Origin of the sequence: Pseudomonas sp. UBA6310 (genome assembly GCF_002438225.1) — a bacterium.
GTDB lineage: Bacteria > Pseudomonadota > Gammaproteobacteria > Pseudomonadales > Pseudomonadaceae > Pseudomonas_O > Pseudomonas_O kuykendallii.
Map to the genome: position 1 here is coordinate 1 of NZ_DJTK01000032.1, position 43,073 is coordinate 43,073.

The window sequence follows — 43,073 nt, forward strand, 5'->3', positions numbered from 1 at the left end:
GGCGCGGACTCGACGAACTGCACGGCTTCCTGGGTGGTGATGTGTTCGAAAACCACCTTCAGCGTGGGGAAGCGTTCGACCACGCGACGCAGGTGCTCGTCGATGAAGACCTTCTCCCGATCGAACACGTCGATCTCGCCCCGCGTCACCTCGCCGTGCACCAGCAGCGGCATGCCGCATTCGGCCAGGGCCTCGAGCGCCGGGAAGATCTTGTCGATGCTGGTCACGCCGGAGTCCGAATTGGTCGTCGCGCCGGCCGGGTAGAGCTTGGCGGCGTACACGAATCCCGATGCCTTGGCCGCGTGGATGTCCTCGGGCTGGGTACGGTCCGTGAGGTAGAGCACCATCAGCGGCTCGAAGCGACTGCCTTGCGGCCGCGCGGCGAGGATGCGTGCGCGATAACCGGCGGCTTCTTCGGCATTGCGTACCGGCGGCACCAGGTTGGGCATGACGATCACGCGAGCGAAGCTGCGGGCCGCATCGCCGACGGTAAACGGCAGCGCCGCGCCGTCGCGCAGGTGAATGTGCCAGTCGTCGGGGCGCAGCAGGGTAAGGCGGTCGGACATGAAGGTTTCCAAACGGTGAAAGCTGTCGGGAATGCTACCGGAAAAGCGCTGTGGCGGCACGCCGCAGTTCCGTGCGCCGCCGCCTGGGACGCCGATTCGCGACGTTAGCGAGGCCATGCTGGCCATTCGCCGAAGCGCGTCGCGGGCTTCAAGTTTTCCGCCAAGGCACCGATACCCATCGGGAATGTGGTTTTTCATCGTGGAGCCTCCCGTGCGCCAGCGTTATTTCGTCCTGCTCTGTGCGTTCGCCTGCGCGCCCGCCGCCGCCGTTTCTTTCCAGACGCGTCTGGAAAAGGCCGAGTGGCAGGTGCAGGGCGATCAGTTCGAATGCCGCCTGTCGCAACCGATCACCGACTTCGGCAGCGGCGAGTTCGTGCGCAAGGCCGGCGAGCAGGCGGTGTTCCGTCTGAATGCCCGCGAGCACTGGCTGGACAGGGGTTCCGCGACGCTGCTGGCCGCGGCGGCGCCCTGGCAGCCGGGACGCGGCGACATCAATCTCGGTGCGGTGACGGTGGGCAATGGCGACGTGCCGTTCAGCAGCACCCAGCAGCAGGCCGGCCGCCTGCTCACCGGACTGCTGGAAGGGCGTAGCCCGCTGGTTCGCCATCGCACGCTTCAGGGCGGCGACAGCCTGGAAATCCGCCTGCTGCCAACCAACTTCAGCAAGGCCTACAACGACTACCTCGGCTGCACCGCCAAGCTTCTGCCGGTCAACTACGACCAGGTGAAGCAGGCGACGCTGGGCTTTCCCGGCGGCGGTGCCGAACTGGATGACACCACCCGCGCCAAGCTCGACATCATTCTGCAACTGGTCAAGGCCGACCCCAGCATCAACCGCTTCAGCCTGGACGGTTATTCCGACAACAGCGGCAACCGCCTGAGCAACCGCGACCTCTCGCGGCGCCGCGCCCTGGCGGTGGAGGAGTACCTCAAGGCCAACGGCATCGGCGAAGAGCAGATCACCGTGCGCTTCTACGGCGAACAGTATCCGCTGGTGCCCAATACCAGCGCGGCCAACCGCGAGAAGAACCGCCGCGTGACCTTGCACCTGTCGCGCGAAACGGCGCCGAGCAAGCCGCCCGAGCCGGCGGCGCCTGCGCCGACGCCACCTGCCACTGCCGGCACGTCCTGAGTCCTGCGGCGGGGCGATCCTCTGTCGCCGAGCTGTCTTTGCCTGTCGCGCCCCTGTAAATCGGACTGCGCGGTCGGTAGAATCCACGGTTTTCGTACAACCCCGTGGAGCGATGGCATGGCGGACGTGAAGAAGGTAGTCCTGGCTTATTCCGGTGGCCTGGACACCTCGGTGATTCTGAAGTGGCTGCAAGACACCTATAACTGCGAAGTGGTGACCTTCACCGCCGACCTTGGTCAGGGCGAAGAGGTCGAGCCGGCCCGCGCCAAGGCCAAGGCCATGGGCGTCAAGGAAATCTACATCGACGACCTGCGCGAAGAGTTCGTCCGCGATTTCGTCTATCCGATGTTCCGCGCCAACACCGTCTACGAAGGCGAGTACCTGCTGGGTACCTCCATCGCCCGTCCGCTGATCGCCAAGCGCCTGATCGAGATCGCCAACGAGACTGGCGCCGATGCCATTTCCCACGGCGCCACCGGCAAGGGCAACGACCAGGTGCGTTTCGAGCTGGGCGCCTACGCGCTGAAGCCGGGCGTGAAAGTGATCGCTCCGTGGCGCGAGTGGGACCTGCTGTCCCGCGAGAAGCTGATGGACTACGCCGAGAAGCACGCCATCCCGATCGAGCGCCACGGCAAGAAGAAGTCGCCGTACTCCATGGATGCCAACCTGCTGCACATCTCCTATGAAGGCGGCGTGCTGGAAGACACCTGGACCGAGCACGAAGAAGACATGTGGCGTTGGACCAAGTCGCCGGAAGCGGCGCCGGATACCCCGACCTACATCGAGCTGACCTACAAGGCCGGTGACATCGTGGCCATCGACGGCAGGGAAATGAGCCCGGCCAGCGTACTGGCCGAGCTGAACCGCATCGGCGGCGAGAACGGCATCGGTCGCCTCGACATCGTCGAGAACCGCTACGTGGGCATGAAGTCCCGCGGCTGCTACGAAACTCCCGGCGGCACCATCATGCTCAAGGCCCACCGCGCCATCGAGTCGATCACCCTGGACCGCGAAGTCGCTCACCTCAAGGATGAGCTGATGCCCAAGTACGCCAGCCTGATCTACACCGGCTACTGGTGGAGCCCGGAGCGTCTGATGCTGCAACAGATGATCGACGCCTCCCAGGCCAGCGTGAACGGCGTGGTTCGCCTGAAGCTGTACAAGGGCAACGTCATCGTCACCGGCCGCAAGTCCGACGACTCGCTGTTCGATGCCAACATCGCGACCTTCGAGGAAGACGGCGGCGCCTACAACCAGGCGGACGCGGCGGGCTTCATCAAGCTCAACGCGTTGCGCATGCGCATCGCCGCCGGCAAGGGCCGCACGCTGTTCTAAGCGTCCGACGGTCCGGCGGCCCTGCTAGGTCCGCCAGCCGCGCCAAGCGCATAAGAAAACCCCGGCCTCGCGCCGGGGTTTTTGCGTTCAGGCGTTGCCAATCGGATCAGGTCGACTTTTCGATCAGCTCGATCTTGTAGCCGTCCGGGTCGGCGACGAAGGCGATCACCGTGGTGCCGTGCTTCATCGGGCCGGCCTCGCGGGTGACGCTGCCGCCGTTGTGGCGGATGTCGTCGCAGGCCTTCGCGGCGTCGTCGACTTCGATGGCGATGTGGCCGTAGCCGGTGCCGATCTCGTAGCTGTCCACCCCCCAGTTATGGGTCAGTTCGATGGCGCTGTGTTCCGCCTCGTTGCCGTAGCCGACGAAGGCGAGGGTGAACTTGCCTTCCGGATAGTCATTGCGGCGCAGCAGCGTCATTCCCAGAACCCGGGTGTAGAAGTCGATGGAGCGATCCATGTCGCCCACTCGAAGCATGGTGTGTAGAAGTCGCATGGTGTGTGTCCTCATCAGGCTGGCCAACGATTATACGGCCCTTCCGCGGCGCCTGCCCGGCGCGTGACCACACCGGGCCGTCACTGCGGTTTGGTTCGTTCCAGGGCGTCCAGCGCTTGGGACAGCGCGCGCTGGTCGAAGGGTTTGGAGAGGCGCGGCAGTCCGCTGCAGGCGTCCTCGACGATGCCCGTGACGATCAGCGCCGGTAGCGATCCGTGCAGTGCCCGGGCGCGATCGATCAGTTCGGTTCCACTCATGCCCGGCATCGCCTGGTCGGTGACGAGGATGTCGATGCCGCCAGCGGCGAGCCTTTCCAGCGCCTCTTCGCCGGAGTTGGCGGTGTCGACGCCATAGCCGAGGTCGTCGAGCATGGCGGCGGTGCTGGTGAGCACCAATGGGTCGTCGTCCACCACCAGCACCGTCTTCGCCTGGACGGCCAGCCGCGATGCCGCCTCGCTTTGCCGAGGGGCTTCGGAAGGCGCCTGCGCCGCGAGCGGTAGCCACAGCTCGGCGGTTGTTCCGCCCGGAACCCGGCTACTCAGAAGCAGCCTTCCGCCCATCTGCTCGACGAGGCCATGCACCATCGACAGGCCCAGGCCGGTGCCTTTCCCGGCGCCCTTGGTGGTGAAGAAGGGCTCGGTGGCGCGGGCCAGGGTTTCGGCGTCCATACCTACGCCGGTGTCGGTCAGCGACAGGCAGACGTAATCGCCGGGCTGCAGCCGGGATTGATCGCCGGCGTGGCGCCGCTGGCGCGCCTCGATGGTGAGTACGCCACCGCCGGGCATGGCGTCGCGGGCGTTCACCGCCAGGTTGAGAATCGCCAGTTCCAGCTGGTTCACGTCCGCCTTCACCGGGGGAAGGTCGAGTGGAAAGCGGGTTTCGATGTGGATCGCCGACCCCAGCGAGCTGTGCAGCAGGTCGGACATGCCGTGCATCATGCCGGCGAGGTCGATCAGCTCCAGGCTCAGCTCCTGGCGCCGCGCGAACGCTAGCATGCGCCGGGTGAGGGAGGCGCCGCGCTGGGCTCCCTGGATGGCGTTGTTCAGCAGCGGCGTGATGCGCGCGTCATCGGGCAGGCGCTTGCGGGCGATTTCCAGGCTGCCGAGGATCACCATCAGCAGGTTGTTGAAATCGTGCGCCACGCCGCCGGTGAGCTGTCCGAGGGCCTCCATCTTCTGCGACTCGAAGAGCGCCTGCTCGGTCAGCTTCAGGGCGCGCTGCGCCTCCATCGATTCGGTGATGTCGCGGGTGATCTTGGCGAAGCCGATGAGCGTTCCGGCGTCATCGTGGATCGGGTCGATGACCACGCTGGCCCAGAACCGCGTGCCGTCCTTGCGCACCCGCCAGCCCTGGCTCTCGAAGTGGCCCTGGTTCATCGCGGTGCGCAAGCCCCTGTCGGGAAGACCGCTGGCGCGGTCCTGTTCCTCGTAGAACAGTGAGAAATGCTGGCCGATGACTTCCTCGGGGCGATAACCCTTGATGCGCTGCGCACCGGCGTTCCAGTTGGTGATGCGGCCCGTGGTGTCGAGCATGTAAATGGCGTAGTCGGTCACACCCTGTACGAGCAGGCGGAACTGCTGTTCGGAGCGCCGCAGCGACTCCTCCGCGGCGCGGCGTTCGGTGAGGTCGCGGGTGACCTTGGCGAAGCCGAGCAACTGGCCATCGCCCGAGCGGATAGGGTCGATCACCACATGACACCAGAACCGCGTGCCGTCCTTGCGCACGCGCAGGCCTTCGCTTTCGAAGCGGCCTTCGGTTTCGGCGATCTTCAGCGCCCGGCGCGGCAGTCCGGTGGCGCGGTCTTCCTCGGTGTAGAAGCGGGAAAAATGCTCGCCGAGGATTTCCGCTTCCTCATAGCCCTTGAAGCGCCGTGCTCCGGCATTCCAACTGCTCACGTGGCCGTTCACATCGAGCATGTAGATCGCGTAGTCGGTGATCGACTCGATGAGCAATCGGTAGCGATCGGGTTCGGGGAGCATCTCGACACTGGCGGGAGGAAGCATGGTCATCACTATTCGACTGGACGGGTGGCGCGCCCGCTGCACAGGGCGGGTGCTGGCCGAGCCGCGGAAAATCGGCCGGGCATGATGCCCGTTTTCTCCATTCTATGTTGACCCGTCTGGTAGGAGATTGCTGTTGCGCTGAGGCGGCGCTTCGTTCCGACGAGCCGCTGCGGTCCGGGCGCCATCGCCGGGGAAACAGGAGCGGCATCCCGGCCAGCTCAAGTGACTGTTATCATTGGCGAAAGAACGGGCCCGCAGACCTCTCGGACGTTCGCTCCCGTTCCTTCTCAGGTCGATCCTCTTCGTGAATCTCTCCGGCAAAGGCGTCGCGTTTTCCCTGTCCGCCTCCGTGCTGTTCGCCCTGATGCCCGGCTATGTCCAGCAGTTGTCGCCGCTGGATGGCATTCAGGTGTTCGCCCAGCGGGTGCTCTGGTCGTTGCCCGCGGTGTTCGCCCTGGTGCTGCTGACGGGGCAGTGGGCGACATTCCGCCAGGTCCTGACCCGCCTGCGCAACGAGCCGCTGCTGGTGCTCGCCTGCCCGCTGGCGGCGGCACTGCTGGGCGTGCAGTGGGGGCTGTTCGTCTGGGCGCCGCTGGCCGGGCAGATGATGGAGGTGTCGCTCGGCTACTTCCTCCTGCCGCTGGCAATGGTGCTGGTGGGCAGGCTGTTCTACGGCGAGCGCCTGAGCCCGTTGCAGCGCCTTGGCGTCTGTTGCGCGGGCCTCGGGGTGCTGCATGAGCTGTGGGTCACCGGGGCGTTTTCCTGGGTGACCCTGGTGACGGCGCTGGGCTACCCGCCGTACTTCATGCTGCGTCGCTGGATGCGGCTGGATGCCTTGTCCGGATTTCTGCTGGAAATGCTGGTGCTGGCTCCGCTGGCGATCTGGCTGATCGTCGCCCACGGCCCGCAGGACCTCTTCACCCAGGCGCCGGCGCTGATCTGGCTGCTGCCGGGGTTCGCGCTGCTCGGCACCCTGGCCTTCGCCGCGATGATGGCAGCCAGCCGGCTGCTGCCGCTCGGGCTGTTCGGCATCCTGAGCTACAGCGAGCCGGTGCTGCTGTTCGCGGTATCGCTGGCGCTGCTCGGCGAACCCTTCGACCAGGCGAAGCTGTGGACCTACCTGCCGATCTGGCTGGCCGTGCTGCTGAGCGCCGCCGACAGCGCGCGGGTGTTGCGCAGGCAGGCCCGGCTCAACCGCGCGTAGGCGGGCCGCTCGCCGAAGAAAAGCGGCCTTTTGCCGCGACAACCGTTAGGCTATGCGCCTGATTTTCCGTTTTTTTCGAGGTTACGCCCCGTGTTCTCCCAATTCGCCCTGCATGAACGCCTGCTCAAAGCCGTCGCCGAGCTGAAATTCGTCGAGCCGACGCCGGTCCAGGTGGCGGCCATTCCGCCGGCCCTGGAAGGACGCGACCTGCGGGTGACGGCGCAGACCGGCAGCGGCAAGACCGCGGCGTTCGTGCTGCCGATGCTCAACCGTCTGATCGGCGACGCGCAGCCACGCGTGCGCATCCGTGCGCTGATCCTGCTGCCGACCCGCGAGCTGGCGCAGCAGACGCTGAAGGAAGTGGAGCGTTTCTCGCAGTTCACCTTCATCAAGTCCGGGCTGGTCACCGGCGGGGAAGACTTCAAGTACCAGGCGGCGATGCTGCGCAAGGTGCCGGACGTGCTGATCGGTACGCCGGGGCGGCTGATCGAGCAACTCAACGCCGGCAACCTCGATCTGAAGGAGGTCGAACTGCTGGTCCTCGACGAAGCCGACCGCATGCTCGACATGGGCTTCTCCGACGACGTCCAGCGCCTGGCCAACGAATGCGCGAACCGCGCGCAGACCCTGCTGTTCTCTGCCACCAGCGGCGGCAACGGCCTGCGCGAGATGGTCGCCGCAGTGTTGCGCGATCCGCAGCACCTGCGCCTGAACAGCGTCAGCGAACTCAACGAGGGCACTCGCCAGCAGATCATCACGGCCGACGATCCGGCTCACAAGGAGCGCCTGGTGCACTGGCTGCTGGCCAACGAGACGTACCAGAAGGCGATCATCTTCACCAACACCCGCGCCCAGGCCGACCGTCTCTACGGGCGCCTGGTGGCCAGTGACCACAAGGTCTTCGTGCTGCACGGCGAGAAGGACCAGAAGGACCGCAAGCTGGCCATCGACCGCCTGAAGCAGGGCGGCGTGAAGATCCTCGTCGCCACCGATGTCGCCGCGCGTGGGCTCGACGTGGAGGGCCTGGACCTGGTGATCAACTTCGACATGCCGCGTTCCGGCGACGAGTACGTGCACCGCATCGGCCGCACCGGTCGCGCCGGCAACGACGGCCTGGCGATTTCGCTGATCTGCCACAACGACTGGAACCTGATGTCCAGCGTCGAGCGCTACCTCAAGCAGCGCTTCGAACGTCGTGTGATCAAGGAACTGAAGGGCGTCTACCAGGGACCGAAGAAGGTCAAGGCGTCCGGCAAGGCGGTCGGCGTGAAGAAGAAAAAGACCGACGACAAGAAGGGCGCGGCCAAGGCTCCGGCGAAACGCAAGCCAGCGGCCAAGCGCCCGGCGGCATCAACGCTGGTCAGCCAGGACGGCCTGGCGCCGCTGAAAAAGCGCAAGCCGACAGAAGAGTAAGCGGGGCGGGAGTTGCGCGATCGCAGCGCCGCAACGGCGCTGCGTGATCGGGAGGGGCCTTGTGCACGCAAGGCGGTGTCGCGGCGTTATTCGGTCTTGCGGTCCGCTTCGTCGAACTCTTTCAGGCGACGGTCATAGGTCGCGCACTCGTCGGGCATGCCGTCGGTGGTGTTCTTGAGTTTCATCGCTTTCAGCTCGTCGTTGATCTCCTTGGCTTTCTGCGGATTGCTCTCGGTAATTGCGCTGACCTTCTGTGCCAGTTGTTCGGCCTTCGCAGTCGCCTGCTCGGGTGTGCACTCGGCGAAGATCGGCGTCGCGGCGAACAGGGCCGCGCTGGCGGTCAGGCAAATCAGGCTTTTCATGGGCAACTCCTTTTCGGTCTGGTCCCGAAAAATGGATCGCCGCCGCTCGGGTAAAGTTCAGCGCACCCGATCCCTGCTTTGCACCGCCAGGTCCAGCGCCTTCTGCATGTCCAGCCGGGCGGAGCGACCGACGTCCTTGTTGCGCAGCTCGTAGTTGCGCTCCGAGGGCAGGATCGGCGCGGTCAGGTCGTCCGCGTCCATGGGCTCGAAATCGTAGTTTCCGCCGATGGTCATGGCGCTGCGCCGCAGCAGCATGCGCAGTTGCGCGGGCGTCAGGCTCGGGTTCAGCGAGAGCATCGCGGCGACCACGCCGCTGACCATCGGCGTGGCGTAGGAGGTGCCGCAATGCACCTCGCCGACTTCGTCCGCACGCAGGGTCGAGGCGTGGGTGCAGGCCGCGGCGGTGATGTCCACGCGCATGTCGACGTTCGACGAGGCGCGCTTGACCACGTAGGCCGGATCGTCGACCGCCACGTCGTCGCGTTCGCTGCGCTGGTGGCCGCCGATCACCAGCAACTGGTCGGTGACGAACGAGGAGGGCAGCCGGTATTCGTCGGTGCTGGAGAACGACGAGCCGTTGCCGGCCGAGTTCACCACTACCACGTCGGGATGCTCCTTGCGCAGCCAGAGGAAGAACTCCTCGAGCAGTTCCTCGTAGCCGCCCATGGCGAGACCGGAGCGGATCAGCGAGTCCACCTCGTCGCCGTCGACGTTCTTCGCGCCTACCCGGTGGATGCCCCAGCTCCAGTTGATCACCCGCGCGCCGTCCTCGACCAGGTTCACCGAGGCGGCGACGTTGGCGGTGATGCCGGCGTCCGAGTTGCGCTCGACGATCACCTCGAAGCCTCGGCTGGCGCCGTCAAGGCCGCTGAGAAAGCCGGTGTTGCCGCCCTGGTTCCAGCTGGCCGCGAGAATCCCGGCGACGGTGCTGCCGTGGCCGTCGGGCTTGTCGGCGTCGCGGGCGTACAGGCAGGTGCGCCGCTGCGGGTCGCAGGGGGCGAGGTATGAGGAAAAGTCGGCGGCGTCGAAATCCACGTCGCGTTCGATGATGCCGATGCGGATCGGTGTCGCCTGGATCGGCGCCTGTTTCGCCGGAACGCGGCGCTGGTAGTAATTCACCGCGTCGAGGAAACGGTTGGCGGCCCATTCGTCCTTGTCCGGCTTCTGCTCGATGGCTGCGCCAGCCTCGCTGGACTCTGCGGCGGATTCCTCCACCACCACCGCGTCGACGCTGACCTCGCTGCCCAGGCGCAGGACGAGGGCGTCGCGCTGCACCAGGTCGGCGGCCGGCAGGCGCAACTGGTAGGTATTCAGGGGCGCGATGGCACCCACCACCTTGGCGCCGTACTTCTGCGCCAGGCGTTCGGCTTCCTTACGCCCGTCGAAGCGCTCCTCGATGATCAGGCTGACGAGGTCGACGTAGGTGGTCAGGCCGTCCATGTTCTTCGCCACTTCCTCCGGCCTGGCCGCCAGTACGTGGCTGCCGGCCATGCTCAGCCATACCGGATTGCTGCGCCGGTCGCCCTGTTCGATCCACAGCGGCGCGCTGGGGCGGGCGTCCAGGTCCAGGCGCAGGCGATCTCCGTCGCGGCGCAGTGCGGAGGCGGGCAGTGCCTTGCCGCCGAGCAACACCTTCACCTCGCCAGCCGCCAGGCCGCGGGTGCCGGCGCAGAACACCTGGCGCTCGCTCAGCAGGTCCTCGCAACGTTGCAGCCGCTCGATGCGCAGCGGTTCGTCGGCCTGGGCGAGGGCGGACAGCATGAGCAGCGGAAGCAGGGGGCGCAGCATCGAAAACTCCATGATCGAAGGCGCGCCGGGAACGGAGGGCAGGGCTGCAGGCGGCGCGAACCCTAGCCTCTGACCGGTGCGCTGCGACCATTGTTCCGGGGTGCGCCGCGAACCATCGGCCGTGGGTGCGAGTCGGAATTAGGTAATGAACCCGATGGCACATCCGCCAAGAGAGGTGGCTATGAGTTACAACTGGGACCTGATCGAACGGCTGCTGCTGGAGGTGCAGGACTCCTCCGGGAAGAACTTCGCGCCCCGCGTCTACGCCGAAGAACTGGCCGGCGAGAAGGCCAATCAGGGCGAAACGGTGGGCAATGTCGACTCGCTGAAGAAGGAAGCGGGCGACCTCGAAGGCGTACTGCTGCAGGGCGGTTTCATCGAACCGCGTCCGGAAGAGCTGGGCGGCAACGGGGTGAATTTCATCCTCACCGAGCGCGGCATGCGACTGCTGGATCTGCTCGACAGCGATGGCCCGGACCCGCAGGGCGCACGCAGCCAACTCGACGCCAAGGGCGAAGCGGCGCTGGTGCCGGAAGTCTTCGACAGCCTCGCGGCCTGATAACCACAGCCTCGCAGGGTGCCGTCACGCACCCTGCGTCTCCACCGCCGTGCCTCAGTCGCGCTGCAGGTAATGCACGCTGAACAGCTCGCGCGGGTCGGTCCACATTGCCACCGCCTTGAATCCGGCACTGCCCGCCAGGTCGCGGAAGCTGGCCGGGGTGTACTTGTAGGAATTCTCGGTGTGCAGGCTCTCGCCACGCTCGAAGTGGAAGCGCCGGCCTTCGATGGTGACGTCCTGCGCCTGCGGGCTGATCAGGTGCATCTCGATGCGTGATTCCGCTTCGTTGAAGAACGCGTGGTGGATGAAGCGATCCGGATCGATGTCGCTGTCCAGCTCCTGGCGGATGCGCTGCAGCAGGTTCAGGTTGAAGGCGGCGGTCACGCCCGCTTCGTCGTTGTAGGCCGCCTCCAGCAGGTCCTTGTCCTTCACCAGGTCGACGCCCACCAGCAGGCCGCCTTGCGCGGGGAGCAGCTCATGCAGGTTGCGCAGGAAGGCGAGGGCTTGCTCGGGGCTGAAATTGCCGATGCTCGAGCCGGGAAAGAACGCCAGCGGATGCGCGCCGTCGAAGCCTTCGGGCAGGGTCATCGGCAGCGAGAAGTCGGCGCAGGAGGCGTGCACTTCCAGCCAGGGGTAATCCGCCGCCAGCCGGCGCGTGCTGGAGAGCAGGAAATCCTCGGAAATGTCGATGCCCAGGTAGCTGGCCGGGTGCATCGCCTCGAGCAGCAGGCGCACCTTGCGGCTGGCGCCGCTGCCCAGCTCGACCAGGTTGGCGTCCTGGCCGGCGATTTCGGCGATGTCGTTGGCCGCGCGGCTGAGAATCAGCTCCTCGGTGCGGGTCGGGTAGTACTCCGGCTGCTTGCAGATCTGCTCGAAGAGCTCGGAGCCGCGGCGGTCGTAGAAGAACTTCGGCGATATCTGCTTGGTTTTCGCTGCAAAGCCGGCCAGGGCTTCGTCGCGCAGCGAAGCACCGGCCTCGCACTGTCGTTGATCGTGGAAGCGAACGGCGAGAGCCATGCTCAAATCTCCTTGGCCAGGCGGAAGCCGGCGAATTGCCAGCGCATGTGGGGGTAGAAGAAATTGCGGTAGGTGGCACGCACGTGGCCGGGCGGGGTCGCGCAGCAGCCGCCGCGCAGCACCATCTGGCCGGACATGAACTTGCCGTTGTATTCGCCCAGGCTGCCCTCCAGCGGGCGGAAGCCGGGATACGGGCGGAAGGCACTGGCGGTCCATTCCCAGACGTCGCCGAACAACTGCCGCGGACCCTCGCCGCAAAGGTCGGCCACCGGTTGCAGGTGATCGCTGTCGAGGAAGTTGCCGCGCACCGGCTGCTCGGCGGCGGCGATCTCCCACTCCGCTTCGCTGGGCAGGCGCGCGCCGGCCCAACGCGCGTAGGCGTCGGCCTCGAAGAAGCTGACGTGGCAGACCGGTGCGTGAAGGTCCAGCGGGCGCAGCCCGCCGAGAGTCATCTCGTGCCAGGTGTCCTCGTGGCGCAGCCAGTACAGCGGCGCGTTCCAGCCGGCCTGCTTGACCTGCGCCCAGCCGTCGGAGAGCCACAAGTCCGAGCGCGAGTAACCGCCGTCGAGCATGAAGGCCAGGTAGTCGGCGTTGCTCACCGGGCGGCTGGCGAGGCTGAAGTCCTCGAGGAACTGGCGATGGCGCGGCAGCTCGCAGTCGAAGGCGAAGGATTCGCCGCCGGGATGGCCGATCTGCCGCAGGCCGCCGGGATAGTCGTGCCAGCGCTGCACCGAGCCTGCCGTGGCGCCGGGCGCCGGGCGCAGATCGCTGCGGTAGACCGGGTGCAGCGGGTTCTGCGCGAGGATGTGCTTGATGTCCATCAGCAGCAGCTCCTGGTGCTGCTGCTCGTGCTGCAGGCCCAGCTCGACGCGCCGGGCGATCTCCGCGGCGAACTCCGCCGGCGGGTTGCTCAGCAGCTCGCCCATGCACTGATCGACATGCTGGCGGAAGCGATAGACGTCGGCGACGCCCGGCCGCGAGATCAGCCCGCGGCTGGCGCGCGGGAACGGCGTGCCATGGGTTTCGTAATAGGAGTTGAACAGGTGGTCGTAGGCGGCGTCCGGCGAGCGGTAGCCCTTCAGGTAGGGCTTGAGCAGGAATGCCTCGAAGAACCAGCTGATATGCGCCAGGTGCCATTTGGGCGGGCTGACGTCGGGCATGCTCTGGATGACATGGTCTTCGACCTGCAAGGGCGCGCAGATCGATTCGCTGAGGGTGCGGACCTGCCGGAAGCAGGCGAGCAGGTCATCGAAACGGATGGGTAGGGCGGCAATCGGTCGAGCCAGGTTGCTCATGCTGGTCCCTCCAGGGAGCGTTCGGCCGACGCTCGAATCGCGTGGGGCCTCTTGAACCGACCGGTTGGCATAACGAAAGTTTCAGCGGTTATTAGGCCGACGCGCACGCCGGGTGGGCTTTCCGATGGCCGTCGAACTCCCGGGTCGCCGGGCGGCTCTGAGCTTCATCAGCCGGGCGGTTATCGCGTCGGTCCGCCAGCGGGAGTTCGCGATGACGTCAGCCCTGCCCAGCCCCCAGGCCCCACACGCCGAGCGCGTCTACGAGACCGATCTGCCGGCGCGGCTGGACCGCCTGCCCTGGGGGCGCTTCCACACCCTGCTGGTGATCGCGCTGGGTATCACCTGGCTGCTCGACGGCCTGGAGGTGACACTCGCCGGCTCCGTTGCCGGCGCCCTGAAGGACAGCCCGGCGCTGCGCCTGAGCAATGCCGACATCGGCCTCGCCGGCGGCGCCTACATCGCCGGCGCGGTGATCGGTGCGCTGTTCTTCGGCTGGCTCGCCGACCGCCTGGGTCGCCGCAAGCTGTTCTTCATCACCCTGATCGTCTACGTCGGCGCGACCGCGGCGACGGCATTTTCCTGGAGCCTCTGGAGCTTCCTGGCGTTTCGCTTCCTCACCGGCGCCGGCATCGGCGGCGAATACTCGGCGATCAACTCGACGATCCAGGAGTTCACCCCGGCGCGCTTTCGCGGCTGGGTCGACCTGGCGATCAACGGCACCTTCTGGATCGGCGCCGCGCTGGGCGCGATGGCCTCGGTGCTGCTGCTCGATGCTAGCGTGGCCGGCGGCGACCTCGGCTGGCGGCTGTGCTTTGGCCTCGGTGCCGCGCTGGGCTTGCTGATCCTGCTGATGCGCCTGTGGCTGCCGGAAAGCCCGCGCTGGCTGCTGATCCACAACCAGCCGGACGAAGCCACGCGGATCGTCGAGAGCATCGAGCAGCGCTTTCGCCAGCACGGCCACCGGCTGGCTCCGGTGCCACCGGAGCAGCGCCTGCGCCTGCGGGGCCGCGATCACACGCCGCTGAGCGAAGTGGTGCATACGCTGTTTTCCCGCCATCGCCGACGCGCGCTGGTGGGCATGACGCTGCTGACCTCGCAGGCGTTCTTCTACAACGCGATCTTCTTCACCTACGCGCTGGTGCTCAGCGATTTCTACGGCGTGCCCAGCGAGCGGGTGGGCTGGTACATCCTGCCGTTCGCCCTGGGCAACTTCTGCGGGCCGCTGCTGCTCGGCCGGCTGTTCGACGTAATCGGCCGGCGCACCATGATCAGTTCCACCTACATCCTTTCCGGCGTCCTGCTGCTGATCAGCGGCTGGCTGTTTCGCCAGGGCCTGTTGGACGCCACGCAGCAGACCATCGCCTGGATGGTGATCTTCTTCTTCGCCTCGGCGGCGGCCAGCTCGGCGTATCTCACGGTGGCGGAAACCTTTCCGCTGGAAATCCGTGCCCTGGCCATCGCCGTGTTCTACGCCTTCGGCACCGGCCTGGGCGGCATCGTCGGCCCGCTGCTGTTCGGCCAACTGATCGAAAGCGCCAGCCGCGAGAACGTCTTCATCGGCTACGCCATCGGCGCGCTGCTGATGCTGGCGGGCGGCGTGGTCCAGGCGGTGTGGGGCGTGGCGGCGGAGCGCAAATCGCTGGAAAGCGTCGCGGCGCCTTTGTCGCAGGTGTGAGGGGGACTGTGCTTCGGCGGGATGCCGCCTGGTGGGTTACGCGGCGGTAGGGATTGGCGGTGTTGCAGATATCGAGCGGGGCCGCTAACCCACCCTACGGTCGGGTTCGGCGTTTCGGGGGGCAATGTTTCGTAGGGTGGGTAAAGTCGCGACTCGATGGGTTCGGGCAGCGACGAAGTCCTCGCGGCGTAACCCAACGGGCGGTGTTTCGCCGGACTGCGATTGGTGGGTTACGCGGCAATGGGCATTGGCGGTGATGCCGGTATCGAGCGGGGCCGCTAACCCACCCTACGGTTAGGGGTTCGTGGGGGGCCGCGACTCATGAGATTCGGTTCGTTCAACGAGCTCGCGCGGCGTTACCCACCGGGCGTTGCATCGGAAGGGCCCGACCAATGAGCCTCAATAGTTCGGCGGGGTTTCCGGGATGGCGCTGTCGTCGGTGATGAAGGGCATCTGCCAGTCTTCCAGCTCGACGCCTTTCTTCTTCAGGTCCTGGCGCGCCTGCATGAATACGCCGGCGAGGCGGATCGGGTCGGAATACTGGGTGCGCGGCACGTGCGGCACGCCGAGCAGTTCGCTGCCGCCTTCGCTCATCACGGTGAAGCCGAAGCTGTCGTCCTCGGTATTTACGCTGGTCACGCAGCCGAGCGGCAGGAACGCCTCGGTCGCGAGTTTCATGGCGTTGTCGATTTCCACGGGAGTAGTGGTCATGGCGGCCTCCAGGTTGCGGCAAGAGTAGGGTAGAAACCTGCGCCTGCCGAAGGGTTCCGCAGCGCCGACGGAGCGTCGTCAACCGACGAAGCGTTCCGCGCAGCGCTTGCGACTGGCCCGGTGCGCCACCATATTCGTCGGATGAACGAGCATTCCCCGATCGAGGCGTTGGCCGGTTTCCATCCCGCGGTGGCGGCCTGGTTCCAGCGCCGGTTTCCCGCGCCCACACCGGCGCAGCACGCGGCCTGGCCGCTGATCCGTGGCGGGCAGTCGACGCTGGTGGCGGCGCCCACCGGTTCGGGCAAGACCCTGACGGCGTTCCTCGCCGCCCTGGATGAACTGGTCCAAGAAGCGCTGGCCAACGGCGGGCACCTGCCCGACGAAACCCGCGTGGTCTACGTGTCGCCGCTCAAGGCGCTGTCCAACGACATCCGCATCAACCTGGAAACGCCACTGGCCGGGATTGCCGCCGAGCTGGCCGCCCTCGGTCTACCGGACGTGGATATCCGCACCGCGGTGCGCACCGGCGACACCCCGCAGGCCGAGCGCACTGCCATGCGCAAGCGCGCGCCGCATATCCTGGTGACGACGCCGGAGTCCTTCTACGTGCTGCTGGGCTCGGAATCCGGGCGGCGGATGCTCGCGAGTACGCGCAGCGTGATCGTCGACGAGATCCACGCCATCGCCGACGGCAAGCGTGGCAGCCACCTGACGCTGTCCCTAGAGCGCCTCGAGGCGCTCTGCCAGCGGCCGCTGGTGCGGGTCGGTCTGTCGGCCACGCAAAAGCCCATCGAGGCCGTGGCGCGTTTTCTCGCCGGTCGCCAGTCAGCCGAGCCTGCGTCCGCGGAGGCGGGCGCGCCGCGACCCTGCGCCATCGTCGATATCGGCCACGACCGGCCCCGCGATCTGGCCATCGAAGTCCCGCCGGTGCCGCTCGAGGCGGTGATGAGCAACGACGTCTGGGAAGGCGTCTACGACCGCCTGGCCGCGCTGGTGGAGCAGCACCGCACCACGCTGGTGTTCGTCAACACGCGGCGGATGGCCGAGCGCGCCGCCCGCCACCTGACCCAGCGCCTGGGCAACGCCGCGGTCGCCGCGCACCACGGCAGCCTGGCGAAGGAGGCGCGGCTGGACGCCGAGCAGCGTCTCAAGCGTGGCGAACTGCGCGTGCTGATCGCCACCGCGTCGCTGGAGCTGGGTATCGACATCGGCGAGGTGGAGCTGGTCTGCCAGCTCGGCTCGCCGCGCTCGATTTCCTCCTTCCTGCAGCGCGTCGGGCGTTCCGGCCACCATGTCGGCGGCACGCCCAAGGGCCGGCTGTTTCCCAATTCCCGCGACGACCTGATCGAGTGCGCCGCGCTGCTGGACTGCGTGCGCCGCGGCGAACTGGATACGCTGGTGATCCCGCGGGCGCCCCTCGATGTGCTGGCGCAGCAGATCGTCGCCGAGGTCGGCAGCCAGGAGTGGCAGGAGGACGCGCTGTTCGCCCTGATCCGCCGAGCCGAACCCTACGCCGGGCTGGACTGGGCGCATTACCAGTCGGTGCTGGCGATGCTCGCCGAGGGCTACACCAGCCGCCACGGCGCGCGGGGCGCCTACCTGCACCGCGACGCGGTGAGCCGGACCCTGCGCGGGCGGCGCGGCGGCAAGCTCACCGCGGTGACGTCCGGCGGGACCATTCCGGACAACGCCGACTATGGCGTGCTGCTGGAACCGGCCGGGCTGAACATCGGTACGGTGAACGAGGATTTCGCGGTGGAAAGCCATGCCGGGGACATCTTCCAGCTGGGCAACGCCTCCTACCGGATCATTCGCATCGAGCCGGGAAGGGTGCGTGTCGAGGATGCCCAGGGTCAGCCGCCGAACATCCCGTTCTGGCTGGGCGAGGCGCCGGGGCGCAGCGACGAACTGTCGGCCGGCGTGGCGCGCCTGCGCGAGGAAATCGACCGTCGCCTGGCCCTTGCCGAAGCCTCACGCAGCCTGCCTGGTGACGATCAGGAGCCCTCGCGCCTGACGCTGGCCCTCGACTGGCTGATCGACGAACTCGGCCTGCCGGAGCCGGCGGCGCGGCAGATCGTCGAGTACCTGGCCCGCGCGCGCTCCGCGCTGGGTACGCTGCCGAGCCAGCGCACGCTGGTGATGGAGCGCTTCTTCGACGAATCCGGCGGCACTCAGCTGGTCATCCATTCGCCTTACGGCAGCCGCCTCAACCGCGCCTGGGGCCTGGCGCTGCGCAAGCGCTTCTGTCGCACCTTCAACTTCGAGCTGCAGGCGGCGGCCACCGAAGACGCCATCGTGCTCTCGCTGTCCACCAGTCACAGCTTTCCGCTGGACGAGGTGTGGCGCTATCTGCATTCCAATTCCGCCGAGCACGTCTTGATCCAGGCGCTGCTCGACGCTCCGCTGTTCGGCGTGCGCTGGCGCTGGAACGCCACCACCGCGCTGGCGCTGCCGCGCATGGCCGGGGGGCGCAAGGTCGCACCGCAGTTGCAGCGGATGAGGAGCGAGGACCTGCTGGCGACGGTGTTCCCCGATCAGGTCGCCTGCCTGGAGAACATCGTCGGCGAGCGCGAGGTGCCGGAGCACCCGCTGGTCGAGCAGACCCTCGACGACTGTCTGCACGAAGCGATGGACGCGGACGCCTGGTTGGCGTTGCTGCGGCGCATGGAGAGCGGAGAGGTGCGGTTGCTCGCCCGCGATCTGCCGGCGCCGTCGCCGCTGGCGATGGAGACCCTCGGCGCGCGGCCGTATGCCTTTCTCGACGACGCGCCGCTGGAGGAGCGTCGTACCCAGGCCGTGCTCAATCGGCGCTGGACGGACCCCGAATCCAGCGATGACCTCGGCGCGCTGGATATCGGCGCCATTCAGGCGGTGAGCGAGGAGGCTTGGCCGCAGGCGCGCAACACCGACGAGATGCACGAGGCGCTGATGGGCCTGGCCTGCATCGGCGACGCCGAAGCGCAGCGCGACGAACGCTGGCCGGTGCTGCTCGCCGAACTTGCCCGCGCCGGCCGCGCCGCGCGGATACCGGTGACGCGCGGCGACGGGCTGTGGTTGCCGGTGGAGCGGCTGGCGCTGTTCCGCATCCTGTATCCCACCGCGTTGCCCGAGCCGCCGCTGCAGGTGCTGCCCGGCTTCGAGGAGGACGGCAGCGAAGAGGACGCGCTGCTCGAGGTGGTGCGCGCGCGCCTGACCGGTTTCGGCCCGTTGCCGCTGGACCGCATCGCCCGCGGCCTGGCGCAGCCGGCCTCCGCCGTGGCGCTGGCGCTGACCCGCCTGGAGGCCGAAGGCTACGTGCTGCGCGGGCGCTTCACGCCGGGTGCGCCGGACGAAGAGTGGTGCGAGCGGCACCTGCTGGCGCGCATCCATCGCTACACGGTGAAACGGCTGCGCCGGGAGATCGAGCCGGTCGAACTCAGCGATTTCATGCGCTTCCTGTTCGACTGGCAGCATGTTTCGGCGGACACCCGCACGCGTGGCGCCGAGGCTCTGGGCGGAGTGATCAGCCAGCTGGAAGGCTTCCAGGCCGCCGCCGCTGCCTGGGAGGGCGAGCTGTTGCCGGCACGTGTGCGCGACTACGGCATCAACTGGCTCGACGACCTCTGTCGCTCCGGGCGCATCGTCTGGACCCGTCTTGCCGGCCGCCTGCGCGCCAGTGGCGGGCCGGTTCGCGGCACGCCCATCGTGCTGCTGCCGCGCCGTCACCTGGCCGAGTGGAACGCGCTGGCGATGGACGCCCCGGAGCCCGAGTTGTCCTCCCGCGCCGTACTGGTTCGCGATGCGCTGGCGAGGCACGGCGCGCTGTTCTTCGACGAGCTGATGGACGACGTGCGCCTGCTGCGCACCGAGCTGGAAAATGCCCTCGGCGAGCTGGTCGCGGTCGGCCTGGTGAATGCCGACAGCTTCGCCGGGCTGCGTGCGCTGCTGATGCCGGCGGCGAAGCGTCAGCCACGCGCCGGCCGGCGCGGGCGCGGTGGGTCGCTGATCGGCGGCATGGCGGATGCTGGGCGCTGGTCATTGGTGCGCCGCCCGCCGGGAGCGGACGTTGCGCAAAGCACCGCGAAGCGCCGTCCGCGGACCGATCCCCAGGCGCTGGAACACATCGCCATGACGCTCCTGCGCCGCTATGGCGTGGTGTTCTGGCGCTTGCTCGACCGCGAAGCGGACTGGTTGCCGCCGTGGCGCGAGTTGCTGAGGGTCTATCATCGGCTGGAGGCGCGCGGCGACATCCGCGGCGGGCGCTTCGTCGCGGGGCTGGCCGGCGAGCAGTTCGCCCTGCCGGAAGCGGTGGGGCTGCTGCGCGAGGTACGCAAGCGCCCGCGTGATGGCAGCCTGATCAGCGTATCCGCCAGCGATCCGTTGAATCTGCTGGGTAGCCTGTTACCGGGTGCCAAAATACCGGCTGTTGCCGGCAATCGCGTCTTGTATCAGGATGGCGCCCCCGCCGGCGCACTGCTTGCCGGAAAACCTGTATTCTGGGTTGAACTCGACGCAGGGAATGCGCAGCAGCTTCGCCGCTGTCTGATCCACGGCTGATCGAACACTCCGGGCGTTCACTTTCCCGGCTCCTGCTGCACTGCTTTGCCTGGCACTCGAGGGATATGCCCGAAACAACCGAATCCGACCTGCGCATTCCTTCCGCGCTGACCGCCTTGCGACTGGCCACACAGGCCGAGCACAGCGCGCTGGACCAGAACCTTCCGCTGCAGCGTGACGATTTCGCTCACGCCGACTACCTGAACTACATCTCCCGCGTCTCCGGTTGGCTGAAGCCGCTGGAAGCGACGCTGTGGGCGTCGCCGTGGCCAGCGCTGGCGGATGCCGGGCAGCGCGCCGGCAAGCTCGCCTGGATCGAAGCGGACCTGCTCGAGGGCGGCTGGAGCCGCGCGCAGGTCGATGCCATTCCGGTCTGTCCGTATGTGCCGCAGGCCAGCGACGACGCCCGTCGTTTCGGCATCGCCTATGTGCTCGAGGGTTCGACGCTCGGCTCGAGCTTCCTCTTCCGTCGCCTGCAACCGCGTCTGGCGCCGCTGCCGCTGCACTGGCTGCTCGGCTACGGAGCCGCCACCGGGCCGTTGTGGAAATCCTTCATTCGCCGCCTCGAGGAGCAACTGAGCGAAGCGGCGCAGATCGAGGCCGCGTCCGCCGCCGCCCGTGAGGCCTTCGAGTCGTTCAGCCGCTGGGTCGTGCGGGGGGAATCCGCATGAGCCAAACGGTGACGCTGGCCACCTGCGAAGACGAGCCGATCCACATTCCCGCGGCGATCCAGCCGCACGGCGCGCTGATCGCCTTCGACCGCCAGGGGCTGGTGCTCAGCGCCAGCGAGAACACCCAGGCGATGCTTGGCCTGAAGGTGCTTCCCGACCAGCCGCTGTGGCAGGTCGGCCTGCCGCGCGCGGTACGGGAGATGCTCGAATGCGGCCTGCGCAGCGACGAGCCGTGGATGGACGTGCTGGAGGCAAGCTTCGGCGACGCGCTTTTCGACGTCATCGCGCATGCCCACAAGGGCATCCTCTACCTGGAGTTCGAGCGCCGCGAGGCCGCCCTGATCAGCCTGTCGCTGGGCACCCACAACATCTACCGGCTGGTCAGCCAGCTGCAGCACCAGCAGGACATCCAGGTCATGCTGGAGAGCCTGGTCGCGAGCATCCGCGAGTTCTCCGGCTACGACCGGGTAATGGCGTACCGCTTCAAGCCGGACCTTTCCGGCGAAGTGGTGGCCGAGGCGCGGCGCAAGGACCTGGTCAGCTATGTCGGGCAGCATTACCCGGCGTCGGACATCCCCGCCCAGGCGCGCCGGCTGTTCATCGAGAACCCGACGCGGATGATCGCCGACATCGCCTACGCGCCGGTCAGGTTGACGCCGTCGACCTGTCCGGACGGGACCCCGTTCGACCTGAGCTACAGCCACCTGCGCAGCGTGTCGCCGATTCACTGCGAATACCTGAGCAACATGGGCGTGTTCGCCTCGATGAGCATTTCCATCGTGGTCGGCGACCAGCTGTGGGGTATGTTCGCCTGCCACCACATGGCGCCCAAGGTCCTGCCGTATCCGACCCGGCTGGCGTTCCAGGTGCTCTCGCAAGTGTGCAGCGCCGCGGTGGCGCGCCTGGAGATGCAGGTCGCAGCCGAACGCGTGCGCAAGGCCGCCTACCTGCAGTTGCAGCTGGCCAAGCAGGCGCGCGATTCCGACGACCTGATCGCTGCGCTGACCAAGGGGACGGCTCATATCCGCCAGTTGTTCGACTGTTCCGACGTGGTGGTGATGCTCGGCGGACGCGTGGAGGCGGGCGACAATCCCGAGCTGGCCGGTTTCGCCGTGCGTATCGTCGCCTCGCTGGAAGCCGATCCCGAACTCGATCTTTACCAGACCTCGCGCTTCGAGGAGCCCTTCACCGATTCGCGCGGCGTCACTTTCTGCGGTGTGCTGGCGCTGCGCTTTCACCGCCAGGAATCCGGCTGGCTGGTCTGGCTGCGCCAGCCGCAGTCGCAGACCATCACCTGGGCCGGCAAGCCGGAGAAGATCGAGCGTGTCGGACCTTCGGGTTCGCGCCTGACCCCGCGCGGGTCCTTCGAGGCCTGGGAAGAAGTGGTGCGCGACCGCGCCGTTGGCTGGTCGGCGGCCGAGCTCGCGATCGCCGAGAAGCTGCGCGGCGAACTGGTGGAGATCTGCCTGAACCGCGCAGCGGAAATCGACCACATGCGCCAGCGCCTGATCGCCGTGCTCGGCCATGACCTGCGCAATCCGCTGCAGTCGATTTCCATGGCCGCTTCCATGATGTCGTCCAGCGATACCCGCAGCGCCGAGCTGCGCAAGCACATCACCTATTCCAGTGGGCGCATGGAGCGGCTGATCAGCCAGATTCTCGAGATGAGCCGCCTGCAGGCCGGCCTCGGGTTGGCGATGCGCATGCAGGAGGTGGATCTCTCGGCGCTGGTCGCCGATTCGGTCAGGGAGATGCTCATGGCGTTTCCGGGAATGCCGCTGGACAGCGTCATCGAGGCCGATCTGCGCGCTGTGATCGACCCGGACCGCTACGCACAGGTGGTCTCAAACCTGCTCAGCAACGCGCGCCACCACGGCAGGCAGGGCCGTCTGGTGCAACTGACGCTGAGGCGCGAAGGGCAGGAGCTGGAGCTGACGGTGCGCAACGAAGCCGAGCCGATCGCGCTGGATGACCTGTCGCAGCTGTTCAGCCCGTTCAAGAACGCGTCGGGCTCGTTGCACAACAAGGGCGGACTGGGCATCGGACTGTATATCAGCCAGGCCATCGTCCAGGCTCACCAGGGCAGCATCGACGTGCAGTATCAAGATGGCGTGATCGCCTTCCGGGTGCGGTTGCCTGGCTGAAGTGGCTCCGTGGGACCTCTGAAACGGGAAAAGCCGGCTCTTAGCCGGCTTTTCTCTGCATCGCACGAGCGGATCAGGCGTCTTCGTTGGCCATTTCCGCGTCGTGGGCAATCAGGGCGACCAGTGCGGTCTGCTGGCGTCCGGACAACTGGCGGAAGCGCTGTAGCAGTTCACGTTCGTGCAGGGAGAGCTCGGGGCTGTCCAGGCGCATGGTCAGATCATCGCTCAGCGCGCCTTCCTGGATCAGGCTCTGCTCAAGACGGGCGATGATCTCGGAATTCATACTGCGATGATGGTTTCGTGCTACGTCGGCGATGCGCTCACGCATTCCGTCCGGAAGTCGGACGACAAATTTGTCAGCTGTACGACTGGAATAAATAGCCTGTTTCATAGGGCGCATACATTAGAGACCGGTTAGTTCAAGAGGGCAGTACTGGCACAATGGGCAGGAGTATCCACCGGTTGGACCTCCGTAATTGCGAGTCGTTCAACCATCGCATCAGTGTACTGCATACCGACGAAGCCATGCATAACGTTTCGTTGACGCCAATTATGCGTCATTTATTTATAATGTACAGGCTTTTTGCCAGCACATCATGCAAATTGCACGTGTGCTTTGTTAGACAACCCTACCACCGCTATCGATCCGCTCATTCAGCTGCGATGAAGGTGCGCGGGTTATATTCATTGGATTGATCTAAAGTCCGGAGAATTCGATGGCAGGCAGGCTGATTTATCTGATGGGTCCGTCCGGTTCCGGAAAGGACAGCCTGCTCGATGCCATCCGCCAGCCGTGGCAGGAAAGTGGCGGGCGGATTGCGCGGCGAGTCATCACCCGTTCCGCCGAAGCGGTCGGCGAGGACGCGCATGCGGTCACCCCGGAGCGCTTCGCCCAACTCGAAGCGCAGGGTGCGTTCGCGATGTGCTGGCGAGCCAACGGCCTGGCCTATGGCATTCCGCGTGAGATCGACGAATGGCTGGCGGCCGGTCAGGACGTCCTGGTCAACGGCTCGCGCGGTTATTTGCCTGACGCCCGACGGCGCTACCCGGCGATGCTGGCGATCCTGCTCAGCGTCCGTCCCGAGGTCCTGCGCCAGCGCCTGGTGGCGCGCGGACGCGAGAACTCCGTAGAAATCGAGCAGCGCCTGGCCCGCAGCCTGGCGCTGCAGTCCGGCAGCGAAGAGCAGGGCGTGCTGCAACTCGACAATTCGGGCGCCCTGGCCCAGACCCTGGAAGCGCTGTTGGGTTTGCTCGACGAAGCGCCCTTGTTGCGCAGCTGAGGGTTCAATCCAGTGGCAACTCGGTGGTGCGTTTGACTTCGCTCATGGCGATGTTCGAATGCGCCTCCTGCACGTGTGGCAGGCGCAGCAGCTGATCGCGCAGAAAGCGTTCGTAGGCATCGATGTCGCGCGCTACCACCTTGAGCAGGTAGTCCGAACTTCCGGCCATGGTGTGGCACTCCAGCACTTCGGGGTAGCCGACGATGGCCTGCTCGAACTCGGCGAGGTTGTTGCGCCCGTGGGCCGAGAGCTTGATGTTGACGAAGACCGTCATGCTCAGGCCCAGCAGCTTCGGGTTGAGTAGGGCGACCTTGCGTTCGATCAGTCCTTCCTCCTGCAGGCGATGGATGCGCCGCCAGCACGGCGATTGCGACAGCTCGACCCGCTCGGCAATCTCCGCGGCGGAGAGGTCGGCGTCGTGCTGCAGGAGGCGAAGAATCTTGCGGTCGATGCCGCTCAGCGAAACCTGCATGTTCGTTTCCCTATTCTTGTTATGGGCGCAAGGATCATGCGCAGTATCGGCATTTCTCCCTCCATTTAGGAAGAAAACTCCGGTACCGCTCGGTCATATTCTAGGCAGTGATCCGTAGCGGTCCCGGCCGCCGGTGCCTACTAATAAGAACAAGAGGAATACCGCCATGTCCCTGGCCGAAATCCGTCTGGACGACAAGTACCGCCTCGCCACAGGTCACCTGTACCTGACCGGCACGCAAGCCCTGACCCGTCTGCCGATGCTGCAACGCCAGCGCGACCTGGCCCACGGCCTCAACACCGCCTGTTTCATTTCCGGCTACCGCGGCTCGCCGCTGGGCGGGCTCGACAAGAGCCTCTGGGAGGCGCGCGAGTTTCTCCAGCAGAACGCCATCCACTTCCAGCCCGGCGTCAACGAAGAGCTGGGCGCTACCGCGGTGTGGGGCAGCCAGCAGACCAACCTGTTCCCCGGCGCCCGCTACGACGGCGTGTTTTCCCTCTGGTACGGCAAGGGACCGGGCGTCGATCGCTGCGGCGACGTGTTCAAGCACGGCAATTCCGCCGGCGTCTCGCCCCACGGCGGCGTGCTGCTGCTGGCCGGCGACGACCACGGCTGCAAATCCTCGACCATCGCCCACCAGAGCGAGCACGCCTTCATCGCGGCGTCGATTCCGGTGCTCAATCCGGCCAACGTCCAGGAAATCCTCGACTACGGCATCCTCGGCTGGGAGCTGTCACGCTACAGCGGCTGCTGGGTGGCGCTGAAGACCATCGCCGAGAACGTCGATTCCTCGGCGGTGGTGGATGTCGATCCGCTGCGCATCCAGGTCGCCTTGCCGGAGGATTTCGCGCTGCCCGAGGACGGCGTGCATATCCGCTGGCCGGACCCGCCGCTGGCCCAGGAAAAACGCCTCAACACCTTCAAGATCTACGCCGCGCGCGCCTTCGCCCGCGCCAACCGGCTGAACCGGGTGATGCTCGATTCGCCCAGCCCGCGCCTCGGCATCATCACCACCGGCAAGTCGTATCTCGATGTGCGCCAGGCGTTGGAGGACCTCGGACTGGACGAAGCCTTGTGCGCCCAGGTCGGCCTACGGGTGCTGAAGGTCGGCATGAGCTGGCCGCTGGAGCCGGTCTCGGTGCACGAGTTCGCCGAAGGGCTCGACGAGATTCTGGTGGTAGAGGAGAAACGCAGCATCATCGAGGACCAGCTCACCGGGCAGCTCTACAACTGGCCGGTGGGCAAGCGCCCGCGCGTGGTCGGGGAGTTCGACGAGCAGGGCGCCTCGCTGCTGCCCAATCTGGCCGAGCTGACCCCGGCGATGATCGCCCGGGTCATCGCCCGGCGTCTGGCGCCGATCTACCGCAGCGCGGCCATCGAAGAACGCCTGGCCTTCCTTGACGCCAAGGAAAAAGCCCTCGCCGCGCCGCGCCACCACACCCAGCGCACCCCGCATTTCTGTTCCGGCTGCCCGCACAACAGCTCGACCAAGGTGCCGGAAGGCAGTCGCGCGCAGGGCGGCATCGGCTGCCACTACATGACCCAGTGGATGGACCGCAGCACGGACACCTTCACCCAGATGGGCGGCGAGGGCGCCACCTGGATCGGCCAGGCGCCGTTCACGGAAACCGCCCACGTGTTCCAGAACCTCGGCGACGGCACCTATTTCCATTCCGGCCACCTGGCCGTGCGCGCGGCCGTGGCCGCCGGGGTCAACATCACCTACAAGATCCTCTACAACGATGCGGTGGCGATGACCGGGGGCCAGCCCATCGACGGCGAATTGCGCGTCGACCAGCTCAGCCAGCAGATCTTCGCCGAGGGGGTGAAACGCATCGCTCTGGTCAGCGACGAACCGGACAAGTACCCCAGTCGCGCCGGCTTCGCGCCCATCGTCAGTTTCCACCACCGCCGCGAGCTGGACGCCGTGCAGCGCGAGTTGCGCGAGTTCAAGGGCGTCTCGGTGATCATCTACGACCAAACCTGCGCCACCGAGAAACGCCGCCGGCGCAAACGCGGCAAGCTGGTCGATCCGGCCAAGCGCACGTTCATCAATCCGGCAGTGTGCGAGGGCTGCGGCGACTGCAGCGTGAAATCCAATTGCCTGTCGGTGCTGCCGCTGGAAACCGAGCTGGGACGCAAGCGGCAGATCGACCAGAGCGCCTGCAACAAGGATTTCAGCTGCGTCGAAGGGTTCTGCCCGAGCTTCGTCACCGTGCATGGCGGCAGCCTGCGCAAACCGGCGGCGATGGGCGCCAAGGCCTTGTTCGAGGCGCTGCCCGAACCGCGCCAGCCGACGCTGACGCGGCCCTGGAACATCCTCCTGCCGGGCGTCGGCGGCAGTGGCGTGACCACCGTCGGCGCGCTGCTCGGAATGGCGGCGCACCTGGAAGGCAAGGGCTGCACGGTGCTCGACCAGGCCGGCCTGGCGCAGAAGTTCGGCCCGGTGATCAGCCATATCCGCATCGCCGCGCGGCAGTCGGACATCCACGCCGTGCGCATCGCCGCCGGCGAGACCGACCTGCTGCTGGGCTGCGATCTGGTGGTCGCCGCCAGCGAGGAATCCCTGGCCAAGCTCAACGAGAACATCGCCCACGCGGTGATCAACAGCCACGAGTCGCCCACGGCCGAGTTCACCCGCAACCCGGATGCGCAAGTGCCCGGCGCGGCGATGCGGGAGGCGCTGGCCGAGGCGGTCGGCGGCGGGCGCATCCATTTCATCGATGCGACGCGGCTGGCCAGCCGGCTGCTCGGCGACAGCATCGCCAGCAACCTGTTCATGCTCGGCTACGCCTATCAGAAGGGCCTGGTGCCGGTTTCCGCCGAAGCCATCGAGCAGGCCATCACGCTGAACGCGGTAGCGGTGGAGGCGAACCGCCAGGCGTTCCTCTGGGGTCGGCGCGCCGCCCATGATCTGGCCGCGGTGGAGCGCCTGGTTCAGCCGGAAGAGATGACGGAGCCGCGCTGCGAGGGCCTCAAGGAGGTGATCGTCCACCGTATGGCGCTGCTGCGCGACTACCAGAACGCGGCCTACGCCGAGCGCTACCGGGCACTGGTGGAGCGCGTGCGGGGTGTCGACCCTGGTCCGCAGCAGGCGCTCACCGCAGCGGTGGCGCGCTACTACTTCAAGCTGCTGGCCTACAAGGACGAGTACGAAGTGGCACGGCTCTACAGCGACGAGACCTTCCGCCGGCAACTGGAGGCGCAGTTCGAGGGCGACTATCGCCTGCAGTTCCACCTGGCGCCGAGCTGGCTGAGCCGCCCGGACCCGCGCACCGGCGAGCCGCGCAAGCGTGAGTTCGGCCCGTGGATGCTCGGTGCTTTCCGCGTGCTGGCCAGGTTCAAGTTCCTGCGCGGCAGCGTGCTCGATCCGTTCGGGCACAGTGCCGAGCGGCGCCTGGAGCGCGAGCTGATCGCCGACTACGAGGCGGATGTCGACCACCTGCTTGGCGTCCTGAGCGAGGGCAACTACCGCACGGCGGTGGCGATCGCCGAATTGCCGGAGCAGATTCGCGGCTACGGTCACGTCAAGCAGCGTGCGCTGGAGGCGGCGAAACAGGAGAAACGCCGTCTGCTGGCGCAGTTGCAGGCGGGGGAGGTGCAGGTGCTGCATCTTTACGAACCGGCGGCCTGATCGCGGCGCATGGCGCCGCATGACAAACCGCGCCGGCCTCGCTAACATGCGGCCCCGTCGCGGCGGCAAGCTTCACCGCGGCGTTGTCCCCTTAGTTCAATGGATAGAATAAGCCCCTCCTAAGGGCTAGATACTGGTTCGACTCCAGTAGGGGACGCCATCTTTCGCGCATTCGCGCCGCTTTGCCTGCCACTCCCGATATCGATGCGACACCCGCGCGCCTGGCGATTGCCCGGTGCTTGATATTTCGAACGGCTGATGCGTATTTTGTCCACCTTGCCGAATCCCGGCTTTCAGAATGATCAAGGAACAGACGTGATGACCAGCAGCGGCCGCAGCTCTCTTGCCGAACGATTGGCCGGTATCGACGAAATCGAGTGCGTTACCCCCGATCTCAATGGCGTGCCTCGCGGCAAGGTGATGACGGCCGAGGGATTCCTCGAAGGCCGTCGCCTGCAGCTGGCACGCGGCGTGTTGCTGCAATGCATCATGGGCGGCTACCCGCCGGCGCGTTTCTACGGCAGCGACGATGGCGACCTGGCGCTGGTCGCCGACCCGGCGCAGATTCACCGCCTGCCGTGGAGCCAGACGCCGCGCGCGCTGGCGATTTGCGATGCCGACGAACTGGAAGGCGGCTGCTCGGGGCTTTCCACCCGCGGGTTGCTGAAGCAGGTCATCGCCCGCTACGCCGGGCGCGGCCTGGCGCCCGTGGTCGCGACCGAGCTGGAGTTCTTCGTCTTCGCGCCGAACAGCGACCCGCATCAGCCGTTCCAGCCGCCACTGGGCCTGGACGGGCGGCGAGAGGATGGCCATTCGGCGTTCAGCGTGAGCTCCAACAACGGTCTGCGGCCGTTCTTCGAGGAGGTCTATCGCTGCATGGCGGCGCTCGGCCTGCCGCGCGACACCTTCATGCACGAGATGGGCGTCAGCCAGTTCGAGATCAACCTGCTGCACGGCGATCCCTTGCTGCTGGCCGACCAGACATTCCTCTTCAAGCATCTGCTCAAGGAGGTCGCGCTCAAGCACGGCATCACCGTGGTGTGCATGGCCAAGCCGTTGGCGAAAACCCCCGGCAGCTCGATGCACATCCACCAGAGCCTGGTGGAGCAGGGCAGTGGCAGGAACATCTTCAGCGACGAGCAGGGCGAGCCGACCGCCGCGTTCCGCCATTTCATTGGCGGCCAGCAGGCGGCTCTGGCGGACTTCACCCTGCTGTTCGCGCCGAACGTCAATTCCTACCAGCGCCTCTGCCATCCCTTCGCTTCGCCGAACAACGCCTGCTGGTCCCACGACAACCGTGCCGCGGGCCTGCGCATCCCGGCCAGCTCGCCGGTCGCGCGGCGTGTCGAGAACCGCCTGCCCGGTGCGGACGCCAACCCGTACCTCGCCATCGCCGCCAGCCTGGCCGCCGGGCTGCACGGCATCGCGCGCGAGCTGGAGCCGAGCGCGGCGATCCAGGGTGAATTCGTGGTGCCGGACGAGCTGACCCTGCCGAGCACCATGCACGCGGCGCTGGAGCGTCTACGCCGCAGCCAGTTGGCGCGGGAACTGTTCGGAAGCGAGTTCATCGAAGGCTACATCGCCAGCAAGGCGATGGAGCTGACCAGCTTCTTCGATGAAATCACGCCCTGGGAACGCCGCGTTCTCGCCGCCCAGGCGTGAACCTCCGCCGGACCGCTCAGGCGGTCCGGCCCCAGCAGGAGTTTCCCGTTTCAATGTCCAGGATCTGGAAGTCTTTCGGCCCGCTGTACCTGGCCACCACCCTGATGCTGCTCGGCTCGGGGTTGCTCAGCACCTACCTGGCCCTGCGTCTGTCGAAGAGCGTCGACGGGCTCTGGGTGGGCGCCTTGATGGCCGCCAACTACTTCGGCCTGGCGCTGGGCGGCAAGACCGGCCACCGCCTGATCGCCCGGGTCGGCCACATTCGCGCCTATTCCACCTGCGCGGCGATCGTGACCGCTGCGGTACTGGGGCATGGCCTGATCGACTGGCTGCCCGCCTGGCTGATCCTGCGCATGCTGGTGGGCCTGGGCATGATGTGCCAGTACATGGTGATCGAAAGCTGGCTGAACGATCAGGCCGAGGCCAGCCAGCGTGGGCGGGTATTCGGTGGCTACATGATCGCCTCGTACCTCGGGCTGGTGCTGGGGCAGATGGTCCTGGTGGTCCACCCGGGCCTCGGCATCGAGCTGCTGATGCTGGTGGCGATGTGTTTTGCGCTGTGCCTGGTGCCGGTGGCGGCGACTCGCAAGATTCGCCCCGCCGCGCTGCATCCGGCGCCGCTGGAACCGCGTTTCTTCATCCGCCGGGTGCCGCAGTCTTTGACCACCGTGCTGGTCTCGGGGCTGCTGATCGGCTCCTTCTATGGCCTGGCGCCGCTGTACGCCACGCGCCTGGGGCTGTCGACGCAGCAGGTCGGCGTGTTCATGGGCAGCTGCATCCTCGCGGCGTTGCTGGTGCAGTGGCCGCTGGGGTGGGTTTCCGACCGTCGCGACCGCGCCTGGCTGATTCGTGTCTGCGCCTTGCTGCTGAGCGTGGCGGCGCTTCCGCTGGCGCTGCTGGGCGAGGTGTCGCTGGCGGTGCTGCTGCCGCTCGGCTTCGTCGTCAGCCTGTTGCAGTTCAGTCTCTATCCGCTGGCGGTGGCGTTTTCCAACGACCATGTGGAGGCCGAGCGTCGGGTGTCGCTGAGCGCCATGCTGCTGGTCACCTTCGGCATCGGTGCCTGCGTCGGTCCGCTGCTCGCCGGCGTGCTGATGAAGTACCTGGGCGCGAACATGCTGTATGCCTTCGTCAGCCTTTGCGCGCTGATACTGGTCTGGCGGATTCGCCCGGAAGCGGTGACCAATCTGCATCAGGTCGACGATGCGCCGCTGCAGCACATCCCGATGCCCGACAGCACGGCCAGCTCGCCGCTGACGGCGGCGCTCGATCCGCGGGTCGATGGACAGGTGGTGGAAGCGCAGATGCAGAGCGGGGAAGGGGCCGCGTCACCGGAGGCGCCGGCGAACGGCTGATCGGCGCGAACGCTCAGTCGAGGCGACGGGCTTCGCGCTGCAACTGGTAGACGAAGCGCTCGACGGCGCGCTGCTCGAGCCCGCTGAGGCGGAAGAAGCGCAGCCCGCAGAAGGTCACGTCGAGCCTCGCGTCATAGCGCTGGTGACGCAGCTCCACCGACGTGGTGACTGCGCCGAACGGCAATTCGGCGGTCAGGCGCTCGTAGACTTCGCCCGGATTGAGGCGGTCGGTGACGTCGCCGGCGAAGCGCAGCTTGCAGCCGGTGGCGGAGATGTCGAGCATCTGGCCGACGATCGAGGCCCTGAGTTTGTCGCCGTCCAGGCTCACCTGGACCGGCTGGGTCAGTTTCAGCACCGCGCGGAAGGCGCCCCGGCGCTGGTGGTAAAGCATCTCCTCGGGTTGCGTCGCCCAGTACGCGCGGGCGCCTTCGAGCTCGCCGATGTAGAGCTTCTGCTCGCAATCCCAGGCGATGCGCACGCCCTCATGGAAGCCTTCGACGTGGAAGGACTCGCCGGCCTGCAGATAGCGTTCGCCGTCGTTGGGTATCAGTTCGTCGAGGGCCAGCAGGTTGCGCTCGCGGTCGACCTGGACCACGAAACTCTGGAAACGCTGCGAGCGGCCTTCGAAGGTGATGACGAGAGGGTCATGGTTCTGCTGCAGCAGGCGCAGGTTGGCGAAGATCTCCAGCGGAGCTCTAAGCAGCCGGGGCTCTTGCGGACCATTCTCCTCGATGAAGGGGTTCGGCACTCCAGCGTTCTCCCGGCAATAGGCTGCGCTAGCATACGGGCAACACGGCTGCATGTCGTTCTTATTTCAGGGATTTATGCCTGGCTCAAGGGACGCTGATAGCCGACGCGCGACGTCGCTCCACGGTTATTGTAGAGGTTGGGCACCTCTGCGCCGCGAAGGATTCCAAGCAGCTTGGTGACGCTGGTCTGGCTGGCGCGAATCAGCCGCCCATTGCGCAGGTTGGTGTCCTGGCATTCACGCAGCAGCGCGCTGAGCCGATCGCCGGCGGCGAGCAGTTCCTCGCCTTGCGCCGAGGCCTTGGCGAGTGCCTGCAGCCCCGCGCGGTCGGCGCTCAGGTTCAGCGAGACGAGCACGCGACTCCGCGCCCGGCCATGCTGGTCGAGCAGGGCGAGCAGGGACTGCTTGCTGGTGAGGATGGTTTCCAGGGAGGTGAGGTCCTGACTCGTCAGGGCCTGGGTCTCGCTTTCGAGCAATTCAAGCAACTGCTCGGCGTGGCCGATATCTTCGCTGAACAGTTGCAGCAGGGTCGTGTCGTTCATGGCGGCGGGCTCTGGGAATCAAGCGTCCAAAATCCCCAGCGCGGCCTGAAGCTAACGCTGGGACTCGAAATCGAGCAGTTTGCTGGCGACGCGTTTGCTATCGACCTGATAGCTACCGTCGCTGATCGCCTGCTTGAGCCGGGCGACCTTCTCGCTATCGACGGTGGGCAGGTCACGCAGCTTGTCGCTAACGGACTGCAATTGCTGTGCCTCCTGGCTGAGCTGCACGGGTTCGCCGCCCTTGGCTGGGGTCTGCTCGACGGTGCTGCTCGCTTTGCTGTCAGCGGCGGCTTCGGTGCGACTGCCGGGCTGGCTGCTGCTGGTACGCGTCGTCGAAGACGGCGTAACGGCATTGTTGGGCCGGTTGAAGTCGATAACCATGATGCAAAACCTCGGACGGTGTCTGGACGCTTGCCCAGCTTTTCGGCGTTCACGCCGATAACTTTAGCGAGACAGAGCAAAAAGATTTGCGCCGTCCGCCAGTGTAAAGAACCGTCCTGTCTGCACGCCAGCCGTTTCATGCCTTACATAGCCACTTCTACCACGCCCGGGCCGGTCACCCGGGCCTTGATCACACGTTGAGACTGCAGGTTCCTGACCCGGATCTGCTCGCCTGGGGCGCCCGCCGAAAGTGCTTCGCCGGGCATGTTCACGTTGATGGCGCCGCTTTGCGCCTTGATCACCACGTGGTCGCCCTTGGCGATCACGTCGGCTATTTCCAGACTCGTCAGGAGGATCGCCTGGTCGGCGACCACTGGTCGTGTCAGCTTGCTGCCGACCGCCTGCTCGGTAGCGACGAGGAAGGCCTGGCCGAGGGTTCCGGTGTCCCGTTCCGCCAGCGCTACATCGGTCTCGCCGATAATGCTGCCGCGGGTCAGCGGACGCTTGACCACCACGACGTCGCGGAACACCTTCACCTGGGCCGGAACGAACACGCTCCACGGCGAACTGCCGTCGCAGCTGACCTTAACCGTGACCCGCCCGATCGGTTGGGCCGGGCTTTCCAGCTTGGCGTTCAGCTCCTGATCGCACAGCGGCAGGCGCAGGCGCGGATCGAGCCGGTTGACCTGGATTTCGTAGCGACCTGGTATGTCCACGGTACGCAGATAATCTTCCACGGCGAATTCAAGAAATCCCTGGGTCGTGTCGATAAGTTGCTCAGGCATGGTTTGCTGGGCCAACACCAGACCGGTGTAGCCGAGCCCGCACAAAGTGGGTAAAACACGAGACATGCGCTGTCGTTTTGACATCATGCGTCGAAAAAATGTCGTGAGTTCTTTCATGACAGGTGAGATAGCAAGGGTCGTGCCGCCTGCTAACCTGAGCAGACGCGGGACATTCATTTAGAGGAATCTGGCATGGCCGGTGTATTGGATTCGGTTAACCAGCGAACTCAGCTGGTGGGGCAGAACCGCCTCGAGCTGCTGCTGTTCCGCCTGGACGGAAAACAGCTGTACGGCATCAACGTGTTCAAGGTGAAGGAGGTGCTGCAGTGCCCGAAACTCACCATCATGCCGAAATCGAGCCCGGTCGTGCGCGGCGTCGCCAGCATTCGCGGCGGTACCATTCCGATCCTCGACCTGGCCATGGCCACCGGTAATCCGGGTCTCAACGACCTGAAAGACAGTTTCGTCATCATCACCGAGTACAACACCAAGGTGCAGGGTTTCCTGGTGCGTTCCGTGGAGCGCATCGTCAACATGCACTGGGAGGAGATCCATCCGCCGCCAAAGGGCGCCGGTCGCGACCACTTCCTGACGGCGGTGACGCGGGTCGACAACCAACTGGTGGAAATCATCGACGTGGAGAAGATCCTCGCCGAAGTGGCGCCGACCTCGGAGGTCATCTCCGAGGGCGTGATCGACATCGAGACCCAGCAGCGCGCGGTGACCAAGCGCGTGCTGATCGTCGACGACTCGTCGGTGGCGCGCAAGCAGGTGAGCCGTTGTCTGGAGAGCGTCGGCGTTGAGGTGACTGCGTTGAACGACGGTCGCCAGGCGCTGGACTATCTCAAGAGCATGGCCGACGAGGGTCGTCACCCGGAAGACGAATTGCTGATGATGATTTCCGACATCGAGATGCCGGAGATGGACGGCTACACGCTCACCGCGGAGGTTCGCGCCGATCAGCGCCTGCAGAAGCTGCACATTCTCCTGCATACTTCGTTGTCGGGCGTGTTCAACCAGGCCATGGTGAAGAAAGTGGGCGCCGACGATTTTCTCGCCAAGTTCCGCCCCGACGACCTCGCTTCGCGGGTCGTCGAGCGTGTCAAACAATCAGTCAACGGCTAAGGAATACTCTTGGCAGCCCATCGGATCGGAGAGGCAGCACCCGTGTCTTCAGGCAATCTGGACTTCGAGCAGTTTCGGGTTTTCCTGGAGAAAACCTGCGGCATCCTGCTCGGCAGCAACAAGCAGTACCTGGTATCCAGCCGCCTCAACAAACTGATGGAGCAGCAATCCATCCGTTCCCTGAGCGAGCTGGTCCAGCGTATCGAAAGTCAGCCGCGCAGCGGCCTGCGCGAGCAGGTGGTCGACGCGATGACGACCAACGAGACCCTCTGGTTTCGCGATGCCTACCCGTTCGAGGTACTGAAATCCCGGATTCTTCCGGAGATGATCAAGAACGCCGGTGGGCAACGGCTGCGAATCTGGTCGGCCGCCTGTTCGTCGGGGCAGGAGCCCTATTCGCTGTCCATGGCGATCGACGAGTTCGAGCGCACCAACCTCGGCCAGCTCAAGGCCGGCGTGCAGATCGTCGCCACCGACCTTTCCGGGACCATGCTCACCACCTGCAAGTCTGGCGAGTACGACAGCCTGGCGATGGGGCGGGGCCTCTCGCAGGAGCGCCTGCAGCGCTACTTCGATCTGAAGGCGCCGGGCCGCTGGGCGGTCAAGGCGCCGATTCGCAACCGGATCGAGTTCCGCGCGCTGAACCTGCTGGACAGCTACTCGGTGCTCGGCAAGTTCGATATCGTCTTTTGCCGCAACGTGTTGATCTACTTCTCCGCGGAAGTGAAGAAGGACATCCTCACGCGCATCCACGCCACGCTGAAACCGGGTGGCTACCTGTTCCTCGGCGCGTCCGAAGCGCTGAACGGGCTGCCCGACCTCTACCAGATGGTTCAGTGCAGCCCCGGCATCATCTACAAGGTCAAGTAAGGCCTTTTCCTCCTGAGCGCTTTCCGCGGCGGAAAGCGCTTGCCGCTCCCTGGCATGGCTTGCCGCCCTCGGCGCCAAAGTTTTGCCGCCCCCTCCCGAAGATAACCTCCGAAAGCGGAAATTAATTGCCGTTTTCGCATCCGGTTTTTGTCGCTGCTTTGCAACTTACTGATCTATAAGTAAAAAAATTCATGGCATGGCGCTTGCTTTATCGCTGATACAGCACACCGCATAGGTCCCGCGACCATGAGCATCAGTTTCGACAACGCCCTCGGTATCCACGAGAAAGCCCTGGCCTTCCGTGCACAACGCGCCGAGGTATTAGGCAATAACCTCGCCAACGCCGACACGCCCAACTACAAGGCCCGCGACCTGGACTTCAGTGCGGTGCTCGCCGAGCAGGCGGACAAGATGGCGAAGGGCGGCTCCAGCTCGAACATGCCGACGCTGACGACCACCAGTGGCCGTCACATCGAGGCGGAAGGCATTGCCATGACCACCACCGACGCGTCGCTGCGCTACCGCATTCCGACCCAGCCGTCGCTGGACCAGAACACCGTCGACGAACAGGTCGAGCAGGCCGCCTACGCCCAGAACTCTCTGGAATTCCAGGCCAGCTTCACGCTTCTCAACAGCAAGTTCAAAGGGCTGATCGAGGCCATTCGCGGAGAATAAGCATGTCACTCAGTAGCCTGTTCAACATCGCCGGTACCGGCATGAGTGCGCAGAACACGCGCCTGAATACCGTCGCCAGCAACATCGCCAACGCTGACACCGTTTCCTCCAGCGTCGATCAGACCTACCGCGCGCGGCATCCGGTGTTCGCCACCATGCTCAATGGCGCCCAGGGCGCTGGCGGCGGTTCGTTGTTCGAGGACCAGGGCCAGGCTGGCGTAGGCGTTCAGGTGACCGGCATCGTCGAGGACCAGAGCGAGTTGCAGGCACGCTACGAGCCCAACCATCCGGCCGCCGACAAGGACGGCTACGTCTACTACCCGAACGTGAATGTGGTCGAGGAAATGGCCGACATGATTTCAGCCAGCCGTGCCTTCCAGACCAACGCGGAAATCATGAACACCGCCAAACAAATGATGCAGAAAGTACTGACGCTGGGTCAGTAAGCGGAGAACTTCAATGAGCACTGTCAATAGCGCCTCCGACGTACTGGCCGGACTGTCCAGCACCACGAAGCCGAAAGATTCCAGCAGCACCAGTTCGTCCAGCAGCTCCAGCTCCCTGGGCAAGAACGACTTCCTGCAACTGCTGGTCACCCAGCTGAACAATCAGAACCCGCTCGATCCCCAGGACAACAGCGAGTTCGTCGCCCAGCTGGCGCAGTTCAGCCAGGTCGAGGGCATGGAGAACCTGAATGCGTCCGTCAACACCATCACCAGCGGCTTCCAGTCCTCGCAGGCGCTGCAGGCCTCGTCGCTGGTCGGTCGTTCGGTGATCGCGCAAACCGACAAGGCGGTCGTGGATACCTCTACCGGCATCACCGGCGCGGTGAAGCTGCCTGAGGCCGGCACCGAAACCACCGTCAGCGTGTACGACTCCGCTGGCGCCGTGGTGAAGAAGATCAATCTCGGCGCCCAGGAGGCCGGCAACGTCACGTTCGAGTGGGACGGTACCGACACCAATGGCACGAAGCTCGCGGCCGGCACCTACACCTTCAAGGCCACCGCCACCATCGACGACACCAAGACCGCTCTTTCGACTTACCTGCCGGCCACCGTCAACAGCGTGACGCTGGGACAGGACGGCGAAGAGATGACCCTCAACCTTGCTGGGCTGGGCAGCGTGAAGCTGTCGCAAGTCCAGGTAATTGGCCAGTAAGCCGGCGCGCCGGAAGGAGAAATTCATGTCTTTCAATATCGGCCTGAGTGGCCTCAACGCCGCCAGCAAAAACCTCAACGTGACCGGCAACAACATTGCCAACGTGGGCTCCACCGGCTTCAAGGCCTCCCGCGCGGAGTTCGCCGACGTGTACGCCACCTCGATGTTCGGCTCCGGCAAGAACACCACCGGCAGCGGCGTACTCACCGCCAACGTCTCGCAGCAGTTCACCCAGGGCAACATCACCTCGACTGGTGGCAGCCTGGACCTGGCGATCAACGGCAACGGCTTCTTCGTGCTCAGCGACAATGGCTCCCGGGTCTACACCCGTAACGGCACCTTCCATTCGGACAGCGCCGGTTTCGTCATCGACAACTCGGGCAACAGGCTGCAGGGCTACGGCGTCGATGCCAGCGGCAACATCGTCAACGGGGTGATCACCGACCTGAAGATCGACACCACCAACCAGTTGCCGAAGGCCACCACCGATATCGACCAGGTCGTCGCGCTGAACTCCACCGCGGCCGTTCCTACCACCACACCGTTCAATCCGTCGGTCTCGGCGAGCTACAACTGGTCCACCTCGGTCGACGTCTACGACTCCCAGGGCAACTCGCACACCATGTCGCAGTACTTCGTGAAGAGCGATGCGAACAACTGGACCATGTACGTGACCGTCGACGGACGCAACCCGAGCAACCCGGGCGGTGACAGCGCTGCCGTAGGCGCCGCGCAGACCGCTGCCAACGCCGCCGGCTCGACGCCGGCCAGCGTGGTCGCCGCGCTGCCGGCCGGCACCGACGCCAGCGTGACCGCGGCCGCCAACGCTGCCGCTGCCGCCACCGGCGCCACTGCTGCCAGCGTCGCTTCGGCCGTGGCCGCGGCCTCCGAAGCGCTGGGCACCGCGCCCTACGCTTCGAACTTGACCTTCAATGCCTCCGGGAACCTGGTTGGCGCAACCGGCTTCGACGGTGTCGCCACGTCTCCGGCCGGCGTTCTTTCGCTGACCGACTGGGTGCCTGCGACCATCACCAACCGCAACACCAATCCGGTTACCTGGGGCAGCAACGGCGCTACGGCCAACGCCACGGGCCTGACCCTGGACATGCGCGGTTCGACCCAGACCAACACCAACTTCGCGGTGAACAGCGTGAGCCAGGACGGTTACACCACCGGTCAGCTGTCCGGCCTGGAAGTCGCCGACGACGGCAGCCTGTTCGCCACCTACACCAACGGGCAGTCCAAGGTGATCGGCCAGACCGTGCTGGCGACGTTCGCCAACATGCAGGGCCTGACGCCGGTCGGCAACACCGACTGGGCCGAGTCCTTCGCCTCCGGCGAGCCGGTGATCGGCGTACCGGGTTCGGGAACGCTGGGTACGCTGTCCTCCGGCTCGCTGGAGGACTCGAACGTCGACCTGACCGCCGAGCTGGTCAACCTGATCGTCGCCCAGCGCAACTACCAGGCGAACGCCAAGACCATCGAGACCGAGAGCACCATCTCCCAGACCATCATCCAGATGACCTGACCCCGTTCCAGGCGGCAGATAACTGCCGCCTGGTCCGTTTCAAGAAAGCCTCGTTCGAGGCTTTTTCTTTTAAAATCAGTTGCCTAAAGCGTAATTTCGTTTTTGGCATAGCGCTTGCTTTATCACTCTCGAACGATTCAATGACGGCGCTCCTCCGTCGCTTCGAGGTGATTCATGGACAAACTTCTCTACGTCGCCATGACCGGTGCCAGCCAGAACGAGATGGCCCAGCGCGCGCACGCCAACAATCTGGCGAACGTCTCGACATCCGGCTTCCGCAAGGACCTGGAGCAAGCGCGCTCCATGCAGGTCTTCGGCGAGAGCATGCCGTCGCGGGTCTACGCCATGAGCGAACGTCCAGCCACTGACTTCACCCCGGCAGCGCTGCAGGAGACCGGCCGCGATCTCGACGTCGCCATCGAAGGCGACGGCTGGATGGCCGTGCAGGCGCCCAGCGGGGGCGAGGCCTACGTGCGCACCGGCAGCCTCGAGGTCGACGCCGTCGGCATCCTGCGTACCGCCAGTGGCTTTCCGGTGCTGGGCAACGGTGGGCTGATTTCCGTACCGCCGGCGACCAAGATCGAGATCGGCCAGGACGGCAGCATCAGCATCCGCTCCCAAGGCCAAAGCGCCAACGTCATCGCCCAGGTCGACCGCCTCAAGCTGGTCAACCCGGACCAGAAGCAGATGGAGAAGGGCACCGACGGCCTGATCCACATGAAGGCCGGCCAGCCCGCGCCGGACGTGGATGCCAACGTGCGCGTGGCCTCCGGCTTCGTCGAGGCGAGCAACGTCAACGCCGCCGAGGAGATGACCTCGATCCTGGCGCTGTCCCGCCAATTCGAACTGCACATCAAGATGATGCGAACCGCCGAGGACGACTCGGCCGCCTTGGCCAAGGTTTTGCAATTCAGCTGAACAAGTGATTGAGGCGTCGAAAAACCGACGCGAGGAGAAGCCACATGCTTTCTGCACTTTGGGTCGCGAAGACCGGTCTGTCCGCCCAGGACATGAACCTGACCACCATTTCCAACAACCTGGCGAACGTCTCGACCACCGGCTTCAAGCGTGATCGCGCCGAGTTCCAGGACCTGCTCTATCAGGTTCGCCGTCAGCCGGGCGCCCAGGCGACCCAGGACAACCAGCTGCCGTCCGGCCTGCAGCTGGGTACCGGTGTGCGCATCGTCGGCACGCAGAAGAACTTCACCGAGGGCAGCCTGCAGACCACCGACCAGCCGCTCGATATGGCGGTCAACGGCGACGGCTTCTTCCAGGTGACCATGCCCGACGGCACCGTCTCCTACACCCGCGACGGCACCTTCCACCTGAACTCCGATGGCCAGGTGGTGACCGCCAACGGCTTTCCACTGGAGCCGGCGATCGTCGTTCCGCCAGAAACCCAGACCTTCACCGTCGGCGAGGACGGCACCGTTTCCGTCACCGTCGCCGGCAGCTCGACGCCGACCGTGATCGGCAACATCCAGACCGCCAACTTCATCAACCCGGCCGGCCTGCAGGCCACCGGCAACAACCTGTTCATGGAGACCGCCTCCAGCGGTGCGCCGCAGACCGGCACGCCGGGCCTCAACGGCCTCGGGACCGTCCTGCAGAACACCCTGGAAAACTCCAACGTCAGCACGGTCGAGGAACTGGTGAACATGATCACCACCCAGCGTGCCTACGAGATGAACTCCAAGGTCATTTCCACCGCCGATCAGATGCTCGGCTTCGTCACCCAGAACCTGTAATACCCGCGAGGTAGCGCTCCATGATCCGCCTTACCGTTATCGTCCCCGTGCTCGGAGCGCTTTTTCTCGCAGGATGCGTGGCCCCGGCTGCCAAGCCCAACGACCCGTACTACGCGCCGGTGATGCCGCGCACGCCGATGCCGGCCGCCGCCACCAACGGTTCGATCTACCAGCCGGGTTTCGACCAGAACCTGTACAGCGACCGCAAGGCGTTCCGCGTCGGCGACATCATCACCGTCACGCTGCAGGAACGTACCCAGGCGAGCAAGAACGCCAGCTCCGACATCTCCAAGGACAGCTCGGCCAACCTCGGCCTGACCTCGCTGTTCGGCGGCGCGGTGTCCGGGACCAATCCGCTGACCAAGAACAGCATGGACCTCAGCGCCCAGTTCTCCGGCAGCCGCGATAACAAGGGCGACTCCAAGGCCGCGCAGGGCAACAGCCTGACCGGTTCGCTGACGGTGACCATCGCCGAAGTGCTGCCCAATGGCGTGCTCGCCGTCCGCGGCGAGAAATGGCTGACGCTGAACACCGGCAACGAGCTGATGCGCATTTCCGGCCTGGTTCGCGCCGATGACATCGCCACCGACAACACCGTCGTGTCGACCCGCGTGGCCGACGCCCGCATCACCTATTCCGGCACCGGCTCGTTCGCCGATGCCAGTCAGCCGGGCTGGCTGAGCCAGTTCTTCACCAGTCCGCTGTGGCCCTTCTGAGGCGCATGATCATGTTCAAGTCGATGTTCGTCGGGATCGCTCTGCTGTTGTCCGCAACCGTCGCTCACGCCGAGCGGCTCAAGGACATCGCCAGCATCCAGGGTGTGCGCAGCAACCAGTTGATCGGTTACGGCCTGGTGGTCGGCCTCAGCGGCACGGGCGACCAGACCACGCAGACCCCGTTTACCATCCAGACCTTCAACAACATGCTCGCGCAGTTCGGCATAAAAGTGCCGCCTGGCGGCAACGTGCAGCTGAAAAACGTTGCCGCCGTCTCGATCCATGCCGACCTGCCGGCGTTCGCCAAGCCGGGCCAGACCATCGATGTGACGATCTCCTCGATCGGCAACTCGAAGAGCCTGCGCGGCGGCAGCCTGCTGATGACGCCGCTGAAGGGGATCGACGGCAACGTCTACGCGGTGGCCCAGGGCAACCTGGTGGTCGGCGGCTTCGACGCCGAGGGCCGCGACGGCTCGAAGATCACCGTCAACGTTCCGTCGGCCGGACGCATCCCCGGTGGCGCGACCGTCGAGCGGCCGGTGCCGAGCGGCTTCGACCAGGGCAACAGCCTGACGCTGAACCTCAACCGTTCGGACTTCACCACCGCGAAGCACATCGTCGACAAGATCAACGAGCTGCTTGGCCCGGACGTTGCATCAGCCATTGATGGAGGCTCTGTACGCGTCAATGCTCCGTTGGATCCGAACCAGCGCGTCGACTACATCTCGATTCTCGAGAACCTCGACATCGATCCGGGTCAGGCGGTTGCCAAGGTCATCATCAACTCGCGTACCGGCACCATTGTCATCGGCCAGAACGTCAAGGTTTCACCCGCAGCGGTGACCCATGGCAGCCTGACCGTAACCATCAGCGAAGACCCGATCGTCAGCCAACCCAACGCGCTGGCGGGCGGCGAAACGGTGGTGGTACCGAATTCGAAGATCAAGGCGGAACAGGAAGCCAAGCCGATGTTCAAGTTCGGCCCGGGTACCACGCTGGACGAGATCGTCCGTGCGGTTAACCAGGTCGGCGCGGCACCGGGCGACTTGATGGCCATCCTCGAAGCTCTGAAACAGGCCGGCGCGTTGCAGGCCGATCTGATCGTCATCTAAGCGGGGATTACAGCGATGGACTCACGCCTGGGCGGGAACTACAGCAGCAACACCGACTCGGGCTCGGTCACCGATCTGAACCGTCTCGCCGCCATGAAAGGCAAGAACCGGGACAGCGCGGAGAACGTCAAGAAAGTCGCCCAGGAGTTCGAGTCGCTGTTCCTCAGCCAGATGATGAAGTCCATGCGTTCGGCGAACGAAGTGCTGGCCGACAAGGACAGCCCGTTCTCCAGCCAGACCAGCAAGCAGTACCAGGACATGCACGACCAGCAGCTGGCGATGAACCTGTCCAAGGAGGGCGGCATCGGCCTGGCGGGCGTGCTCGAGCGCCAGCTCAGCCACACCACCAGCGGCGCCGGGCGGAAGAATCCGTTCGCCCAG

At 65.8% G+C, this 43,073-nt stretch carries 37 protein-coding genes, 1 tRNA gene and 1 pseudogene; 25 read left to right on the forward strand and 14 right to left on the reverse strand.

Annotated elements, in window-relative coordinates:
* Positions 1-566: pseudogene (locus tag B3E91_RS07040) on the reverse strand (amidohydrolase family protein); the annotation flags it as partial.
* A gap of 211 nt (positions 567-777) precedes the next feature.
* Here B3E91_RS07040 and B3E91_RS07045 point away from each other — a divergent pair.
* Complete coding sequence (locus B3E91_RS07045) at positions 778-1,698, forward strand: flagellar protein MotY (RefSeq protein ID WP_287028853.1); 921 nt, start codon at positions 778-780, stop codon at positions 1,696-1,698.
* Between the two features lie 117 nt (positions 1,699-1,815).
* Positions 1,816-3,033: an argininosuccinate synthase gene (locus tag B3E91_RS07050; RefSeq protein WP_287028854.1), complete on the forward strand. Its 1,218-nt coding sequence runs from the start codon at positions 1,816-1,818 to the stop codon at positions 3,031-3,033.
* A 106-nt stretch (positions 3,034-3,139) separates the two neighbouring features.
* On the opposite strand, the gene gloA is transcribed toward B3E91_RS07050, so the two are convergent.
* Both gloA and B3E91_RS07060 read right to left on the reverse strand, forming a co-directional pair.
* Positions 3,140-3,526, reverse strand: a complete 387-nt coding sequence (gene gloA, locus B3E91_RS07055; RefSeq protein WP_273229343.1) for a lactoylglutathione lyase — start codon at positions 3,524-3,526, stop codon at positions 3,140-3,142.
* Between the two features lie 80 nt (positions 3,527-3,606).
* Positions 3,607-5,529 carry a hybrid sensor histidine kinase/response regulator gene (locus tag B3E91_RS07060; protein WP_287028898.1) on the reverse strand — a complete coding sequence of 641 codons (1,923 nt, stop codon included), beginning with the start codon at positions 5,527-5,529 and terminating at the stop codon, positions 3,607-3,609.
* 304 nt (positions 5,530-5,833) lie between these two features.
* Between B3E91_RS07060 and rarD the strand changes: the two genes are divergently transcribed.
* Together rarD and B3E91_RS07070 are read left to right on the forward strand one after the other, a co-directional pair.
* A complete protein-coding gene (gene rarD, locus B3E91_RS07065) occupies positions 5,834-6,733 on the forward strand; it encodes an EamA family transporter RarD (RefSeq protein ID WP_287028855.1) in 900 nt (299 codons plus the stop codon).
* Positions 6,734-6,823: 90 nt separating this feature from the next.
* Positions 6,824-8,146 carry a DEAD/DEAH box helicase gene (locus tag B3E91_RS07070; RefSeq protein ID WP_287028856.1) on the forward strand — a complete coding sequence of 441 codons (1,323 nt, stop codon included), beginning with the start codon at positions 6,824-6,826 and terminating at the stop codon, positions 8,144-8,146.
* An 86-nt stretch (positions 8,147-8,232) separates the two neighbouring features.
* Here the strand turns inward: B3E91_RS07070 and B3E91_RS07075 are convergent, their stop codons facing one another.
* Together B3E91_RS07075 and B3E91_RS07080 are read right to left on the reverse strand one after the other, a co-directional pair.
* Positions 8,233-8,508 carry a hypothetical protein gene (locus tag B3E91_RS07075; protein WP_273229340.1) on the reverse strand — a complete coding sequence of 92 codons (276 nt, stop codon included), beginning with the start codon at positions 8,506-8,508 and terminating at the stop codon, positions 8,233-8,235.
* Positions 8,509-8,565: 57 nt separating this feature from the next.
* The gene (locus B3E91_RS07080) at positions 8,566-10,308 is read right to left on the reverse strand and encodes a S8/S53 family peptidase (RefSeq protein WP_287028857.1); all 1,743 of its coding nucleotides are present in this window, start codon (positions 10,306-10,308) and stop codon (positions 8,566-8,568) included.
* A 169-nt stretch (positions 10,309-10,477) separates the two neighbouring features.
* On the opposite strand from B3E91_RS07080, the gene B3E91_RS07085 reads away from it, so the two are divergent.
* On the forward strand, positions 10,478-10,855 hold the full coding sequence (locus B3E91_RS07085; RefSeq protein ID WP_090229707.1) for a transcriptional regulator: 378 nt from the start codon (positions 10,478-10,480) through the stop codon (positions 10,853-10,855).
* A 54-nt stretch (positions 10,856-10,909) separates the two neighbouring features.
* Here the strand turns inward: B3E91_RS07085 and egtD are convergent, their stop codons facing one another.
* Positions 10,910-11,872 carry an L-histidine N(alpha)-methyltransferase gene (gene egtD, locus B3E91_RS07090; RefSeq protein ID WP_287028858.1) on the reverse strand — a complete coding sequence of 321 codons (963 nt, stop codon included), beginning with the start codon at positions 11,870-11,872 and terminating at the stop codon, positions 10,910-10,912.
* A 2-nt stretch (positions 11,873-11,874) separates the two neighbouring features.
* Complete coding sequence (egtB, locus tag B3E91_RS07095; RefSeq protein WP_287028859.1) at positions 11,875-13,167, reverse strand: ergothioneine biosynthesis protein EgtB; 1,293 nt, start codon at positions 13,165-13,167, stop codon at positions 11,875-11,877.
* A gap of 211 nt (positions 13,168-13,378) precedes the next feature.
* On the opposite strand from egtB, the gene B3E91_RS07100 reads away from it, so the two are divergent.
* Positions 13,379-14,842: an MFS transporter gene (locus tag B3E91_RS07100; RefSeq protein WP_287028860.1), complete on the forward strand. Its 1,464-nt coding sequence runs from the start codon at positions 13,379-13,381 to the stop codon at positions 14,840-14,842.
* A 399-nt stretch (positions 14,843-15,241) separates the two neighbouring features.
* Here B3E91_RS07100 and B3E91_RS07105 read toward each other — a convergent pair whose 3' ends face one another.
* On the reverse strand, positions 15,242-15,553 hold the full coding sequence (locus B3E91_RS07105; protein WP_287028861.1) for a hypothetical protein: 312 nt from the start codon (positions 15,551-15,553) through the stop codon (positions 15,242-15,244).
* 141 nt (positions 15,554-15,694) lie between these two features.
* Between B3E91_RS07105 and B3E91_RS07110 the strand changes: the two genes are divergently transcribed.
* The 3 genes from B3E91_RS07110 to B3E91_RS07120 all read left to right on the forward strand — a co-directional run bounded on the left by B3E91_RS07110 (position 15,695) and on the right by B3E91_RS07120 (position 22,904).
* Positions 15,695-20,089 carry a DEAD/DEAH box helicase gene (locus tag B3E91_RS07110; RefSeq protein ID WP_287028862.1) on the forward strand — a complete coding sequence of 1,465 codons (4,395 nt, stop codon included), beginning with the start codon at positions 15,695-15,697 and terminating at the stop codon, positions 20,087-20,089.
* A 65-nt stretch (positions 20,090-20,154) separates the two neighbouring features.
* Positions 20,155-20,760 (forward strand): biliverdin-producing heme oxygenase, encoded by a 606-nt coding sequence (locus B3E91_RS07115; protein ID WP_090229691.1) that lies wholly within the window; start codon positions 20,155-20,157, stop codon positions 20,758-20,760.
* Entirely contained in the window at positions 20,757-22,904 is a 2,148-nt protein-coding gene (locus B3E91_RS07120) for an ATP-binding protein (RefSeq protein WP_287028864.1), read from the forward strand. Before B3E91_RS07115 ends, B3E91_RS07120 begins: the two co-directional genes overlap by 4 nt.
* 73 nt (positions 22,905-22,977) lie before the next feature.
* On the opposite strand, the gene B3E91_RS07125 is transcribed toward B3E91_RS07120, so the two are convergent.
* Entirely contained in the window at positions 22,978-23,304 is a 327-nt protein-coding gene (locus tag B3E91_RS07125) for an Arc family DNA-binding protein (RefSeq protein ID WP_090229685.1), read from the reverse strand.
* 316 nt (positions 23,305-23,620) lie between these two features.
* Between B3E91_RS07125 and phnN the strand changes: the two genes are divergently transcribed.
* Complete coding sequence (gene phnN, locus B3E91_RS07130; protein WP_287028866.1) at positions 23,621-24,184, forward strand: phosphonate metabolism protein/1,5-bisphosphokinase (PRPP-forming) PhnN; 564 nt, start codon at positions 23,621-23,623, stop codon at positions 24,182-24,184.
* A gap of 4 nt (positions 24,185-24,188) precedes the next feature.
* On the opposite strand, the gene B3E91_RS07135 is transcribed toward phnN, so the two are convergent.
* Entirely contained in the window at positions 24,189-24,656 is a 468-nt protein-coding gene (locus B3E91_RS07135; RefSeq protein ID WP_287028868.1) for an Lrp/AsnC family transcriptional regulator, read from the reverse strand.
* Between the two features lie 166 nt (positions 24,657-24,822).
* Here B3E91_RS07135 and B3E91_RS07140 point away from each other — a divergent pair, with 166 nt between their 5' ends.
* The 4 genes from B3E91_RS07140 (at position 24,823) to B3E91_RS07155 (ending at position 31,304) form a co-directional block, all read left to right on the forward strand.
* Complete coding sequence (locus B3E91_RS07140) at positions 24,823-28,290, forward strand: indolepyruvate ferredoxin oxidoreductase family protein (protein ID WP_287028870.1); 3,468 nt, start codon at positions 24,823-24,825, stop codon at positions 28,288-28,290.
* Positions 28,291-28,375: 85 nt separating this feature from the next.
* Positions 28,376-28,450: transfer RNA gene (locus B3E91_RS07145), tRNA-Arg, on the forward strand.
* Between the two features lie 260 nt (positions 28,451-28,710).
* On the forward strand, positions 28,711-29,952 hold the full coding sequence (locus B3E91_RS07150; protein ID WP_287028899.1) for a glutamine synthetase family protein: 1,242 nt from the start codon (positions 28,711-28,713) through the stop codon (positions 29,950-29,952).
* A 53-nt stretch (positions 29,953-30,005) separates the two neighbouring features.
* Positions 30,006-31,304, forward strand: coding sequence for an MFS transporter (locus B3E91_RS07155; protein ID WP_287028872.1), 1,299 nt, complete (start codon positions 30,006-30,008; stop codon positions 31,302-31,304).
* A 13-nt stretch (positions 31,305-31,317) separates the two neighbouring features.
* Here B3E91_RS07155 and B3E91_RS07160 read toward each other — a convergent pair whose 3' ends face one another.
* The 4 genes from B3E91_RS07160 to flgA all read right to left on the reverse strand — a co-directional run bounded on the left by B3E91_RS07160 (position 31,318) and on the right by flgA (position 33,877).
* Entirely contained in the window at positions 31,318-32,106 is a 789-nt protein-coding gene (locus B3E91_RS07160) for a flagellar brake protein (protein WP_287028873.1), read from the reverse strand.
* Positions 32,107-32,126: 20 nt separating this feature from the next.
* Complete coding sequence (locus B3E91_RS07165; RefSeq protein WP_287028874.1) at positions 32,127-32,594, reverse strand: flagella synthesis protein FlgN; 468 nt, start codon at positions 32,592-32,594, stop codon at positions 32,127-32,129.
* Positions 32,595-32,645: 51 nt separating this feature from the next.
* Positions 32,646-32,975 carry a flagellar biosynthesis anti-sigma factor FlgM gene (flgM, locus tag B3E91_RS07170; protein ID WP_273229326.1) on the reverse strand — a complete coding sequence of 110 codons (330 nt, stop codon included), beginning with the start codon at positions 32,973-32,975 and terminating at the stop codon, positions 32,646-32,648.
* Between the two features lie 143 nt (positions 32,976-33,118).
* Positions 33,119-33,877 carry a flagellar basal body P-ring formation chaperone FlgA gene (gene flgA / locus B3E91_RS07175; RefSeq protein ID WP_287028900.1) on the reverse strand — a complete coding sequence of 253 codons (759 nt, stop codon included), beginning with the start codon at positions 33,875-33,877 and terminating at the stop codon, positions 33,119-33,121.
* A gap of 75 nt (positions 33,878-33,952) precedes the next feature.
* Here flgA and B3E91_RS07180 point away from each other — a divergent pair, with 75 nt between their 5' ends.
* The 11 genes from B3E91_RS07180 to B3E91_RS07230 all read left to right on the forward strand — a co-directional run.
* Positions 33,953-34,885 (forward strand): chemotaxis protein CheV, encoded by a 933-nt coding sequence (locus B3E91_RS07180; RefSeq protein WP_287028875.1) that lies wholly within the window; start codon positions 33,953-33,955, stop codon positions 34,883-34,885.
* A 42-nt stretch (positions 34,886-34,927) separates the two neighbouring features.
* Complete coding sequence (cheR, locus tag B3E91_RS07185; RefSeq protein ID WP_287028876.1) at positions 34,928-35,755, forward strand: protein-glutamate O-methyltransferase CheR; 828 nt, start codon at positions 34,928-34,930, stop codon at positions 35,753-35,755.
* A gap of 246 nt (positions 35,756-36,001) precedes the next feature.
* Positions 36,002-36,430: a flagellar basal body rod protein FlgB gene (gene flgB / locus B3E91_RS07190; protein WP_090229653.1), complete on the forward strand. Its 429-nt coding sequence runs from the start codon at positions 36,002-36,004 to the stop codon at positions 36,428-36,430.
* Positions 36,431-36,432: 2 nt separating this feature from the next.
* A complete protein-coding gene (gene flgC / locus B3E91_RS07195; RefSeq protein WP_090229651.1) occupies positions 36,433-36,876 on the forward strand; it encodes a flagellar basal body rod protein FlgC in 444 nt (147 codons plus the stop codon).
* A 13-nt stretch (positions 36,877-36,889) separates the two neighbouring features.
* Positions 36,890-37,588, forward strand: a complete 699-nt coding sequence (gene flgD / locus B3E91_RS07200) for a flagellar hook assembly protein FlgD (protein ID WP_287028877.1) — start codon at positions 36,890-36,892, stop codon at positions 37,586-37,588.
* Between the two features lie 25 nt (positions 37,589-37,613).
* Positions 37,614-39,116, forward strand: a complete 1,503-nt coding sequence (locus tag B3E91_RS07205) for a flagellar hook protein FlgE (RefSeq protein WP_287028878.1) — start codon at positions 37,614-37,616, stop codon at positions 39,114-39,116.
* Between the two features lie 174 nt (positions 39,117-39,290).
* A complete protein-coding gene (gene flgF, locus B3E91_RS07210) occupies positions 39,291-40,034 on the forward strand; it encodes a flagellar basal-body rod protein FlgF (protein WP_090229644.1) in 744 nt (247 codons plus the stop codon).
* 44 nt (positions 40,035-40,078) lie between these two features.
* Positions 40,079-40,864: a flagellar basal-body rod protein FlgG gene (gene flgG / locus B3E91_RS07215; protein ID WP_090229641.1), complete on the forward strand. Its 786-nt coding sequence runs from the start codon at positions 40,079-40,081 to the stop codon at positions 40,862-40,864.
* 20 nt (positions 40,865-40,884) lie between these two features.
* Positions 40,885-41,580 carry a flagellar basal body L-ring protein FlgH gene (gene flgH, locus B3E91_RS07220; protein WP_287028880.1) on the forward strand — a complete coding sequence of 232 codons (696 nt, stop codon included), beginning with the start codon at positions 40,885-40,887 and terminating at the stop codon, positions 41,578-41,580.
* A gap of 5 nt (positions 41,581-41,585) precedes the next feature.
* Positions 41,586-42,692 (forward strand): flagellar basal body P-ring protein FlgI, encoded by a 1,107-nt coding sequence (locus tag B3E91_RS07225; RefSeq protein ID WP_376747783.1) that lies wholly within the window; start codon positions 41,586-41,588, stop codon positions 42,690-42,692.
* A 15-nt stretch (positions 42,693-42,707) separates the two neighbouring features.
* Positions 42,708-43,073: rod-binding protein (locus B3E91_RS07230; protein ID WP_287028881.1), on the forward strand; the 366-nt coding region annotated here is incomplete at its 3' end.

Bases quoted from the DNA above. Each gene is read 5' to 3' on its own strand.
- B3E91_RS07050 (WP_287028854.1), top strand. From the start codon at position 1,816: ATGGCGGACGTGAAGAAGGTAGTCCTGGCTTATTCCGGTGGCCTGGAC.
- gloA (WP_273229343.1), bottom strand. From the start codon at position 3,526: ATGCGACTTCTACACACCATGCTTCGAGTGGGCGACATGGATCGCTCC.
- B3E91_RS07060 (WP_287028898.1), bottom strand. From the start codon at position 5,529: ATGCTTCCTCCCGCCAGTGTCGAGATGCTCCCCGAACCCGATCGCTAC.
- B3E91_RS07075 (WP_273229340.1), bottom strand. From the start codon at position 8,508: ATGAAAAGCCTGATTTGCCTGACCGCCAGCGCGGCCCTGTTCGCCGCG.
- B3E91_RS07080 (WP_287028857.1), bottom strand. From the start codon at position 10,308: ATGGAGTTTTCGATGCTGCGCCCCCTGCTTCCGCTGCTCATGCTGTCC.
- B3E91_RS07085 (WP_090229707.1), top strand. From the start codon at position 10,478: ATGAGTTACAACTGGGACCTGATCGAACGGCTGCTGCTGGAGGTGCAG.
- egtD (WP_287028858.1), bottom strand. From the start codon at position 11,872: ATGGCTCTCGCCGTTCGCTTCCACGATCAACGACAGTGCGAGGCCGGT.
- egtB (WP_287028859.1), bottom strand. From the start codon at position 13,167: ATGAGCAACCTGGCTCGACCGATTGCCGCCCTACCCATCCGTTTCGAT.
- B3E91_RS07100 (WP_287028860.1), top strand. From the start codon at position 13,379: ATGACGTCAGCCCTGCCCAGCCCCCAGGCCCCACACGCCGAGCGCGTC.
- B3E91_RS07105 (WP_287028861.1), bottom strand. From the start codon at position 15,553: ATGACCACTACTCCCGTGGAAATCGACAACGCCATGAAACTCGCGACC.
- B3E91_RS07110 (WP_287028862.1), top strand. From the start codon at position 15,695: ATGAACGAGCATTCCCCGATCGAGGCGTTGGCCGGTTTCCATCCCGCG.
- B3E91_RS07115 (WP_090229691.1), top strand. From the start codon at position 20,155: ATGCCCGAAACAACCGAATCCGACCTGCGCATTCCTTCCGCGCTGACC.
- B3E91_RS07120 (WP_287028864.1), top strand. From the start codon at position 20,757: ATGAGCCAAACGGTGACGCTGGCCACCTGCGAAGACGAGCCGATCCAC.
- B3E91_RS07125 (WP_090229685.1), bottom strand. From the start codon at position 23,304: ATGCGCCCTATGAAACAGGCTATTTATTCCAGTCGTACAGCTGACAAA.
- phnN (WP_287028866.1), top strand. From the start codon at position 23,621: ATGGCAGGCAGGCTGATTTATCTGATGGGTCCGTCCGGTTCCGGAAAG.
- B3E91_RS07135 (WP_287028868.1), bottom strand. From the start codon at position 24,656: ATGCAGGTTTCGCTGAGCGGCATCGACCGCAAGATTCTTCGCCTCCTG.
- B3E91_RS07140 (WP_287028870.1), top strand. From the start codon at position 24,823: ATGTCCCTGGCCGAAATCCGTCTGGACGACAAGTACCGCCTCGCCACA.
- B3E91_RS07150 (WP_287028899.1), top strand. From the start codon at position 28,711: ATGACGGCCGAGGGATTCCTCGAAGGCCGTCGCCTGCAGCTGGCACGC.
- B3E91_RS07155 (WP_287028872.1), top strand. From the start codon at position 30,006: ATGTCCAGGATCTGGAAGTCTTTCGGCCCGCTGTACCTGGCCACCACC.
- B3E91_RS07160 (WP_287028873.1), bottom strand. From the start codon at position 32,106: ATGCAGCCGTGTTGCCCGTATGCTAGCGCAGCCTATTGCCGGGAGAAC.
- B3E91_RS07165 (WP_287028874.1), bottom strand. From the start codon at position 32,594: ATGAACGACACGACCCTGCTGCAACTGTTCAGCGAAGATATCGGCCAC.
- flgM (WP_273229326.1), bottom strand. From the start codon at position 32,975: ATGGTTATCGACTTCAACCGGCCCAACAATGCCGTTACGCCGTCTTCG.
- flgA (WP_287028900.1), bottom strand. From the start codon at position 33,877: ATGAAAGAACTCACGACATTTTTTCGACGCATGATGTCAAAACGACAG.
- B3E91_RS07180 (WP_287028875.1), top strand. From the start codon at position 33,953: ATGGCCGGTGTATTGGATTCGGTTAACCAGCGAACTCAGCTGGTGGGG.
- flgB (WP_090229653.1), top strand. From the start codon at position 36,002: ATGAGCATCAGTTTCGACAACGCCCTCGGTATCCACGAGAAAGCCCTG.
- flgC (WP_090229651.1), top strand. From the start codon at position 36,433: ATGTCACTCAGTAGCCTGTTCAACATCGCCGGTACCGGCATGAGTGCG.
- flgD (WP_287028877.1), top strand. From the start codon at position 36,890: ATGAGCACTGTCAATAGCGCCTCCGACGTACTGGCCGGACTGTCCAGC.
- B3E91_RS07205 (WP_287028878.1), top strand. From the start codon at position 37,614: ATGTCTTTCAATATCGGCCTGAGTGGCCTCAACGCCGCCAGCAAAAAC.
- flgF (WP_090229644.1), top strand. From the start codon at position 39,291: ATGGACAAACTTCTCTACGTCGCCATGACCGGTGCCAGCCAGAACGAG.
- flgG (WP_090229641.1), top strand. From the start codon at position 40,079: ATGCTTTCTGCACTTTGGGTCGCGAAGACCGGTCTGTCCGCCCAGGAC.
- flgH (WP_287028880.1), top strand. From the start codon at position 40,885: ATGATCCGCCTTACCGTTATCGTCCCCGTGCTCGGAGCGCTTTTTCTC.
- B3E91_RS07225 (WP_376747783.1), top strand. From the start codon at position 41,586: ATGATCATGTTCAAGTCGATGTTCGTCGGGATCGCTCTGCTGTTGTCC.